Consider the following 57,671-nt stretch of genomic DNA (forward strand, 5'->3'; position numbering starts at 1 on the left):
GGTGGGCAGCAGCGCCGGCACCATGGCCGCCACGCCCCCTGCGATCAAGATCAATCAACTGGGCTTCCTGCCGGCCTCGCAGAAGCTGGCCGTGGTGCAGGCCGGCAGCGCCGCCCGCTTCGCCATCCTCGACGCCGCCAGCGGCCGCACCGTGTTCGAAGGCGACCTCGGCGCGCCCGCGACCTGGGATGCGTCCGGCGAAAACGTGCGCCTGGCCGATTTTTCGGCGCTGCGTACGCCCGGCACCTACCGCCTGCAGGTCGCCGGCCTGCCCGATTCGGCCCCCTTCCCGGTCGGCGCCGATGCCTACCGCGAACTCGACGCCGGCGCGATCCGCGCCTACACGCTGAACCGCGCCAGCATCGCGCTGACGCCCGCCGTCGCCGGGGCCTACGCGCGCGCGGCCGGCCACCCGGACACCCGGGTCGAAATCCATCCGTCGGCGGCATCGAGCAAGCGCCCGGCCGGCACCATCATCTCCAGTCCCAAGGGCTGGTACGATGCCGGCGACTACAACAAGTACATCGTCAACTCGGGCATCAGCACCTACACCCTGCTGGCGGCCTACGAGCACTTCCCGGGCTGGTTCGACAAGCTGGCCGTGCGCCTGCCGGAATCCGGCAACGGGCTGCCGGACCTGCTCAACGAAGCGCTGTGGAACCTGGAGTGGATGGCGACCATGCAGGACCCGGAGGACGGCGGCGTGTACCACAAGCTGACCAACAAGGCCTTCGACGGCATGGTGATGCCGGACCAGGCCACCGGACCGCGCTACGTGGTGCAGAAGAATACCGCGGCGACTCTCGACTTCGCGGCGACGATGGCGGCCGCCAGCCGCGTGCTGGCACCGTTCGACAGCCAGCAGCCGGGCCGCTCGGCACGCTACCTGGCGGCCGCCGAAGCCGCCTGGGCCTGGGCCAAGGCGCATCCGGCGCTGCTGTACAAGCAGCCGGCCGACGTGTCCACCGGCGACTACGGCGACAAGAGCGTCGACGACGAATTCGCCTGGGCCGCGGCCGAGCTGCTGGCGACCACCGGCAAGGACGTCTACCGCGCGCAGGCACTGGCCGGCGGCGGCAATCCCGCCCAGACGGAACCGGGCTGGGCCGACGTGCGCATGCTGGGCTGGGTGACGCTGGCGCGCCCGCATGCGCGGGTGGCGGCGGCCGACGCCGCGGCGGTGCGCCAGCCGCTGCTGGCGAATGCCGACAGGCTGGTCGCGCGCTGGCAGGCGTCGCCCTACCGCGTCAGCATGGTGCGCAAGGATTTCGTCTGGGGCAGCAACGCCGTGGTCCTGAACCAGGCGATGATGCTGGTCGCCGCCTACCGCGCCGAGCCGCGCCCGGCCTACCTGCAGGCGGCGCAGTCGGCGCTCGACTACGTACTGGGCCGCAACGGCCCGGGCATCTCCTTCGTGACCGGCTTCGGCACCACCTCGACCATGCATCCGCACCACCGGCCGTCGGTCGCCGACGGCATCGCCGCGCCGGTACCGGGCTGGCTGGCTGGCGGCCCGAATCCGGGCCAGCAGGACAAGAAGGGATGCCAGGCGCCGTATCCGTCGTCGCTGCCGGCGCTGTCCTACCTGGATGACGCCTGCAGTTATGCGAGCAACGAGGTGGCGATCAACTGGAATGCGCCGCTGGTGTATGTAGCGGCCGCACTGCAGTCGCTGGTGAAGTGAAGACGGGTTCCTGACAGCCGCCCAAGCTTGTTGCCCGACCCCGGGCAACAGGCTGGATGGAGCGCCTCAGCGCGCAGTGGCCACCATGTCGGCCACCGCCGCGACCAGCGCTGCGCCTTCGATCGGCTTCGACAGCACGCGCAAGCCGCCTCCCACTCCCTGGATTTCCATCGGATAGGCCGATACCACGGCGATCGGCAGCTCGGGGTACAGCGGCCGCACGCGGCTGATGAGTTCACTGCCGTTCATGCGCGGCATGCGGATGTCGGTCACCATCGCATCGAAGGACTGCCCGTCGAACAGCGCCAGCGCCTCGATGCCGTTCTGTGCGGTCGAGACGCGGTAACCGGCGGCTTCGAGATAGCGCCGGAAGATATAAGTGATGGCTTCTTCGTCGTCCACCACGAGTACGTGTTTCATTCTTCCCTCTCGTCATGGCACCCCGTCCTTCTGCGGCAGGATGCGAGCGTACACGCCACAGGCGAATCGATCGATTATAGACAGATCGACATGCAGGCCGCGCACAATTCGTTCCATCCGGCACTTTGCTGGACTGCGGCACACAATGTTGGGCGCAAACATTTTTGTTGCCGAGTTTGGTTCGACTGCTCTACACTGGCGTGTAAAGACGGGCGCAGGCAGGCCCGCATGAACGCATGCACGACATGCATCTGCAGCTGGAGACAACATGGAAGACAACACGATCCGCCGGATCGTCATCCTGGGCGGCGGCACCGCCGGCTGGATGGCGGCCGCCCCTCTCGCCCAGCGCCTCGGCAACCATGCCAGCGTGACCGTGGTCGAGTCGCCCGACATCGGCACCATCGGCGTCGGCGAGGCGACCCTGCCGACAATCCGCTTCTACAATGCGCTGCTCGGCATCGACCAGGCCGACTTCATCGCCCGCACCCGCGCGACCTTCAAGCTCGGCATCGAGTTCTGCGACTGGGGCCATCTCGGCAACCGCTTCTTCCACGGCTTCGGCGACTTCGGTCCGCCGCTCGCCGGACGCACCGCGCACATGCACTGGCTGCGCCTGGCGCGCGCCTTCGACCGCATGCCGCCGCTGGAGGACTGGTCGATGCCGGCGGTGATGGCGCGCGAATTCAAATTCGTCCTGCCCAACAAGAGCCAGCCCGGCGTCACCGACAGCTTTTCCTACGGCTTCCATTTCGACGCCGGCCTGTATGCCAACTACCTGCGCGACTATGCTGTGGCGCGTGGCGCGCGGCGCGTGGAAGGGACCGTGACCGCGGTCGAGCAGCATCCCGAGACCGGCTTCATCACCGCGCTGACGCTGCGCGACGGCCGCCGCATCGAGGGCGACCTGTTCATCGACTGCTCCGGTTTCCGCGGCCTGCTGATCGAGGACACGCTGCATGCCGGCTACGACGACTGGAGTGACCAGCTGCCCTGCAACAGCGCCCTCGCCGTGCCGTGCGCCTCGGCCCCGCGCCTGACGCCCTATACCCGTTCGACGGCGAAGGATGCAGGCTGGATCTGGCGCATCCCGCTGCAGCACCGCACCGGCAACGGCCACGTTTACAGCAACGCCTTCACCAGCGACGAACGCGCGCGCGACACCCTGCTGCAGGGGCTGGACGGCGCCGCGCTCGACGAGCCGCGCCAGCTGCGCTTCGTCACCGGACGGCGGCGCAAATCCTGGATCAAGAACTGCGTGGCGATCGGATTGTCGGCCGGCTTCGTCGAGCCGCTCGAATCGACCAGCATCAACCTGATCGAAACCGCGGTCGGCAAGCTGGTCGAACTGTTCCCGGACCGCGATTTCCGCCCCGAGCTGGCCGACGAGTTCAACCGCGTGATGAGCGTGCGCTACGAATCGGTGCGCGATTTCATCATGCTGCACTACAAGCTGACCGCGCGCGACGATTCCGAATTCTGGCGCTACTGCGCCGCCATGCCGATCCCGGACTCGCTGCGCCACCAGATCGAACTGTTCCGCGAGACCGGACGCGTCACCATCCTCGACCGCGACGGCTTCGCCGAACCCTCGTTCGTGGCCATGATGACGGGCCTGGGCGTGGTGCCGAAGCGCTACGATCCGATGGCCGACGGCGACGACCTGCGCCAGGTGCATGGCCACTTTGCCGCCCTGCGCGACATGATCGCGGCGGCGGTGGCGAAAATGCCGGACCACGATACCTTCGTGCGGACGCAGTCGGTGAGCGCCAAGGTGGCCTAGCCGCCGGCGCCCGGCTCTCAAGCGATGGCGGCCGCCAGCGGCACCAGCCAGCGCTCGGCAAACCGCTCCGGCGCTTCCGGCCTCCCGAAGTAATAGCCCTGGGCTTCGCCGCAGCCGAGCGCGCGCAGCGCCTGCGCTTGCGGCTGGGTCTCGACCCCTTCGGCGATCACGTCCAGGCCCAGGTTGCGTGCCATGCCGATGATGGTGGTGACGATGGTGTGGTCGTGGCGGTCGGTCAGCATGTCGCACACGAAGCTGCGGTCGATCTTCAGCTTGTCGGCCGGCAGCTGCTTGAGGTAGGCCAGCGACGAATAGCCGGTGCCGAAGTCGTCGACCGCGATCGAGAAGCCGTCCGCCTTGAGGGTGGCCATGATCTCGATCGCGCCCTCGACGTTCGACATCAGCGCGCTCTCGGTCAGTTCCAGCGCCAGCTGGCGCGGGTCGACGCCGGCCGCGCGCGCGATGCCGCGGATGCTGGCCACGATATCCGGCTCTTCCAGCTGGCGTGCCGACAGGTTGATCGACAGCCGGCCCGGGAATGCCAGCCCGGCGTCGCGCCAGGCGGCCAGCTGGCGGCAGGCCTCGCCCAGCACCCATTTGCCGAGCGCATGGATCATGCCGCGCGCCTCGGCGATCGGGATGAAGGTCGCCGGGCTGACCCAGCCGCGCTGCGGATCGTGCCAGCGCAGCAGCGCTTCGGCGCCGATGGCGGCGCCGCTGTCCAGGCTCACCTGCGGCTGGTAATGCAGCTGCAGGGCCCCGGCGGCCAGCGCCCGCCCGAGGTCGCCCGCCAGCTCGATCCGCTCGCGCAGGCCGACGCTCATCTCCGGCTGGTAGAACACGTGGCCGCCGAGCGCCTTGGCCCGGTACATCGCAATGTCGGCGCGCTTGAGCAGGTCGTCCATCTCGCTGCCGTCGCGCGGGAACACGGCAATGCCGATCGCCAGCCCGACCGGGAAGCTGTGGCCGCCGAGCGTCACCGGGTCCGCCATCGCTTCATGCAGGCGCTCGGCAATGCGGGCGGCGGTGGCGGCGTCGGCGCGCTCGGCCACCACCACGAACTCGTCGCCGGCCAGGCGCGCCAGGATCTCGTCCGCGCGCAGCGCCGCCTGGAAGCGGCGCGCCACCTTGACCAGCACCTGGTCGCCGGCACCGTGGCCATGGGTGTCGTTGATTTCCTTGAAGCGGTTCAGGTCCATGTACAGGATCGCCAGCGGGTACTCCTCGCGCCGGGCCTGGGCCAGCGCCACCGCCAGCCGTTCGCCGAACAGGCTGCGGTTGGCCAGCCCGGTGAGCGAATCGTAGAGCGCCAGGTTGCGGATCTTTTCGTCGGTGGCCTTGCGCTGGGTGACGTCGGTGTTGATGACCAGGATCGCCTTCGGCTGGTTGTCGTCGTCGCGCACCAGCGTCCAGTGGCCCTCGACCGTCAGGCGCACGCCGTCCTTGCGGCGCTGGCCGGCCTCGCCGCGCCACTCGCCGGTCTGCAGCGTGGCGTGCACGGCGGCATCCAGGGCGCCGGGGCCATCGCGTACCATGCGCTCGTCGATGCACTGGCCGAGCACTTCCTCGCTGGTCCAGCCGTACAGGCGCTCGGCCCCCTTGTTCCAGAACTGGATGCGGCCGTCGATGCCGCGCACGATGATCGCATCGCGCGCCTTGTCCAGCAGCGAGGCCTGGTCGCGGTGGCGCGCGGCGTGCAGGCGCGCTTCGTCGCGCAGGCGCTGTTCCTCGGTCACGTCTTCCGCCATCACCAGCAGCCGGCGTTCGCCCTCGGCCAGCTGGATGCCGGCCATCGCCACCCGCAGGCGCTTGTCGCCGCGGGTGATGCCGATGCCGTGGCGGCTGCCGCCGGAGGCCAGCAGGGCCAGCGCCTGCGCCCGCAGGCCCGGCTGCGGCAGCAGCTTGCCGATGTCGAGGCCGGCGCGCTCCATGCGGCGGCAGGGGCCGGGATCGAGGCCGAGGATCTCGCAGAAGGCCGGGTTCACGCTCAGCACCACGAGCCGCTCGTCGAGCACCATCAGTCCGGTCGGCAGGCTGGCGATGATGCTTTCAGCATAGCGCTTCAGGCCGAGGATGGCGCGGCGGTCGGTGAGGTCGGTGAGCGCGCCGGCCAGCCGGATCGCGCGCCCGCCGGCATCGCGCTGGGCATGGCTGAGCGCGCGGAACCAGCGGTACTCGCCGCCGGCGCAGCGCAGCCGGTAGCTGATGTCGTAGGGCGTGGCGCCGCTGCGGTCGAGGATGTGGGCGGTGAAGGCCAGCTTGGTCGGCTCGCGGTCTTCCGGGTGCAGCAGCGCCAGGAAGCCGGCGAAGTCGTTCGGCAGGTCGCGCGTGTCGCGGTAGCCGAGCAGGCGTCCGATCTGCTCCGACCAGACGAAGCGGTTGGCCGGATCCGTCAGCTTGCGCTGGCCGAGTTCGAGGTCCCACAGGCCGTCGCTGGTGGCGTCGCGCAGCAGGTCGAGACGGGCGCGCAGGCGCCCGTTCTCTTCCTGCAGCGCCGCCACTTCATCGCACACTTCCCGGACCACGTCGCGCAGCGCTGCCTGGCGCGCCGCCAGCGGGGTTCCCTTCCGGTCGCGCCGTCCCCGGCGCTGGCATGGCATGGATCGCATCGTTGGTCCTCCCGGGAAAGCTCATCGAAGACGCGCATTCGCCAGTATGGACCCGCTCCCCGGCCGGTGTCAGCGTGCCGGAGAGCAAACTCCACCGGAACTGATGGAGATCAAGTGTTTGATAGCATTTTTACCAAGCCATCTTGTTTCGGATAAAAGCCGTCAGGCGCGCCGCATTCGCCTGGTGCTGCTTCACGCGCGGATGCTGGCCATAGCCGGTGAACGGGAAGAACACCGTATCGATGCGGGCGTCGCCGCCCTTGCGCAGGCGCTCTACCGCCGCCGTGACGTAGCCGGGCCAGGCCGAACCGGCACGGGTGGCGTCCATGCTGCCGAGAGCGCACACGATGTAGGCCTTCGGATACAGCTGGCGCACGCGCGCGACGAACCTCTGGTAGGCGGCGATGCGTCCCTCGTCGTTCGGCTCGGGCTGCTGGCGGTGGTCGCGGCCGATCAGCCAGCTGTCGTTCTGGAGCAGGTTGATCACGACCACGTCCGGCGTCCAGGCCGCGAAATCCCAGCGCGTGTCGTTGTCGCCGACCGCGCTCAGCTGGTCGTAGAAATCGGGCATGGTGAACGGGAACCAGCTGATCATCACGCCGATGCCGCTCTGGGACGTCATGTGCAGCTCGGCGTCCAGCGCACGCGCCGTGATCGCGGCATACGACATGAAGCTGTTCTTGTCCTTGCCGGCGTCGTCGCGGCCGTTGTCGGCGCCTTCGTTGCCCATGCCGCTGGTGATCGAATCGCCGAAGAACTCGATGCGGCGCGCCGGCCGCGGCGGCGGCGCCAGCAGCTCGCCGCCGTCGGCCAGTTCCAGGCCGCGGAAGGTGGTGGCGCCCTCCTCGCCTTCGGTGCGCTTGGTGATCAGGAAGCTGTGCCGGCCCGGCGCCAGGCCCTGGGCCACCAGGTAGGTCTTGTCGCCCTGGGCCGCTTCCAGCACGTAGGGATAGGTCAGGTCGCCGTCCAGGAACACGTTGAAGTAATTCTTGCCGCGCTGGTCGTCGAGGCGGACCGACAGGCTGCTGCCAGTGAAGTTGCCGGCGATCGCGGTCGACGGCCAGGAGATCACCGGCGCCGCCGGCTTCGAGAAATCGATGCGGCCGGTGTATTGCAGGTTGCGGTTGTCGGGCACGACCACATTGGCCGCAGCGGTGGCGCCGACGTGCGCGAGCGCCGCGAGCAGCAGCGCGAGAGAGAGTTTTTTCATTGCGGGGCTTTCAAAAATGCCGGCAGCTCGTCCAGCGTGATCACGTTCGGATGGTGGTAGACCTTGTTCTTGTGTTGCGCGGTGTTGTAGTAGTCGCCGCTCCAGAAATTGTCCTTGGCGGCGACACCGGCGCCGGCGCGGGCGTCGTTCCAGACCGTGAACCAGAGCCAGGGCGCGCCGTCCGTCCGCATGTTGTCGGGGTCGGGGATGTAGCTGGTCTCGGACAACGCCACCGGCTTCGCCCTGGACGGAATCGCCTGCGCCTTGCGGTAGACCGCGGCCTGCGACTTGTAGGTTTTGGCGTCGCTGTCGTCGTAGATGTCCCAGCCGACGATGTCGACCACGTCGTCGCCCGGATACCAGGCGGCATCCTGGCCGTTCCAGACCCAGACCAGGTTGTGCAAGCCATGCACTTTCACCAGGCGCTCGTGCATGTGGCGCCACAGCAGGATGTAGGCCTGCGACTGCGCCACGCCGTCGGCGCGGGTGCGGCCCCACCAGAACCAGCCGTCGCCCGCGCTGCCGGATGCCTCGTGCAGCGGGCGCCACAGCACGCTCACGCCGGCATCCTGCAGGCGTTTCAGTTCACCCGCGATCAGGTCGATGCCGGCGTCGAGCTGGCGGTAGGCGGCGCTGGCGGTGTCCAGGCGGCCGCCGGCGACCGGGATCGTGAAGCCGGTGTTCTTGCGCGCGTCGGGCTCGCGCGCGTAGAAATTGGCGCGGTCGGCATCAGGCGTGCCCAGCAGCGCCGGGTCACGCCAGTGCCAGCAGAAGGTGACCAGGCCGCCGCGGCGGGCAAAGGCGATCGCCTCGTCGACCTGGTGCAGGCCCTGGGCCGGCTTGCCGGGCTGGCCGGTCTGCCCTAGGTTCATGAAATCGTAGCCCATCAGGGCGGGATACCTGCCGGTGTCGGCGAACACGCGGGCGGCCATGTCGACGCTGTCGTCCCAGGTGAGGTCTTGCTGGCCGGCGAGGGTCTGCTTGCCCTGGATCGACAGGAGCCAGGTGTACAGGGCGCGGGTGCGCTGACTGGCGTCGGGGTCGGACAGGGCCGGCGCGGCGCTGGCTGTCATTACCGCGGCCAGAAGAAGGGTTGCGATGATTCCGCGTTGTGGCATCGTTTGCTCGAATGGTTATCCGTAAGACCGTCGCCCCTGCGCAGGCAGGGGCCCAAGTTGGTCGCGACACCCGCAACTTGGGTCCCTGCCTGCGCAGGGACGACGTTGATCGGTAGCGGGGTATCGCAAGCTACGCGGCTCCTATGGCGTGTACGTCCCCATCTTCACCTTCAGCACCGTCGGCGTGGCCGGCAGGTTCAGGCCGTAGTCGGTCTGGTCGCCGTTCCAGTTGCGCTCCATGACCCACTTGCCGTCGCCGTCGAAGCGGCCCTCTTCCACGCGCACGAACATCGACGGCCTGGCGCCGTTGGCGCCGCTGCCGGAAAACTTGATGCGCGCCTGCTGCCCGACCAGCACGAATTCGTCCGGCCCGAGCTGGGCAAAGGCGACGCCGCCGTTCGGGGTCTCGGTGCCGGCTGCGTATTCGTTCTTGTCCTTCAGGTACTCGCGCTCGCCGAACTGGAATTCGCGGAACGAGACGGTGGCGGTCCAGCCGTCCAGCGCCACGGTCTGGGGCTTGCGGTCGTCGCCCTCGGCCACGCCGCGGGTGCGCCCTTCGAAGGCCCAGCGTGCCCAGGCCCGCCCCATCGGCGCGAACACGCCATAGACGGTGGCGAAGGGTTCGACCATGCGGCGGTCGGTGAACTTCGCGCCGAGCGGGTAATTGCTGTAACTGGCGTAGTCGATGCCGAAGGGCGCCACCCCGAGTGCGCCGCGGCCCAGGATCTGGTAGAGGTAGCGCGCATAGCCGGCGGCATTGCCCATCTCCGGCACCATCAGCGGGTTGTCGGCGCGCTGGAAGCTCTCCAGCGTGGCACCCACCTTGCGCGATTCGGGCAGGTAGATGTCCGGCGCCGCGAAATCGATGTGCGGGGCGGCCGCCTTGTAGATGTCGATCACGTCGTAGGTCGGGCCGCCGCTGGCGAAATCCGACTTCCAGGGCGCTGCCGGCAGCGGACCGGGCTCGCGCAGCGAGTTGTTGACGAACATCGGCAGGTCGTAGACGGCGCGGCCGGCCTTGGCGACCTCCTCGATGTAGCGGGCGATGGCCCAGGTGTGGAAGTACTGCTCGGCGTAGTCGCCGTAGACCTCGGCCCAGCTGCCGCCGGCCATGCCGGTGGCGGCCGCTTTGGCGGGCTGCGCCGGCTTCTGGCGCGCCAGTACTTCGGGCGGCACCGGCTGCGCAAACGCCGCCTGGGCGCGAGGCGCATAATCGCGCGCCACGCCGTAGGTGCCGACCTCGTTCTCGACCTGCACCATGATCACCGTGCGCTGGTCGGCGTCGATCTTCTTAAGGTGCGCCATCAGCGCCACGAAGGCCTTGCGGTCGGCCACCAGCGTGGCCTCGCCGAACGGCGACAGGCAGTAGCTGGTCTTGCCGTCCTTGTCGATCATGCGCGGAAAACGGCGGTTGTCCAGTTTGACCCAGGCCGGGGTGTAGGCCGGGCCGGTGTTCTTCCAGGTGCCGAACCACAGCAGCACCAGGCGCACCTTGTTCTGGCGCGCCTGAGCCACCAGGGTGTCGACCCACGAGAAGTCGAACTGCCCTTCCTTCGGTTCGATCTGTTCCCAGGCCACCGGGATCTCGAGCGTATTCGCGTGCGCATCCTTGATGGCGGCCCAGACCTTGGGCAGCGCCGCCGGGTAATTGCTGGAGTTGTGGGCCTGGCCGCCGAGCACCAGGAAGGGCGCGCCGTCGACCATCAGGGCATGGCGCCCGTCCTGGGTGACGATGCGCGGCAGGCCGGCGGAAGATGCCGCCTGGCCGGCGCCGGCGGCCAGCGCCAGGCACAGGCCGAGCAGGCGGGGAATACGGGAATACGCGCGGCGGCTGCGGCGGGTCGGGATGCGCATGGGTCTCCTGGTTATTGTTATCGTTGTCGGCAACGTTGGGAGGCATGCTAAGCGATCACGGACGCAATCGGCAAGCGCAACATGTTCACGCTAACATATGTTGCGTTATCTGCGCTAAACACTGTGATTTTCACTCATCCGAACGGATCCGGCGCGAAAACGTAAGGACAAGCATGTAGCCCGCCCGGGCCCAGTCGTTTGTCGCCAACGCCTCGTCTTCGTCTGCACTGCGGGGCGTAGCACCGTTGCCGCCTCCTGCCGCGAACGGTGATTCGCATCTGAAGCAACGCCAAATGGCAAGAAAGCCAAGTGTTGTTATTTTACAAAACCAAGCCGCATCTGACATCACCAATTTCCGCTTTTAGCCACAAAATTGTGAATTCCGTGTTGCGAATCCACAAAACTTACGCGCTTGTAAGGTTTGTATGAAAATTTTATGGTAGCGTACAACAACCAGTGTTAATCAAACGCTCAGAAGCGCTGGCTGTTACGTACTGTTAGATAAAAACATACCTCATCGGGGGAGACAAAGTGACGAAGTTCCAGAAAACTGCGATCGCCGCGGCGGTTGCGCAGGTTACCTTCCTGTACGCCCAAGCGGCATGGGCCCAGACCACCACCACCGCTCCGGCGGCAACCCCGACCACCGGCAACGTGGTGGTGGTCAGCGGCCAACGCGCCGCACTGCAATCGGCCCAGAAACTCAAACAGGATGCCGACGAAGTCGTCGATTCCATCGTCGCCGAAGACATCGGCAAACTGCCGGACCGTTCGGTCACCGAGGTGCTGCAACGCATCGCCGGTGTCACCATCGACCGTAACATGGCGGGCGACCCGAACCGCCAGTCGGTCGAAGGCTCGGGCGTGTCGGTGCGCGGCCTGACCTACGTGCGTTCCGAAGTCAACGGCCGCGACGCGTTCTCGGCCGGCGGCGGCCGCTCGCTCGGCTTCGCCGACGTGGCACCGGAGCTGATGGCCGGCGTCGACGTCTACAAGAACCCGTCCGCCGAACAGGTGGAAGGCGCGATTGCCGGTCTGGTCAACCTGCGCACGGCCATGCCGTTCGACTACAAGGGCTTCAAGGGCACGCTGGGCGTGTCGGAAACCTATTCGACCCTGCGCAAGGGCAAGCCCGAGCCGACCGGCACGCTGCTGCTGTCGAACCGCTGGAATACGCGGTTCGGCGAATTCGGCGCCTTGGTCGACTTCGCCCATGCCAAGAGCCCGAGCCGCTCGGACGGCGTGGGCGTGGATCCGTATTTCCCGCACGTGAACTCGCAGGATCCGGCACTGTACGACCCCGCCAAAACGCAATGGATTCCGCTTGGCGTCGGCTACCGTTCGCAGGACTTCGACCGCGTCCGCCGCGGCGACTACGCGGCCTTCCAGTGGCGTCCGAACCGCGACATCACGGCCGCGCTGACCTATTTCAAGACCCGCTACAAGGAAGACCTCACCGAGCGCGGCATTGCCTCGTCCGAGGACAAGTGGTACCAGCAGGTCGCCAGCGCCGACTCGGTCTTCAACAGCAACGGCGTGTTCCAGAGCGGCACGATCTCGAACCCGACCTACGGCGGTTCGCCGTTCAACAGCGCGCAGCGTCTCAACTCGCGTCAATCCGGCACCCGCGACCTCGCCCTGAACGTGCAATGGCGCGTCTCGCCGTCCCTCACCTGGAACAACGACTTCCAGCACGTCCGCTCGACCACCGAAGGCTTCGACGCCGACGTGTCGACCGGTTTCATCCTGCCGAACCAGGCAGTGGACATGCGCGGCAAGGTTCCGCAGATCGGCCTCGGTTCGGCGGCCTACATGGCCGACCCGAACAACTACTACTGGGCTTACACCCAGGAGGCACTGGACCGCGCCAAGGCGACCCAGAAGGCATGGAAGTCGGACTTCAAGTTCTCGTTCGACGACCCGGTCCTGCGCGATGTCCGCTTCGGCTTCCGCATGGCCGACCGCGAAGGCGTGAACAACAAGGCCCAGAAGTTCTACAACTGGCAGGCCATCACCTTCCCGTGGATGGAAGGCTGGCAGATTCCGCACGTCGCACGCCTCGGCGATCCGCGTTTCTCCGGCGGTGCGTCGCTGCAGACCATCAACAACTTCTTCGACGGTAAATTCAACCTGCCGCCGATGCTGTTCGCGGACGAGTCGACGGTGCGCGGCTTCCCGGGCGAGTGGACCAAGATCCACGCCTACCACGACGTGCTGTGCGCGGAACAGGGTTCGACCTGCGAAACGTGGAAACCGGCGACCTTCAACGACCCGGCCGCCACCAACACCCAGACCGAGAAGACCCGCGCCGCCTACACCCAGCTGCGCTTCGGCTGGGATAACCTGAAGTACCCGATCGACGGTAACATCGGCATCCGTTACGTGAAGACGAAGAGCAACGGCAGCGGTTACGTCTCGTTCGTGCCGCCCGCCGCCACCGATGTGCCGGCCGGCGTCCCGGTCAGCGGCCAGGAAAAGCTGATCAACATCGCGGCGTTCGCGCAAGCCCAGTCGTCCAGCAATTCGTATGACAACTGGCTGCCGAGCCTGAACCTGCGCATGAAGTACAGCGACAAGCTGCAGTTCCGCTTTGCGGTGGCCAAGTCGCTGTCGCGTCCGGACTTCAACCAGCTGCAGGTGCAGACCACGCTGAATGCGTCGAACCAGCAGACCACGATCCGCGATGCCGCCGGCAACACGACCGCGGTCCAGTTCAACGGCACCACCCTGACCGGTACCAGCGACGGCAATCCGCAGCTGAAGCCGACCACCGCGACCAACGTCGACCTGACCGCGGAATGGTACTTCGCCAAGGCCGGTTCGCTGACCTTCTCGGCCTTCAACAAGGACCTGAAGGACATCGTCACCACCCAGAACTACGCTTACACCGCGAACGACGTCACCGGCAAGCCGCAGACCTTCGTGGTCACCGGTCCGGTCAACGGCGCCAAGGGCTTTGCCCGCGGTTTCGAGATCGCCCACCAGCAGTACTACGATTTCGTGCCCGACTGGTTGCGCGGCATCGGCACCCAGGCCAGCTGGACCTATGTGTCGAGCGAACGCAAGCTGAACAACCCGGTGTACGAACCATGGTGCTCGGGTAACGACGCCTCGTCCAACTACAACCTGAACATCAACGGTTGCGACACCGACGGACGTGCGTTCGGCAAGACCCCGCTGCAGGGCCTGTCGCGTCACACCATCAACCTGGCGGTGATGTACGAGCAGCACGGCCTGTCGATGCGCCTGGCCTACAACTGGCGCTCGCGCTACCTGCTGGGCGTGAACCAGTGGGGCAGCCGCGGCACCAACGGCCTGAACACGAATCCGGCAGCGAATCCGGCCCAGTACCTGATCCCGACGACCAACAACGACCAGGCCTACGGCCTGCCGCTGTACCAGGCGCCGTACGGCCAGGTGGACGGCTCGATCTTCTACGACTTCACGGACAAGTTCCGTGTCGGCCTGGAAGCGACCAACCTGACCAACTCGTATACGCGCCAGATCATGGAGCAGCACGTGGGCAACTTCACGCGCCAGGTCTTCATGAGCGGTCCGCGCTACACGCTGCTGGCACAGTACTCGTTCTGACCGCATGATCCGCACCGATCGTTAGTCGATCCATCCTCGACGCCGCCGCGACCTCCCTGGGGTCGCGGCGGCGATTTTTTATCCAGCAAGGAGACTTCATGAACATCCAAGGCGAAATGATCATCGGCAGGCAGGCCGTGCGCGGCAGCGCCGGCACCCTGCGCGCCTACAATCCGGCCACCCACGCCGAGATTGAACCCGGCTTCGGCACTGCCAGCGCCGACGACCTGGCCGCCGCCTGCGAGCTGGCCGAGCAGGCTTTCGACGCCTACCGCGCCGTGCCGCTGGAGCAGCGCGCGCGCTTCCTCGAGAACATCGCCGAGCGCATCGTCGACATCGGCCCGATCCTGATCGAACGTGCCGCGCAAGAATCCGGCCTGCCCACCGCGCGCCTGGAAGGCGAACGTGGACGCACCGTCAACCAGCTGCGCCTGTTCGCCAAGGTGGTCCGCGACGGCCACTTCCTGGAAGCGACCCTCGACTCCGCCCTGCCCCAGCGCACGCCGCCGCGCCCGGACCTGCGCATGCGCAAGATCCCGCTCGGCCCGGTCGCCGTATTCGGCGCCTCCAACTTCCCGCTGGCCTTTTCCGTCGCCGGCGGCGACACCGCCTCCGCACTGGCGGCCGGCTGCCCGGTCGTGGTCAAGGCTCACAACGCCCACCTCGGCACCTCGGAACTGGTGGCCAAGGCGGTGCGCCAGGCCGCCGAGGAATGCGGCATGCCGGAAGGCGTGTTCTCGATGGTGATCGGCGAAGGCAACCAGATCGGCGCCGACCTGGTCGGCCACCCGGCCATCAAGGCGGTCGGCTTCACCGGTTCGCGTGGCGGCGGCCTGGCGCTGGTGCGCATCGCCGCCGCGCGCCAGGAACCGATCCCGGTCTACGCCGAGATGAGCAGCATCAATCCGCTGTTCCTGCTGCCGGGCGCACTGGAAGAGAAAGGCGCCGCGCTGGCGCCGGCCTTCGTCGACTCGCTGGTGCTGGGCGTCGGCCAGTTCTGCACCAACCCGGGCCTGGTGATCGGCCTGGCCGGCCCGCAGCTGGAAGCCTTTACGGCTGCCGCCGCCCAGGCGCTGCAGGCCAAGGGCGCCGGCACCATGCTGACCGCCGGCATCCACAAGGCCTACGTCGACGCCATCGAGAAGCGCGGCGGCGTATCCGGCCTGACGCTGGTCGCGCGCGGCAGTGCCGAGGGCCAGGGCTGCGCCGCCCAGGCCGCGCTCTGGCTGTGCGATGCCGACACCTTCCTCGCCAACCCGGCGCTGGAAGAAGAAATCTTCGGGCCGGCCTCGGTAATGATCGCCTGCCGCGATGAAGCCGAGATCCTGGCCGTCGCCAGCCACCTCGAAGGCCAGCTGACCGCCACCGTCCACGCCACCCGTGCGGACCTGGGCATCGCCGGCAGCCTGCTGCCGATCCTGGAACGCAAGGCCGGCCGTATCCTGTTCAACGGCTTCCCGACCGGCGTCGAAGTCTCGCACGCCATGGTCCACGGCGGCCCGTTCCCGGCCACCTCGGACAGCCGCACCACCTCGGTCGGCGCCACCGCCATCGAGCGCTTCCTGCGTCCGGTGTGCTACCAGGATCTGCCGGCCGAACTGCTGCCGGAAGCGCTGCGCGACGACAATCCGCTCGGCCTGGCACGTGTGGTCGACGGCGTCCTGCGTCCCGCCGCATAAGCTGTCCCATAAGGTAGTTCTGCTGTAAAAACGTCAGGCCGTTGCGCGCAGCGGCGGCCTGACATCTGCGACAATCGCGCATCATCCGCACTGTCTCCCCCATCATGACCAAACCATTCCGACGCATCCTGTTCACCGGCGCCGCCGGCAACCTGGGCCGCCGCCTGCGCCCGCACCTGCAGCAGTTCGCCGACGTCGTGCGCCTCGCCGACCTGGCCGACCTCGGACCGGCCGGCCCGGGCGAGGAAACCGTCCGCTGCGACCTGGCCGACCGCGACCAGGTGATGGCGATGTGCGAAGGCGTGGACGCGATCCTGCATTTCGGCGGCGTCTCGACCGAGGAAGCGTTCGAACCGATCATGCAGGCCAACATCCTGGGCATGGCCAACCTGTACGAAGCGGTGCACAAGCTCGGCATCCGGCGCGTGGTGTTCGCCAGCACCAACCACACGATGGGCATGTACAAGACCACCGACCAGGTCGACGCGAGCATGCCGACGCGGCCGGATGGCTACTACGGCGTCTCGAAGGTGTTCGGCGAATCGCTGTCGCGCTATTACTGGGACCGCTTCGGCATCGAGACTGTCTGCATCCGCATCGGCTACTGCTGGGAGGAAGCGACCAACTACCGCCAGATGGTGACCTGGCTGGGCCTGGACGACCTGGTCCAGCTGCTGTGGCGTTCCCTGGTCACGCCGCGCGTGGGCCACACGATCACCTTCGGCATCTCGGACAACGACGGCCGCTGGTGGGACGACCGCCACGCCAGACACCTGGCCTACAGGCCGGTGCAGAGCTCGCGCCAGTTCGCGCACAAGATCCCGCAGGCCGTGAACTGGGAGGACATGCAGGACATCACCCTGACTTTCCAGGGTGGGGTGTTCCTGCATAACGGGCCGAAGTACAAGGATTGAAGCTTGCGCGAGAAATGAAAAAGTAAGAAATAAAAAAGCAAGAAATAAAAAAGGCAGCCGGTCGGCTGCCTTTTTTATTCGTGCTGCTCCAAGACGTCGTTCCCGCGAAGGCGGGAACCCAAGTTGCACGCTCCGCCATGACGCTTCGAACTTGGATCCCCGCCTTCGCGGGGATGACGTTGTTTTAGTGCGCCTATATATGAGTAGCCCGGCTTCTATGAGCCACGCACTGCTCAAGCAGCGATCAGCGACGTCCGCTGCGGGTCGCCACATCCAGCCACACCGCCAGCGTCAGGATCGCACCCTTCACGATCATCTGCCAGTAGGTGTCGACGTCCAGCATCGACATGCCGTTGTCCAGGCTCGCCATCACCAGGGCGCCGACCAGCGCGCCGTGCACGGTGCCGGCGCCGCCGCGCATCGAGGTGCCGCCGATGAAGCAGGCAGCGATCACGTCCAGTTCGCCGGAGGTGCCGGCCGACGGCGAACCGGCGGCCAGGCGGGCGGTGTTGATCAGGCCCGCCAGCGCGCACATCAGGCCCATCAGGCCGAAGATCCACAGCTTCACGGCGCGCACGTTGATGCCCGAGAGGCGGGTCGCTTCCATGTTGCTGCCGACCGCGTAGATGCGGCGGCCGAACACGGTCTGCTTGGCGATGTAGCTGAACACGCCCAGCAGCACCAGCAGGATCAGCACCGGCAGCGGGATGCCTTCGTAGCTGTTGAAGGTCGAGATGAAGCCGGCCAGCACGATGCCGGTCAGGGCGACGCGGAACAGCGAGCGCCACAGCGCGATCACCGGCAGGTTGTGGCGTGCCTGGTTGGCGCGCTGGCGCACCGCCAGCACCGCGGCCAGGGCGAACAGCACCACGCCGAGGACGATGCCGAAGGTCGGCGGCAGGTAGGCCTGGCCGAGCTGCTCGAACTCCGGCGAAATCGGCGCGATGGTCGCCCCCCCGGTAATCCCGAGCACGATGCCGCGGTAGGCCAGCATCCCCCCTAGGCCGACGATGAACGAGGGTATTCCCGCATACGCCGTCAGGTAGCCGTTGACGAAACCGAGCAGCAGGCCGCTGGCCAGCACGATCGCCATCGACAGCGGCAGCGGCAAGTGGTGGGTCACGTCGAGCACCGCCGCCGCCCCGCCCAGCAGCCCGAGGAGCGAGCCGACCGAGAGGTCGATTTCGCCGGCGATGATGACGAACACCATGCCGCAGGCCAGGATGCCGGTCACCGACATCTGGCGCATCAGGTTCGACAGGTTGCGCGCCGAGGTGAAGCCGCCGTCGGTCTTCCAGCTGAAGAACGCCCAGATGACGGCGATCGCCACCAGCAGCGCCAGGATTTTATATTGCGTGAAGATCTGCTTGAAGTTGAGCGTGCCGCCCGATGCCGGTGCCGCGCGCCTTGCCGCGGCCTGCAGCGGTGCCTGTGCCTTATCCATGATGGTGTCCCTGTCCTTGTTCCTGCAATTGTTCGTGTCCCTGCCCGATTGCGGCGGCCAGCACCATTTCCTGGGTCAGTCCCTTGTTGTCGAAATTGCCGCGCAGTTTGCCTTCGCCCATCACCAGCACGCGGTCGGACACGCCCAGCACTTCGGCCAGTTCCGACGACACCATGATGATGGCGATGCCCTGCGCCGCCAGTTCGAGCATCAGCTTGTAGATCTCGAATTTGGCGCCGACGTCGACGCCGCGGGTCGGCTCGTCCAGGATCAGCACCCTGGGGCCGGTCAGCAGCATCTTGGCCAGCACCGCCTTTTGCTGGTTACCGCCCGAGAGCGCCGTGATCGGCAGCGCCGGGCTGGCGGTCTTCAGCGCCAGGCGGCGGATCTGCTCGGCCACCTCGCGCGATTCCAGCCCGTCGTCGATACGCGACATGCGCGAGTAGCGCGACAGCACCGACAGCGTGATGTTCTCGCCCACCGACAAATCGCGCACGATGCCGTGGTGCTTGCGGTCTTCGGGCACCAGCGCGAAGCCGGCGTCGATCGCCTTGAGCGGGTTCGACGTGTTCACGCGCTGGCCGTCGAGCCAGACCTCGCCCTCGTACGTGCCCTCGTAGGAACCGTAGATGGCGGTGACCAGTTCGGTGCGGCCGGCGCCGACCAGGCCGGCGATGCCGAGGATCTCGCCGCGGCGCAGCTGGAACGACACGTCGTCGACCTTCTTGCGCTGCGGCTGGTCCGGGTCCCAGCAGGTGATATGGCGCGCTTCCATCACCACCTCGCCCACCGGGTGCGGCAGCGATGGATACAGCTGGTTCATCTCGCGGCCGCACATCTGGGCGATGATGCGGTCGACGTTCATCTGCTGCATCGGCGTGGTGGCGATGTGCTTGCCGTCGCGGATGACCACGATGGTGTCGCAGATCGCCGCCACCTCTTCCAGCTTGTGCGAGATGTAGACGCAGGCGACGCCCTTCGCCTTGAGGTCGCGGATGATCTCGAGCAGCACCTCGATCTCGGCGGCGGTCAGCGAGGCCGACGGCTCGTCCAGGATCAAGAGGCGCGCCTTCTTGTTCAGCGCCTTGCCGATCTCGATCAGCTGCTGGTGGCCGCCGCCGTAGTTCTTCACCGGCAGCACGACGTTCACGTCGGGCAGCTTGAGTTCGTGCAGGATCTCTTCGGCGCGGCGGTTCATCGCGTGGTAGTCCAGGCGGCCGCCCGGCAGCGTCAGCTCGTTGCCGAGGAAGATATTCTCGGCAACCGACAGTTCGGGTACCAGCATCAGTTCCTGGTGGATGATGATGATGCCGGCGGCCTCGGTTTCGCGGATCGATTGGGCACGCAGCGGCGCGCCCTCGAGCAGGATTTCGCCGTCCCAGGTGCCGTGCGGGTAGACCGCGGACAGCACTTTCATCAGGGTCGACTTGCCGGCGCCGTTTTCGCCGCACAGGCCGATGCATTCGCCGGGACGGATGGCCAGGTCGATGCCGTCGAGGGCGGGGACGCCGTCGAAGCGCTTGGCGATGGCCTTCATTTGTAACAGGTAGTCGGACATTGCGGGCTCAGTGATACGTGTATTGGAGATTGCGTACGTACGTATGAACGTCGCCCCTGCGAAGGCAGGGGTCCAAGTTTGTTGGCGTCTCGACTGCGCGCGCGACTTGGGCCCCTGCCTGCGCAGGGGCGACGTTGTGTGAGTGCGCTTTTATTTACCGGCCAACTGCGCCTGCGTATAGAACCCATCCTTCACCAGCATGTCCACGTTCTGCTTGTTCAGCATCACCGGCTTGAGCAGCAACGTGTCCACGTTCTTGAACCCGTTGTTCATTTGCGCATTGAACGCCGGCTTCTGCCCGCGCACCAGCTGCACCGCCAGGTTGGCGGCATTGGTGGCGATTTCGCGCAGCGGCTTGTAGACGGTCATGGCCTGGGTACCGGCGACCACGCGGCGCACCGCGGCCAGGTCGGCGTCCTGGCCCGAGACCACGGTCTTGCCGGCCAGCTTCTGGGCCGCCAGCGCCTGGATCGCGCCGCCGGCGGTACCGTCGTTGGAAGCGACCACGGCGTCGATCTTGTTGCCGTTGGCGGTCAGCGCGTTCTCGACGATCGACATCGCCTCCGACGCGCTCCAGTCCTTGACCCACTGCTTGCCGACGATCTTGATGTCGCCCTTGTCGACCAGCGGCTGCAGCACCTTCAGCTGGCCTTCGCGCAGGATCTTGGCGTTGTTGTCGGTCGGGGCGCCGCCCAGCAGGTAGTAATTCCCTTTCGGCTTCAGCGCCACCAGCGACTGCGCCTGCAGTTCGCCGACCGCGCGGTTGTCGAAGGAGATGTAGGCGTCGATGTCGGCGTTCAGCATCAGGCGGTCGTAGGACACGACCTTGATCTTGGCCTTCTTGGCTTCGCGGACGGCGTTGTTCAGCACCGTCGCGTTGTAGGGCACGATCACCAGCACGTCGACGCCGCGCGAGATCAGGTTCTCGATCTGGGCGATCTGGCGCTGCTCGCTGGCATCGGCCGATTGCACGAACACCTTGGCGCCCAGCTTCTCGGCGGCGGCGTTGAAGTAGTCGCGGTCGCGCGCCCAGCGCTCGAGGCGCAGGTCGTCGATCGAGAAGCCGATCTTCGGATGCGCCGCGTCGGCGTGGGCGATGCCGGCTGCGCCGAGCATGGCGCAAGCGAAGGTCACGGCCTGGATGATTTTTTTCATGTCCTGTCTCCTGTTACTTGTTTATTGAGTGGCTTAGTGGTTGTGACGCGGCATGTCGTCACGGACACCACGGTATGCCAGCGCCAGCTCCATGCAAGCGCCGGTGTGCAGCTGGCCGACGGTCGCACGGTAGATCTGCTGCCACGGCGTCTGGTTCGGCGGGATCGCCGGCGGCGCGTCCTGGCGCCGTTGTTCCAGCTCTTCATCCGAGACCAGCACGTCGCAGCGGCCGGTATTCAGGTCGACGCGCACCACGTCGCCGGTGCGCAGCAGCGCCAGGTTGCCGCCGGCTGCGCTTTCCGGCGAGGCGTTCAGGATCGACGGGCTGGCCGAGGTGCCGGACTGGCGGCCGTCGCCCAGCGTCGGCAGCGCCGTGATGCCCTGCTTGATCAGCGCATCGGGCGGTTGCATGTTGACCACCTCGGCCGATCCGGGCCAGCCCACCGGGCCGGCGCCGCGGATCACCAGCATGGTGTGGGCGTCGATACCGAGCGACGGGTCGTTGATGCGGTGGTGGTAATCGTCGGAACCGTCGAACACCACGACCTTGCATTCGAAGCGGTTCTCCTTGCCCGGTTCCGACAGGTAGCGCTCGCGGAAGGCATCCGAGATCACGCTGGTCTTCATGATGGCGAAGTCGAACAGGTTGCCCTTCAGGACCATGAAACCGGCGTGCTGCTTGAGCGGCTGGTCGAACGGCCAGATCATCTCGCGGTCGTGGGTTTCGCGGCCGACCAGGTTCTCGGCCATGGTGGTGCCGGTGACGGTGGGGCGCTTCGAACGCAGCAGGCCCTTCTGCTCGAGTTCCCACATGATGGCCGGCGTGCCGCCGGCGCGGTGGAAGCGCTCGCCGAGGTATTTGCCTGCCGGCTGCATGTTGAGCAGCAGCGGGACGTCGTAGCCGTAGTCCATCCAGTCCGATTCCAGGATCTCGACGCCGGCATGGCGCGCCATCGCCACGATGTGCGGCTGGGCGTTGCTGGAACCGCCGATGGCGGCGTTGACGACGATGGCGTCGAGGAAGGCGTCGCGCGTCAGGATGGTCGACGGACGCAGGTCCTCGTGCGCCATGGCGACGATGCGGCGGCCGGTATCGTAGGCCATCTGGCCGCGCTCGCGGTAAGGCGCCGGAATCGCCGAGCAGCCGGTGAGCGACATGCCGAGCGCTTCGGCGACCGCGTTCATCGTCGACGCCGTGCCCATGGTGTTGCAGTGGCCGACCGACGGTGCCGACGCGGTGGCGATGTCGATGAATTTCTTGTCGTCGATTTCGCCCGCGGCCAGGCGCTGGCGGCCCTTCCAGATGGCGGTGCCGGAACCCACCAGTTCGCCCTCGAACCAGCCGTCCAGCATCGGACCGCCGGACAGCACGATGGCCGGGATGTCGACCGTCGCCGCCGCCATCAGCTGGGCCGGGGTGGTCTTGTCGCAGCCGGTGGTCAGCACCACGGCGTCGATCGGATAGCCGTGCAGGATCTCGACCAGGCCGAGGTAGGCCAGGTTGCGGTCCAGCGCCGCGGTCGGACGGCGGCAGTTCTCGAAGATCGGGTGCAGCGGGAATTCCATCGGGATGCCGCCGGCATCGCGGATGCCGTCGCGCACCCGCTTGGCCAGGTCCAGGTGGACCCGGTTGCAGGGCGCGATGTCGCTGCCGCTCTGGGCGATGCCGATGATCGGCTTGCCCGAGCGCAGCTCGTCGGGGGTGATCCCGTAGTTCATGAAGCGCTCGAGGTAGAGCGCGGTCATGTCGATGCGTTCCGGGTTGTCGAACCAGTCCTGGGAGCGGAAACGACGCGGGGTGTTCTTTTCTTGACTCATGCTTTCATTCCTCGATCCGCAGCTTGTGCTGCGGCAGTCCCGGCGTTTCCACGCGGAACGTGAACAGGCCGCCGGCCTGCGGTTGCTCGGCCAGCTCCTGGTCGGAGAGGCCCTTGCGCGCCGTGGTGGCATACACGGTGCGCAGGTCGTCGCCGCCGAAGGCCAGCTTGGTGACGTTGGCGCACGGGAAGCGGACTTCGCCGACCTTGGCGCCAGCGGCGTCGAAACGGTCGATGCGCCAGCCGCCGAAAGTGGCGACCCACAGGTGGCCGGCGGCGTCGACCGCCATCCCGTCCGGATAGCCGCCGTCGGTGATCTCGACGAACAAGCGCTTGTTGGACAGGCTGCCGTCCTGGGCGCGGTCGAAGGCGTACACGCGCTTCTGCAGCGTGTCGGTGTGGTACAGCGTGGCGCCGTCCGGGCTGAGCGCGGGACCGTTGGTGATCACGTAGCCGTCGTCCATGCGCGCGATGCGCTTGCCGTCGAAACGGTACAGCGCGCCGGTCGCCGCTTCCTCGGCGTCGTGCATCGACCCGAACCACAGCGCGCCGTCGGCATCGACGTGGCCGTCGTTGAAGCGGTTGCCGATCTCGTCGGCTTCCACCTTCGCCAGCGGCAGGAAATCGCCGGCGGCGTCGTCGAAGCGGTACAGGCCATCTTCGAGCGAGCAGACCATGCTGCCGTCGGCGGCAGGCACGATGAAGCTGACCTGGCCCGGGGCGTCCCAGCTCCGGCGATCGCTGCCGTCATGGCCGCAGCGGTGGATGCGGCGGCCCTTGATGTCGACGAACCAGACGCGCTTGGCGGCGGCGTCCCACAGGACGCCCTCGCCGAGCGTGGCGCCCACGTCCCACAGGCAGGAGAGTGCGTTCGCGTTCATGCGCCGTAGAATCCCGCGTCGACGAAGTATTCGCGTCCGCTGCAATGGCGCGCATTATCCGAGGCCAGGAACAGGGTCAGCGCCGCCACGTCCTGCATCTCGACGCGTTCGGGCAGGCACTGGCCGGCCAGGATGCGCGCTTCTTCTTCCGGGTTGTGCCACAGCGCCTGCTGGCGCGGGGTGCGCACCGCGCCCGGGATGATGGTGTTGGCGCGGATGCCGTAGTGGCCGGCGTCGCGCGCCAGCGCGCGGGTCATGCCCTCGATGCCGGCCTTGGCCGTCATGTACAGGTGCAGGTGGTTGTGCGGCAGGTGCCACGAGATCGAACCGAAATTCAGGATCGCGCCCTGGCGCCTTTCCTTCATCCCGGCCAGCACGGCCTGGGTGCAGAAGAACATGTGGCGCAGGTTGACGTTCATGCGGCTTTCCCAGTAGGCCGGGGTCACGTCCTCGATGTCGTGGCGGTCGTCGTTGGCCGCATTGTTGAGCAGGATGTCGACGCCGCCGAGCTCCTCGTGGATGCGCGCGAACACGCTTTGCAGCTCGTCGATGTTGGTCAGGTCGCACTTGATGAAGGTCGGCGCGGCGGCGGCGCCGCTCAGGGCGCTTTCCAGCGCGCGCGAGGCTTCTTCGGCGATGTCGAGGAACACCACGCGGGCGCCCTGCCCGGCGAACGCCGTGGTCAGCTCGCCGCCGATGCCGCTGCCGCCGCCGGTGATGACTACGCGCTTGCCCTTCAGGTCGGGGTAGGTGGCGTAGACGAAATCTTGTTGGGTAAGGTCAGACATTCAATTCTCTTGATGGATGCCGCGCTGCGCGAGGCTCTTGTACAGGGCGCGCACGCCGAAAGTCCAGGGCTCGATCTCGTCGCTGCGCTGAACGGTATTGACCAGGGTGCCGAGCGTCGGCGTCGAGATGCTGACGCGGTCGCCGGCGTGGTGGGTGAAGCCGCCGCCGGCCGCATCGCGGTCCTTGATCGGCGAGAACATCGTCCCCAGGAACAGCATGAAGCCGTCCGGGTACTGGTGATGGGCGCCGCAGGTCTGGGCCACCAGGTCGAGCGGGTCGCGGCTGATCTCGCGCATCTGGCTGGTGCCTTCCAGCGTGAAGCCGTCGTCGACGCCTTCGATCAGCATGCGCACTTCCGCCTGGCGCAGCGTGTCCATGGTGAAGCCGTTGTCGAACAGGCGGATGAAGGGACCGATCGCGCACGAGCCGTTGTTGTCCTTGGCCTTGCCCAGCAGGAGCGCGCTGCGGCCTTCGATGTCGCGCAGGTTGACGTCGTTGCCGAGGGTGGCGCCGAGCACGGTGCCGCGGCTGTTCACTGCCAGCACGATCTCCGGCTCCGGGTTGTTCCAGTTCGAGACCGGGTGCAGGCCGACGTCGAAGCCGTGGCCGACCGCCGACATCGGCTGCGACTTGGTGAAGACTTCGGCATAGGGGCCGATGCCGACTTCCATGTACTGCGACCACAGGCCGCGCTCGATCAGTTCGTCCTTCAGGCGCAGCGCCTCGTCCGAACCCGGCTTCATGTCGCGCAGGTTGGTGCCGATCGACGCCTGCAGGGTCTGGCGCAGCTCTTCGGCGCGCGCCGGATCGCCCTTGGCCTGCTCTTCGATCACGCGCTCCAGCAGGCTGACCGCGAAGGTCACGCCGGCGGCCTTGATCGCCTGCAGGTCGCACGGCGCCAGCAGGCGCAGCGCGCCCGGGCCGGGGTTCTTTTCGGAAGCCGCGACCAGTTCGGCGAGGTCGCCGAGGTCGTCGCCAGGCGCGCTGCGGGCGACCGCGACGGCATCGTCGCGCTCGAACAGGTCGGACACGGTCGGCGCGTGGCGCGTGATGTCGATCACGCGGCCGCCGCGCACCGCCACCACGGCCGGGCCGTTGACCGGGGCTGGACGCCAGACGCGGCCGACCAGCAGCGCGTTGGCGACGTCCTCGGGTAGTGCTTTGGTCTGCTGTACTGTCATGTTGTCCTCGCTTGCAGGATCACGCCACCGTCAGGGTCGCCTTTTTCAGGTCGACGCTGTTCGGTCCGGCGAAAATGGTGAAGGTGCCCGGCTCCACGACGCGTTTCATGTCGGCGTTGTAGAACCACAGGTCGGTCGGTTTGATGTCGAAGGTCACGGTGCGGGTCTCGCCCGGCTCCAGCGTCACGCGCTGGAAGCCTTTCAATTCCAGCAGCGGGCGCGTGACGGAGCTGACGTCGTCGCGGATGTACAGCTGCACGACTTCGTCGCCGCGGCGCTGGCCGACGTTGCGCACCTGGACCGAGGCACGGGTGCTGCCATTGGTGCCGATGCGCGCCGACTGCAGGACCGGCGCCGAGATCTCGAAGCGGGTGTACGACAGGCCGAAACCGAACGGGAACAGCGGCGTGGTCGTGTTGTCGATGTAGCCGCGGCGGCTGCTCGGCTTGCGGTTGTAATACATCGGCAGCTGGCCCACGTCGCGTGCGATCGTCACCGGCAGCTTGCCGCCCGGGTTGGCGCGGCCGAACAGCAGGTCGGCTACCGCGTGGCCGGTCTCCTGGCCCAGGTACCAGCATTCGAGCAGCGCATCGGCGCGTTCGGCCAGCAGGGTGGCCGACAGCGGACGGCCGTTCAGCAGCAGCACCACGGTTGGTTTATTCAGCGCGAAGATGGCGCGTGCCAGGTCGTTCTGCTGGCCCATCAGGTCCAGGCCGGTGCGGTCGCCCAGGTGGTTGTCGGCCCAGGCTTCGCGCGCGGTCTGCTCGTTGTCGCCCAGGACCATGACGATGGTGTCGGCCGACTTGGCGGCTTCGACCGCCTCGGCGATCAGGCGCGCGTTGACTTCCGGCTTGGTGAACACGATCTCGTCCTTGCCCCAGACGTGGCCTTCGGTCAGGCGCACGCCTTCCGAGTAGGCCAGGCTGAAGCCCTGGGCCTGCGCTTCCTTCTGCAGGCCTTCGTAGACCGAGACCACGTGGCGCGGCACATCGGAATAACCGCCGATCGGCGTGTCCTTGGCGTGGGTGCCGAGCAGCAGCAGCTTGCCGACCTTCTTGCCTTGCAGCGGCAGCAGACCCTTGTCGTTCTTCAGCAGCACGGCGCTGCGGCGCGCCGCTTCCAGCGCCAGCGCGATCGCGTCCGGTGCGGCGGTGCGGGCATCGGCCTGGGCCACGTCGGCGTACGGGTTCTCGAACAGGCCGGCTTCGAATTTCAGCTTCAGGATGCGCCGCACGGCGGCGTCGATCTCGGCGGTCGCGAGCTTGCCTTCGCGGACCAGTTCGGCCAGCTTCACGTAGCCGAGCGGATCCGGCGTCTCGATGTCGACGCCGGCCTTGACCGCGCGCAGCGCCGCTTCCTTCGGGTTGGCGGCCAGGCTGTGGCGGGTCACCAGCTCGTTGACGGCCATGTAGTCGGACACCGTCACGCCCTTGAAGCCCCACTCCTTGCGCAGGACGTCGGTCAGCAGCCAGCGGTTGGCGTGCGACGGAATGCCGTCGATCTCGTTATACGAGGGCATGACGGCGGCGATCTTGGTTTCGCGGATCAGCTTTTCGAAGGGCGGGAAGAAATCCTCGCGCAGGGTGCGCTCGCCGACGTTGGCCGGGCCGATGTTGGTGCCGCTTTCCGGCTGGCCGTGGCCGGTCATGTGCTTCAGGGTCGCGTAGACCTTGTCCTGCGCCAGCGGCAGCGTGTTGCCGGAAAAGCCGAGCACGGCCGCCTTGCCCATCGCGCCGCACAGGTGCGGGTCTTCGCCGTAGGTCTCTTCGATGCGGCCCCAGCGCGGCTCGCGCGCCACGTCGACCACCGGCGCCAGCGCCAGGTTGGCGCCGCGGGCACGCATCTCGCGCGCCGCCATGCTGAAGATCTTCTCGACCAGCGCCGGGTCGAAGCTGGAGGCCAGGCCGATCGCCTGCGGGAAGCTGGTCGCCTCGCGCGCCACGTAGCCGTGCAGCGCTTCCTCGTGCATCAGCACCGGGATGCCGAGGCGGGTGCCTTCGACTGCCCACTTCTGGACGGCGTTGACGTATTCGGCGGTTTCGCGCGGACCGCGGTGGGCGGTCTCGCCGGCGTCGCCGGCCACGCTGGCGGCCGCGCCCAGCTGGCGGTCGGACGGACGCGCGAACATGCCCATGCCATGCGGGTGGGCGGCGCGTGCCTTGTCGGGGTTGAAGCTGGTGTCGGAGTTTTGCAGCGCGGCCTTCTGCTGCCAGATGCACTGCATTTGCGCGATCTTTTCTTCGATCGTCATGCGCTTGAGCAGGTCTTCGACCCGCGCATCGACCGGCGCGCCGGCCTGTTTGTACAGCATTGCGCCGTTCTTGGCGGCGCCGGCCTGCGCCATCACGGCACCCGGCAACACGGCCAGACCGGCCACGCCACCTACCGACGCCAGGAATTCCCTGCGTTTGATACCCATCGATCTCGTCTCCACTGCTTATCGTTATGGTCCGTCCGGCCTGCGCCGGCGGTGTCTCCAACTGCCTGTTTCGTGTGACTCTGGGTGCGGTAGAACATTCTTGTAACAGTGATGTTACCGCAACCATTCCAGTCTAAACGGCAGAATCGATTCATGTCAATGAAATATTGGCGCAAATGATACCGCCGGGCAGGCGATGCCATAGGCGTGGCGGGAGACGGCGCGGCGTGTAGCGCGCGAGGGATGCAGGCGGGGTAGAACGCAGATGTTAGCGCGACCAGCGACGCTGGCAGCGCAACCGGGAAGACTGGGTAGACCTGGGAAAGCACGGCGGCGCGCTTTCCGGTCCATGGCCCTGTTCAGTTGGCGGCGTGGACGTGCTTGACAGGGGTCGGCTTGGCCGCCGCCTTGACCACCGGCTTGACCGAAGGCAGGCGCGCCGGCGGGCGGATGCGCGGTGCGGCGTCGGACTGGCGCCGTACCAGCTCGAAGTCCATGCGCACGCGTTCCGGCTCGACCGTCTCGCCTTCGCGCAGCGCCCGCACCTGGCGCACCAGCGCCTGCACGGCTTCGCGCGCCATCTCGGCGATCGGCTGGCGCACCGTGGTCAATTCCGGCCAGATGGTGGTGGCCAGCGCGGTATCGTCGAACCCGGTGACGGTGAGGTCGCCCGGCACGTCGAGCCCGAGGCGGTGCGCGACCGCGACCGCGGCCGCCGCCATGTCGTCGTTGCTGGCGAAGATCGCGGTCGGACGCTCGTCCAGCGCCAGCAGGTGCTCGGCCGCGTCCAGGCCGGAGCGGTAGGTGAACATGCCCTGCACCACCAGCTCTTCGGACTTGTCGCCGCCCTTCTCTTCGATGGCGGCGCGGTAGCCGGCCAGGCGGCGCGCGCTGGCGGTCTGGTTGGGGTGGCCGACCACGAAGCCGATGCGCTGGTGGCCGAGCGCCATCAGGTGGCGCGTCATGTGGTAGGCGGCGTCGTAGTCGTCCACGCTGACCGCGCCGACACGCTCGTCCGGCAGGCCGCAGGCGACCGCGACGGCGGGAATCCCGGCCGCGGCCACGCCGGCGATGATGGCTTCGCTGTCGCCGAGCGGCGGCGGCAGGATGATGCCGTCGAGGCCGTTTTCGATCAGGTGGCGCGTCTGTGCTTCCTCGTGCTGGCCGGCTTCGCATTTTTCGACGAACAGCTGGACGTTGTTCAGGCCCGACTGGCTGAGCAGGCCGACCAGGAACTCGCTGAGATAGCCGGCACTCGGGTTGCTGTACAAGAAGCCGACGCGGATCGGCTTGGAGCCGGCTAGGTTGCGTGCTTCCTGGTTGGGGGTGTAATTCAGGGCGGCGACGGCGTCCGCGACCTTGCGCCGTGTGCTCTCGCGCACCAGGCCCTTGCCGTTCATGACGCGCGACACCGTCATGGCCGATACGCCGGCCAGCTTGGCGACGTCGGCCATGGTCGGCTGGCCGCGGCGCTCGACGTCCTGTTCGACCTGTTCGTGGATGGCCCTGGCGCCGCTGCCGGCAGCCGGCTTGGCCTCGATTTTGACTTTAGTCATGTCTGGCACACCCCTGTCACATCCTGTTGTTTGCGCTATCTTAGCACAGTAACATCCGCCTACGCGATAGGCCCCGAGGAGAACGAAACACCCGAAAAGCCCGCGAAATCGATTTCAAAACCACAAAGTTTGCGCTAACATCCAAGAATCGGCTAAGCTTCGGCAAACATCCGGTTCTCAAAACAATAATAGGAGACACATGGTGCAGCGCTATGTCATGCGGCGCGCCGCCGCCCTTTCGTCCAGCCTCTCCGGGCTGGTGCTGGCCTGCCTGTGCCTGTGCCTGTGCATTACCGCGGGCGCTGCTGACCAGCCCGCCGACGAGGATGGCTACCGCCTGTGGCTGCGCTATGCCGCCCTGCCCGCTGCCCGACGCGCACAGGTGCCGGCCGGGCGCATCGCCAGCCTGGCACCCGACAGCCCGACGGTGCGTGCCGCCCGCGCCGAACTCCAGCGCGGGCTGGACGGCCTGCTCGATCGCCCGGCCGGCGCGGCCGATGGCAATGGCGTCACCGACGGCGGTATCGTGCTGGCGCGCGCCGCCGACCTGCCGTCCGACGCCGCCGTCCAGCCGCGCCTGCGCGTGCTCGGCACCGAAGGCTACCTGGTCGAGCGCACCCGCCTGCGCGGCCACGAGGTCACCCTGGTCGCCGCCAACACCGACATCGGCCTGCTGTACGGCAGCTTCGCCTGGCTGCGCGCGCTGCAGGCCGGCACGGCGCTGCCGCTGGCCTCAAGCCCGGCGCTGCCGCGGCGCCTGCTCGACCACTGGGACAATCTCGACCGCAGCGTGGAGCGCGGCTATGCCGGGGAATCGATCTGGAACTGGTGGGAACTGCCGGGCATCGTCGACCCGCGCTACACCGATTACGCGCGCGCCAACGCCTCGCTCGGCATCAACGGCGCGGTATTGAATAACGTGAATGCCAAGGCCGAGGTGCTGGGCGCGCCCTTCATCGCCAAGGCCGCCGCCGTGGCCGCCGTACTGCGTCCCTACGGCATCCGGGTCTACCTGTCGGTGCGCTGGTCGACGCCGCTCGAACTGAAGCAGACCCGCAGCGCCGATCCGCTCGATCCCGAGGTCGCCGCATGGTGGCGCAGCAAGGCGGACGAGATCTACCGCACGATTCCGGATTTCGGCGGCTTCCTGGTCAAGGCCAACTCCGAAGGCCAGCCGGGTCCGCAGGACTACGGCCGCAACCACGCCGACGGCGCCAACATGCTGGCACGCGCGCTGGCCCCGCACGGCGGCATCGTGATGTGGCGCGCCTTTGTCTACAACCCGGCCTCGCACCCGGCCCGGGCGGTCGACAAGAACAGTGACCGCGCCGCGCAAGCCTACGACCAGTTCAAGCCGCTCGACGGCAAGTTCGACGCCAACGTCATCGTGCAGGTCAAGAACGGCCCGATCGACTTCCAGCCGCGCGAACCGGTGCATCCGCTGTTCGGCGCCATGCCGGCGACGCCGCTGATGATGGAATTCCAGATCACCAAGGAGTACCTCGGCTTCGCCACCCACCTAGCCTTCCTCGGCCCGCTGTTCCAGGAAGCGCTGCGCTTCGATACGCGCGCCGGCGGCCGCGAACTCACGGTGGCGCAGGCGCTGCAGGGTAAACCGGCGGGGAAAGTCGGTGGCATTGCAGGCGTGGCCAACATCGGCAGCAGCCGCACCTGGTCCGGCTCCGACTTCGACCAGGCCAACTGGTATGCCTTCGGCCGCATGGCCTGGGACCCGCTGCTCGACGCCCGCGCCGTCGCGCGCGAATGGGCGCAGCAGACCTGGTCGCCGGTCGCGCGCGTGGCGGACCCCGTCGTGGCCCTGATGATGCGTTCGCGCGAAGCGGTGGTCGACTACATGACCCCGCTCGGCCTGCACCACATGATGGGCACCGGCCACCACCATGGCCCGGCGCCCTGGGTCGACAATCTCGAGCGCCCCGACTGGAATCCCGTCTACTACCACCGCGCCGCGCGCGACGGCATCGGCTTCGCGCGCGGCGCCGCCGGCAGCAACGCCCTGGCCCAGTATGCGCCCGAGGTGGCGCGCCGCTTTGCCGATCCGGCCACCACGCCGCCCGAATTCCTGCTCTGGTTCCACCACCTGCCATGGACCTACCGCATGCCCTCGGGCCGCAGCCTGTGGCACGAACTGGTCGCGCATTACGACCGCGGCGTGGCCGAGGCAGCGGCGATGCAGGCCGAATGGGAGCGCGTGCGGCCGCTGGTCGACACGCGCCGCGGCGCCGACGTCGCCCAGCGCCTGGCGCGCCAGTGCGAGGAAGCGCAATGGTGGCGCGACGCCTGCCTGGCTTATTTCCAGCAGGTGAACGGCCTGCCGCTGCCGCCGGGCTCGCGCCCGCCGGCCCATCCGCTCGAGGACTACCGCGCGCTGGCGTTCCCGTATGCGCCCGGCCACGGCTGACGATTTTTTCACCGCAACCACAACCACAACCACACTATATAGAGAGACAAGCACGATGACGACCCGACGCACCATGCTCGGCGCCCTGGCCGGCGCCACCCTGCTTCCCGCCGCCACCTTTGCCCAGGCCCCCACACCCGCAACCGCAAGCGCCGGCGGCGGCGAAGCCCTGAAGGACATCGCGAAAGCCAAAGGCCTGCGCTTCGGCACCGCCATCAGCGCCGGCGCCAACCAGTTCGGCAATGCCGCCTACCGCGCGCTGGTCGAACGCGAATGCGGCATCATCGTGGCCGAGAACGAAATGAAATGGCAGGCGCTGGAACCGCGCCGCGACGTCAACAATTTCGGCCCGGCCGACGCGCTGCTGGGCTGGGCCCGCGACAAGGGCATGGAGATGCGCGGCCACAACCTGTTCTGGCAAGCCGAAAAATGGCTGCCGGCCTGGGTCGCGAAAGAGGACTTCGGCAGCCAGCCGAAAGGGGGCGCCGAGCGCCTGATGCGCAAGCACGTCCAGACGGTGTGCCAGCACTTCGGCAGCGCCATCAAGAGCTGGGACGTGGTCAACGAGGCGATCGATCCGGCCGACGGCAAGCAGCGCCAGAACGCGCTGACCCGGGCCTTCGGCGGCGCCAACAGCGGCCCCATCGACCAGATCGACCTGGCGTTCCGCCTCGCGCACGAATACGCGCCGCATGCGCAGCTGGTCTATAACGACTACATGCGCGGCGATACCGGCAGCGCCAAGCACCGCGCCGGCGTGCTCGCCATGCTGGCCGAACTGAAGAAGCGCGGCACCCCGATCCACGCGCTCGGCCTGCAGAGCCACATCGGTTCCTGGGATGAAAGCGCCGACCGCGGCAAGGCCGACCTGCTCGAATGGCGCCGTTTCCTCGACCAGGTGACGGGCATGGGCTACGATCTCCTGATCACGGAGTTCGACGTCAACGACCGCCGCCTGCCGGCCGACATCGCCAAGCGCGACGCCGGCGTGGCCGCTGCCGCCCGCGACTACCTCGACCTGACCCTGTCCTATCCGGGGCTGCGCGACTTCCTGCTGTGGGGCATGGCCGACAACATCAGCTGGCTGCAGACCTGGGACGAAGCGCCGCGCACCGACAAGCTGCCGATGCGCCCGCTGCCCTACGATGGCGAACTGCGCGCCAAGCCACTGCGCGGGGCGATTGCGGATGCGATGCGGGCGATGCCGGCGCGCAGCGGCGCCCGCACCTGACCCCGGCAGGCAGGCCGCCGACTGGGCGGCCTGCCTGTGCCCTTGTTCCTACCTCCTCACGGGCGGCGCGGGCTCTCCGGCGGCCCCAGGTAACTCGGCTGCAGCCCACCGGCATCGATCACCAGCCGCTGCAGCACCAGGCCCGAATCCAGCGCCCAGAACTTGAGCGTATGCCGCCCCGGCCGCGCGATCTCGTGCTCGGACAGCAGGCGTGCCGCGCCATCCGAGACGATCTTTTCCCAGTACCGTTCCGAGGCATCCGCATGCACATTGACGATGCGTGGCGCTTCGTCGTCGAACGACACCGCATAACGGAAGCCGTCACCCGGACGGAACTTGAGCGTCGGCGCCAGCGTCGCCTGCACCTTGACCTTGCCCGGCTCGAACAAAGTAACGTCGTATTCGAGGCGCATGCCGTCCTGCAGCGTGGCCGCCGGGGCTTCCGCCGGCAGCGTCGTCATGCCCGACAGCGTGAGGCCGTGGCCCGGGACGCGCAGCCATTCGCGCCCGGCCGGTGCCATGGCGCGCGCATGGTGCTCGGCCTCGATCGCCACCACGCCGCCGCTCTCGACGAAGCCGGCGGCATCGCCCGCCGCTGCGCGCGCATCGGCGTGGCGCAGCGGCAGCACCACCGTCGCCGATTGGCCATCGGCGGCGGCCACCGTCACCTGCGCCTGGGTGGTCCCGGCCGGCACGCGCGCCCAGTCGGCGCCGACCTCGATGCGTGCCGACTGCTCGACCGCGCCCCCGGCCTGGCTCAGCTTCACCCAGGGCTGCTCGGCACTCACCGTGTAGCGCAGCGGCGAAGCACCCCGATTGAATACCTCGATATAGGGTGACGTTGCAGCTGACGGATCCAGCGCAGGCAGGCGCAGCGCACTGGCCGCCGGCCACGCCGCCGCGCTGCCCTCGACCGCCACGCCCAGCGCCGGCAGCGCCGCGGACGCCGGCGCAATCTCGCGCACCGCCGGCATGATATTTGTCGCGGGGTCCTTCCAACTGGTATAGCCGATATGGGTCTGCGACATCATGTGGTTCCACTTGCCGCCGGCGACATCCTGCTGGTACTGGCGCGCCAGCTCGGCATCGCGCGCGAACAGGTCGCGCGCGCGCGCGGCCAGTGCATTGGTATCCGCGCGGCCCTGGTCGGCGTGCAGGCGGTTCTGCTGCACCGTCGCATACAGTTCGTTCAGGTTGGCGGAAGCCTCGACCGGGTACTGCACCAGCTGGAAGAAAGCGTCGCGCTTCTCGGCCGGCAGCTGCGCAGCGAGCTTGCGCGCGCGTTCGGCCAGCGCGTTCCAGTCGGCCACCACGCGCTCGGACTCGCGGTAGTGGAGCGCGCTGAAGGTCTCCGGCGCCAGCTGTTCGGGCCTGCGGCGGCCGTTGAAGCGGGCGTAGCCCTCGACCAGCGCGGCGATTTCGGCGGCGTGTTCGGCGCCGAATTCGCGCGTGGCCCAGAGCGGCAGGTAGTCGGGCAGGCGCTGTGCAGGCCAGGCCGCCGGGTTCCAGGCATAGTTCAGGAAGAATTCGGTCGGCACTTCCATCGGCTTCAGGTCGCCGACGTTGACGATCCACAGCCGGTCGGCGCCGTAGCGCCAGGCCTGGTGCATCTGCTCCCACACTTTCGGCAGCGGCGTCACGTTGATCCATTTATAGGAGCGCGGGCCGCCGACGTAGTCGAAGTGGTAGTAGATGCCGGCCCCGCCGGCGCGCTTGCGCTCCTCCGGGGTCGGCAGGCGCCGGATATTGCCCCAGTTGTCGTCGCACCAGAGCAGGGTCACGTCGTCCGGCACGCGCATGCCCTTTTCGTAGTAATCCTGGACTTCCTTGTACAGCGCCCACAGCTGCGGCGTGTCCGCCAGCGGCTTCCCGGTCTGCTGCCGGATCAGCGCGCGCTGGTCGCCGACGATCTTCTGCAGCAGCGCCACGTTGGATTCTTCCGACATCGGCTCGTCGCCGTCGCCGCGCATGCCGAGGGTGATCACCTTGTCGAAGCCGGCGCTGCGTTCCAGCCCTTTCTGCCAGAAGTCGCGCAGCACGGTCTCGTTGCGCTTGTAGTCCCACGGCCCTTTGCCGTACTTCGCCCATTCGGCGTGGGCGCGCATCATCGGTTCGTGGTGCGAGGTGCCGATCACGATGCCCATGTCGTCGGCCAGGCGGCCGTTGCCGGCATCGTCGTCGTAGAAGGCATTGCCCCACATCGCCGGCCAGATGTAGTTGGCGCGCATGCGCAGCAGCAGTTCGAAGACTTTTTCGTAGAAGCGGTGGTTGAAGCCGCCGAACTTTTCCTTGGCCCAGCCGGACAGCGCCGGCGCTTCGTCGTTCAGGAAGATGCCGCGGTAGCGCACCACCGGCGCATCCTCGACCCGCGTGCCGTCCGGGATCACCAGCGCGGGGTGGCGCGGCACCGGCACGTCGGCCCACCAGTGCCAGGGCGAGACCCCGATCTGCTCGGACACCGTGTACAGGCCGAAGATGGTGCCGCGCTTGTCGCTGCCGGCGATGACGAGTGCGCGCGCCACGCCCGGCATCGGGTTGCGCACGGTCTGGATCAGGTAGCCTTCCCATTTGCCGCGCAGGGATGCCGTGTCGAGGCGGCCTTCGCGCGCGAGGCGGTCGACCAGCGCGCTCTTGCCGAGCGTGCCGACGATGACCAGGTCACCGGCATCCTCCCGCGCCGAAGCCGCCTGCAGCAGTGCCGGCCGCGTACCGCCGACGCGGGCGATATCGGCCTGCAGGTCGGCCGCGGCGCGGCGCACGCCCGGGAACTCCTTGGGATCAAGCAGCAGGCGCGCCGGAGCGCGGCCGCCGGCCAGCGCCACGCCGGCCTGGCCGCTGTCGAAGCGTACAAACTGGCGCTCGCCCAGCGCCCACGCCGGCTGCATGGCGCCGAGGCTGCCGGCAGCGAATACGGCCAGGGTGGCCGCCAATGAGGCGCGCTTACGCTGGCCTGCGATCCAGGGTTGTCTCATCTCGTCTCCCGGCCCTCTGCGTGGCCCGTTTTGTCTATATAAATCAGCGGGCGTAGCGGCAGCCCTGCAGCTGCGCCAGCGGCACCGCGTCCGCCATCGCCTTGTAGCCGGCCATGTTCGGGTGCAGTCCATCGTTGTCGTAGGTCTTCAGCAGCGCATCCGGGCGCGCCGGGTCGCGCAGCGCGGCGTCGAAATCGACCACGCCGTCGAACACGCCGGACTCGCGGATCCAGCGGTTGTAGGCCAGCCGGTCCCGCTCGTTGTCCGGCCCCGGCTTGTAATAGCCGCTGGCGGCGTACGGCGAAATGGTCGCGCCGATCACGCACACCCCGGCCAGGTGGGCGCGCGCCACCAGCTGGCGGTGGGCCTGCATCATGTCCTCGAGCAGGCGCGCGCGCGCCGCTGCGCTGTCCTCGTTGTTGCGGTGCTGGGTGCCGAAGTCGTTCACGCCGATCATCACGATCGCATGGCTGACGCCGGGCCGGGCCAGCACGTCGCGTTCGAAGCGCGCCACCAGGTTGGGCCCGAGGCCATCGCGCAGCAGGCGGCCGCCGCCGATGCCGGCATTGATCACACCCAGGTCGGTGACGCCGGCCGCGCGCAGGCGCGTGGCCAGGTGGTCGGTCCAGCGGCCGTAGGTATCCGGCTCGACGCCGTAGCCGTCGGTGATCGAATCGCCGATCGCCACCACCGCGTGCGTGGGCGCTGCCGCCAGCACCTCGACGCCGCTCAGCTGGTACCAGCGGGTGACCTTGTCGGCACCGCTCCAGGCCGCGTCCAGCACGCGGTTGCCGCGCGCCAGGTAGCTGGTGGCGCGCGCGCCCGGATGGCCCGTCTGGCGCGCCGGCGCCGCGGCAAAGTGCAGCGACACCGCCAGGTCGGCGCCGGCCGCATGCGCCAGCTCGACCGGATCGCTCAGGTACTCGGCGCCGGCCGGGATCGTGACCGCGGTGCTGCCGCCGAAGCGCAGCGGCTGCAGCCCGCTGGCCCCGGCCTGCCCCGGCCCCGCGGACAGGCCGATGCTGGCAGCGTCGATCGCCAGCGCGTCGGTGCCGAAGGCGTTGCTGAGGCGGACGCGCAGCTGGCGCCCCTTGAGCGACACGCGCACCACCTGGCGCAGCGTGGCGTCGCGCAGCTGCTCGGACGCCAGCGCATTCTGGCCTTCGGGGACCATCTGGGCGCTGCCCCAGGCCGCGACCCAGTGCTCGCCGCGCGCGGCGCCGTCAGATGGAATGGCGCCGGACGCTGTGCAGCCGGCAAGCAGCGCCGCCAGGACAGCGGCGGCCAGGCAAGATTGACGCGACATCGGATTTCCTTCACACTGGACTTAATGTTTGCGCAATCATTCTAGATGAGATAACAGTCACGGGCAACGTAAAACAATGTCCGGACAATAAGGAGACGCCATGACCCCGATCCGGCGCGCAGCCACGCCCGTCGTCACCGCCATGCAGGTAATCCCGGTGGCCGGCCATGACAGCATGCTGCTCAATCTGTGCGGGGCGCATGCGCCCTGGTTCACCCGCATCGTGGTGCTGCTGAAGGACAGCGACGGCCGTACCGGGATCGGCGAAGTACCGGGGTCTAACGGCATCCTGCTGGCGCTGCAGCGGCTGCAGCCGCTGGTGATCGGGACCGAGCTCGCGCGCCACAATCGCACGCTGGGCGCACTGCGCGCCGCCATCGCCGGCAGCAGCCACCATGTGACGTCGAGCGCCGAAGCGGCGGTGATGCTGCAGCCGCACGAGATCAACCTGCGCCTGGAAAACGTGATCACCGCGGTCGAAGCGGCGCTGCTCGACCTGTTCGGCCAATTCCTCGGCGTGCCGGTGTGCGAGCTGCTAGGCGCCGGCCGCCAGCGCGACGCCGTGCCGATGCTGGCCTACCTGTTCTACATCGGCGACCGTGCGCGCACCGACCTGCCCTACCTGGGCGGCGGCGGCGCCGACGACTGGTACCGCCTGCGCACCGAGGAAGCCCTGACGCCGGAGGCGATCGCCGACCTGGCCGCGGCCAGCGTCGACAAGTACGGTTTCCGCGACTTCAAGCTGAAGGGCGGCGTGATGCGCCCGGAAGACGAGATCGCGGCCGTGGCCGCCATCAAGCGCCGCTTCCCGGATTCGCGCGCGACGCTCGATCCGAACGGCGCCTGGTCGCTCGACGAGGCGATCCGCGCCTGCCGCGGCCAGGGCCACATCCTGGCGTATGCCGAGGACCCCTGCGGTCCGGAGGGCGGCTACTCGGGCCGCGAGATCATGGCCGAGTTCAAGCGCGCCACCGGCATCCCGACCGCGACCAACATGATCGCCACCGACTGGCGCCAGATGGCGCATTCGCACCTGCTGGGCGCAGTCGACATCCCGCTGGCCGATCCGCATTTCTGGACCATGCAGGGGTCGGTGCGGCTGGCGCAGCTGTGCGACGACTGGGGCCTGACCTGGGGTTCGCACTCGAACAACCACTTCGACGTGTCGCTGGCGATGTTCACCCACGTCGCCGCGGCGGCGCCGGGCGCCATCACGGCCATCGACACCCACTGGATCTGGCAGGAAGGCCAGGCGCGCCTGACGAAGGAACCGCTGCAGATCGCCGGTGGCCAGGTCAAGGTGCCGGATGCGCCGGGGCTGGGCATCGAGCCGGACATGGAGCGCATCCTGCAGGCGCACGCCTTGTACAAGCGCGTCGCCGGCGGCGCGCGTGACGATGCGCTGGCGATGCGCTACCTGGTGCCCGGGTGGACTTACGATCCGAAGCGGCCGAGCTATGCGCGTTGATGGAGAGTTGGGTGCCCTGAGCCAGGCTATTCGAAAGCATGCGGCGTTGTTAATTACGCTGCAATAAGCACGTCGTCCCCGCGCAGGCGGGGACCCAAGTTGCACGAGCAGTCGAGATTCATGCAAAACTTGGGTCCCCGCCTCCGCGGGGACGACGTCCGTGCGGCGCGTGCCGCTGAGGTTTACTGCTTGAGAATGGTCCGCAGCGTCCGCGACAGATCTTCCGCCGAGAACTTGGCCACATACGCATCCGCCCGCACCTTGCGCACGTGCTCTTCGTTCGTGTTCCCCGACAGCGACGAGTGGATCACCACCGGCAGGTTGCCGAAGCGCGAACTCGACTTGATGTTGCGGGTCAGCGTGAAGCCGTCCATTTCCGGCATCTCGAGGTCGGTCAGCACCAGCGCCACCTTGTCGTAGACGCTCTTGCCTTCGGCTTCGGCGGTGCCGGCGATGGTGTTCAGCTGGTCCCAGGCTTCCTTGCCGCTCTTGGCCATGAAGAACGGCAGTCCCATCGCGTCCAGGCCCTGTTCGATCAGGGCGCGCGCGACCACCGAGTCGTCGGCGGCCAGGATGATGGTGCCCGGCTTGAGCTGCATCTTGGCGCCGACCGCCTGTTCCATGTTGCCCGGGGCGTCGTCCGGGTTCATGTTGCGCAGAATGGTCTCGACGTCCAGCACCTGGGCCAGGCGCGGCGGATGGCCGTCCTGGGCTTCCAGGCGCGCGATGCTGGTCACCATGCCGCTGGCGGCGCTGCGCTCGGCCGACATCACCTGGCTCCAGTCCAGGCGCACGATCTCTTCCACGCTCTCGACCGCGAAGGCCTGGGTGGTGCGCGCGAATTCGGTCACCAGCATGATGTTCAGGCCGGTCACCGGCTTGACGCCGGCGATCGACGGCAGGTCCAGCACCTGGATGATCTGGCCGCGCAGGTTGACGACGCCGAGCACGTGCTCGGGCGCGCCGGCCACCTTGGTGATCGACGGCATCGCCACGATCTCGCGGATCTTGAATACGTTGATGCCGAACAGCTCGCTGTGCTCGCCCTGGGCGTCGCCGCCGAGGCGGAACAGCAGCAGTTCGAATTTGTTGGTGCCGGTAAGATTACTGCGCTCGTCGACTTCTTGCTGAACCGATTTCATGTCTCATCCCAAATGAATAATTCCTACTGGAAATCATTTTAGACAAAATTTGATGCATCCGGTAAATATAAAACTGAATTCAGCAAATTCCGACACGCCGCGTTGCAAAATAGCAGCGTAGTGCAGAAGAACCGCGAAAATCAGCTCCCGATCGACAAGGCCAGCGTCTCCTTGACCTCCTCCATCACCACATAGCTCTTCGACTGGCCGGCATCGGCCACGTGGAGGATCTGGCCAAGCAGCCGCCGGTATTCGGACATTTCCGCTATCCTGGCCTTGATCAGGTAATCGAAATCGCCCGACACGAGGTGGCATTCCATCACCTCGGGAATGGCCAGAATCGCACGCCGGAAGCGCTCGAAGGCCTTTTCGGATTTCTGGTGCAGCGTGATCTCGACGAACACCAGCACCTGCATGCCCAGCGCCTGCGGATTCACGCGCGCGTGGTAGCCGGCGATCACGCCGTCGCGTTCCATGCGCTTGACCCGTTCGATGCACGGCGTCAGCGACAGGCCGACCCGCTCGGCCAGGTCTTTCATGACGATCCGTGCATCGTCCTGCAGGATGGACAGGATGTGCAGGTCGATACGGTCCAGCACCCGGGTCGATTCTTTTTGTACGCGCATGAATTATTACTAAATAGTCGTCGAAGAACGGAAACAAATCTTGCCTCTATCCAGCTAGGATAGCAATATTTCCCACTTCTGCACCATAAACAGAGAACACTATGCGAGTAATCGTCCTTGGCAGCGGCGTGGTCGGCGTATCGACCGCATATTACCTGGCGAAGGCCGGCCATGAAGTCACCGTGGTCGACCGCCAGCCGGGTCCCGCCCTCGAGACCAGCTTTGCCAACGCCGGCCAGATTTCGCCCGGCTATGCATCGCCGTGGGCGGCCCCCGGCGTCCCGCTGAAAGCCTTCAAATGGCTGTTCCAGCGCCACGCCCCGCTGGCGATCCGCCCGGACGGCACGCTGTTCCAGCTCGAATGGATGTGGGAGATGTACCGCAACTGTTCCGCCGAGCGCTACGCCGTGAACAAGGAGCGCATGGTGCGCATCGCCGAATACAGTCGCGATTGCATGCGCGCGCTGCGCCAGGAGACCGGCATTCAATACGAAGGCCGCCAGCAAGGCACCCTGCAGCTGTTCCGCACCCGGGCCCAGTTCGACGGCGCCGCCAAGGACACCGAGGTGCTGAAGCAGGCCGGCGTGCCGTATGAAGTCCTGACCAGCGACGAACTGGCCAGGGCCGAGCCGGCGCTGGCCGACGTGCGCGACAAGCTGGTTGGCGGCCTGCGCCTGCCCAACGACGAAACCGGCGACTGCCAGCTGTTCACCAGCCGCCTGGCCGTGATGGCCAAGGCGCTCGGCGTGCGCTTCGAGTTCGACACCTCGATCGATGCGCTCGACATCGCCGGCGACGAGATCACCGGCGTGCGCACCTCCAAAGGTGGAGTCAAGGGCACCTTGAGCGCCGACCGCTACGTGCTGGCGCTGGGCAGCTACTCGCGCTTCCTGCTGGGCGACCGGTTCAAGGTGCCGGTGTATCCGCTCAAGGGCTATTCGCTGACGGTGCCGATCACCGACGGCAGCAAGGCACCCGTGTCGACCATCCTCGACGAGACCTACAAGATCGCGATCACCCGCTTCGACGACCGCATCCGCGTCGGCGGCATGGCGGAAATCGCCGGCTACAGCCAGGCGCTCAACCCGGCCCGCCGCGAGACCCTGGAACTGGTCGTGCGCGACCTGTTCCCGCAGGGCGGCGACATCGCCAAGGCGACCTTCTGGACCGGCCTGCGCCCGATGACGCCGGACTCGACCCCGATCGTCGGCGCCACCCCGCTGCGCAACCTGTTCCTGAACACCGGCCACGGCACCCTCGGCTGGACCATGGCCTGTGGGTCGGCCAGCGTGATCGCCGACCTGGTATCGGGCCGCGCACCGGCCATCGATGCCGACGACCTGGCCGTGTTCCGCTACGCCGGCACCCGCGCCGCCCAGGAACGCACGCAATTCGCCAAGGCGTGAGCATGGGGACGATGGACCATCCCCTGTCGCCGCCGGCGGCGCCGTCGGTGCCGGTCGAACGCGCCGGCGCCCGCCTGACGGTCGACCTCGACGCCATCCGCGCCAATTATCGCCTGCTGCGCCAGCAGGCCGGCCCCGCCGCCTGCGCCGGGGTGATGAAGGCCGACGCCTATGGCCTCGGCATGGCCGCGGTCGCGCCGGCGCTGGTGCGCGAAGGCTGCCGCGTGTTCTTCACCGCCCACGTCGACGAAGGCATGCGCCTCCGCACGCTGGTGCCGCCTGACGCCACGATCTTCGTGCTGCACGGCCCGCCGCCGGGCGCCACCCGCGCCTTCCTCGAGCACGACCTGGTGCCGGTGCTGAACGATCCGGCACAGATCGCGGACTGGCGCGCGGCCGCGCGCACGCTCGGGCGCGTGCTGCCGGCCGCGATCCAGTTCGACACCGGCATGTCGCGCATGGGCCTGGCGCCCGCCGACCTGCAGGCCCTGCTCGACGATCCGGCACGGCTGGACGGCATCCGCCCGGTGCTGGCGATGAGCCACCTGGCCTGTGCCGACGAAGCGGCGCACCCGCTGAACGCGCTGCAGTGCGAGCGCTTCCGTGCCGGACTGGAACGGCTGCGCGCCCGCTTCCCCGGCCTGCCCGGTAGCCTGGCCAATTCCTCGGGCATCTTCCTGGGCGGCGCCTTCCACCACCAGCTGGCCCGCCCGGGCGCGGCGCTGTACGGCATCAACCCGCAGCCGGGCACCGCCAATCCGCTGCGCCAGCCGGTGTCGCTGGCGGCCAGCATCGTGCAGACGCGCACCGTGCAAGCCGGGGACATCGTCGGCTACGGCGCCCACTTCACGGCATGCGCACCGACCCGCATCGCCACCATCTCGATCGGGTATGCCGACGGCTGGCTGCGTTCGCTGTCCGGCCGCGGCCACGTGTTCATCGACGGCGCCCGCGTGCCGGTGGTCGGCAACGTGTCGATGGACAGCATCACGCTCGACGTCAGCGCCATCCCGGCAGCGCGCGTGGCGCCGGGCCAGCTGGTGGAGCTGCTGGGCGCGCACCAGACCGTGGACGACGTGGCGTTCGAGGCCGGCACCATCGGCTACGAAGTGCTGACGCGGCTCGGCAGCCGCTTCCACCGCAGCTACCTCGGCCTGGCCTGACGCAGATCCGGCACCGGCGGCAGTTCGGCGCCGGGCAGCACGCGGCGCGGGTGCGACGGCACGGTGCGGGCAGCGCTGCCGATGCCCGCCTGCACCGTAACCGGCATCCGCCGCACGCCGTTCACGCCGTTGCCCTGGATATTGAATGCGGCGCCGGGGTCGAGCGGCTGCTGGTGGCCGGCCGTGTCGGTTGCGCGGCATACCAGCAGATAATCGCCCGGCGCTGCATCCCAGTTGTGGCGCCAGTGGACCCAGGCCCAGGGGTCGGGCGCGACCTGTGACAGGCGCGCGTCGGCCCAGGTAGACCCGCCGTCGGTGCTGACCTGCACGCGCGCGATGCCGCCCGCTCCCGACCACGCCTTCCCTTCCAGTACCTGCGGGCCGGGCGCCAGGAACCGGTGGCGGCTCAGCATGTCCGGCATCCCGGGCGGTGCGATCAGGGCATTGACCCGCTTGGCCTGCACCGGCGTGCCGGGATCGTCGGGGCTCTGGCGGTACATATAGACTTCGTGCTGCTGTATCCCTGCGAACGGCTCGCTCAGCACCGTGATCGCGCGCAGCCACTTGACGCTGGCCATCCCATACCACGACGGCACCACCAGCCGCAGCGGAAAGCCGTGTTCCGGCAGCAGCGGACGCCCGTTGGCGGCCCAGGCCAGCATCACTTCGTCGCGCAGCGCCTCGGCCAGCGGCAGGCTGCGCTCGAACGCGTGTTCGACGCCGAGGTCGACGCCGCTGTCCCAGCCGGTGAACAGCACTTCCACCGCATCGTCCGGTAGGCCGGCGCGCTCCAGCAGGGGCCGCAGCCGGGTGCCGGTCCATTGGTATGTGCCCATGCATTCGTGGAACCAGGGGACGTAGACCGGGCGCGGCGCCAGCGTCGAGCGGCCGCTGCCCGCGCACTCCATCGTCACGGTCTGGGTCATGACCGGCTGGTCCTGCAATTCGCGCAGGCTGATGTGGAACGGCTGGCTCACGCGTCCGCCGACGGCCAGGCTGTAGCCCTCGGCCCCCAGCGCCGGGATATCGAAATGGACCAATACATAGTGTGAGCCGAGCGGCGTCAGGGCCTGGTGCAGGAATTCGGCGTGCATGCCGTGGTTGCGGAAGGCCAGTTCGGTTTCCGGGGTACTGAACACGTCCGCTACCGCTTGCGGTGACGGGCGCTCGACGGTCGGGGTACCGGGCACGGTGGTGCAGCCGGAGGAACTGGCGTGTTCTGCTGCGTGGCCCTCGGAGACCGCCCTGGCGCGCGGCCAGGCAGGCGGCGATGGCGGCGCCGCTGCCGGCGAGCCAGCGGCGCCTGGCATACGACGCGGGTGCGGCCGGGCGCGTCTCCGCGCCGGCAATCGGCAAGGCAGGCATGATCTCCTCCCCATACATGTTGCGCTGCCGATTTGACCATCCGGCGTGGCGTTCATTTCATCGCCTCAGTTGCGCATCGGCGCGCGGGCGTCGCGGTTACAATGCCCGTTTGATCACTGAAGGACCGACGATGAAACGAACCGACCTGGCAAAACGCGATGCCGAACGACTCAAGAACGAGATGACTGCGAAGAATGCGGCTTTCGGCGGCGCCAGCGGCGCCGTGCCCGATCGCCGCGAACAGCGCGAGCGCGACCGCGCCGCCGGCCTGGTGCCGTTTGCGGTGAAACTGAACGGGGAACTGGTGAAGCAGCTGCAGGCGACCGCCAAGGAGCGTGGGGTGGAATTGAACCAGCTGGTGGCTGAGTTGCTGCAGAAGGGACTGGCGGCGTAACCGTCGTTCCCGGCACTGCCGGAAACGACTCCCCGCGAAGGCGGGGACGACGTCAATATGGACTCAGGACTTCGCCTTCACCGGCGCAGCCTGCGCAATGCGCACCGTATCCCCTTCCGCCAACCCATCCGGCGGACTGTCGATGATCCGGTCGGAGCGCTCGACGCCGCCGGCCAGTTGCACCACGGTGCCCATGTCGCGGCCGATGGTGACCTTCTTGATGCGCACCTTGTTGGCGCCGTCCAGCGTCGCCACGCGCACCCCGTCCTTGCCCAGCATCAGTGCGCCCGGCGGCACGCTGACCGTGCTGGCGTCCGCCGGCAGGTCGAAGCGCACGTTGGCGTAGGCGCCCGGCAGCAGTTCGCCATTCTTGTTGTCGACCGCGAGCTGGACCAGCATGGTGCCGGAACCGGCGGCGATCGCCTGCGCGGTCGACTGCACGGTGGCGGTGTAGCTGACGTCCGGGCGCTCGGGCACGCTCAGGGTGGCCTTGCTGCCCGGCTTGATCAGCGCCACCTGGCGCTGCGGCACGTTCACGTACACGCGCAGCTTGCGGATGTCGGACACCACGAACAGCTCGCTGCCGCTGGCACCGCCGACATTGACCAGCGCGCCGACGTCGGTATTGCGCGCCGTCACCACGCCGTCGAAGGGCGCAACCAGCCTGGTGTAGGTTTTCAGCGCCTGCTGGCGCGAGACGCTGGCCTGCAGCGCCTGCACGGTCGACTGGCGCGACATGAAGTCGTTCTGCTTTTCGTCGGCTTCCTGCTTCGACACCGCGTTCTGCCCCACCAGCGCCTGCCAGCGCTTGGCGGTGCTGTCGGCCAGCGTCAGGCCGGTACGCGCGACCGCCAGCTGGGCCTGGGCCTGGCGCAGGTCCTGGTCGAGGTCCGGGGTGTCGATCTGGGCCAGCACCTGGCCGGCTTTCACCGGGGTGCCGATGTCGACGTTCCAGCGCGCCAGGTAGCCGCTGACGCGGGCATAGATCGGCGCGCGCGCCCAGGCTTCGATGCGGGCCGGCAGTTCAAGATCCGAGGCGGGGATGTCCTTCAGCGACACCAGGCTCACGGTCGGCACCGAGCGCTCGGCCGCGCCGGCCTGGAGTTGCTCGCCCTGGTTGTGGCGGGTGACGAGGCCGCCGGCGACCACGCCGCCTGCAACCAGGATGGCGACGGCGGCGAACAGCGCCGGACGGGCGCGCGAGGGTTTAGTTGACATGAGCTGTGACTCCGGAAGGTAATGCGCCAGAAGGTAATGCGCCAGATGGGGTGGATACGCCGGCTTGCGGCGGCAGGCCTGCGTCGGCGGCACGACGCTGCCGCCCGTGCACGAGGCTGAAGACGACGGGGACGAACACCAGCGTGGCAAAAGTCGAGAACACCAGGCCGCCGATCACGGCGCGGCCCAGCGGGGCGTTCTGCTCGCCGCCCTCGCCCAGGCCGAGCGCCATCGGCAGCATGCCGATGATCATGGCCAGCGCGGTCATCAGGACCGGGCGGAAGCGCACGAAGCCGGCTTCCAGCGCGGCCGCGGCGGCGTCTCCCAGTTCGAGCAAACGCTCGCGCGCAAAGCTGATGACGAGGACACTGTTGGCGGTGGCCACGCCCATGCACATGATGGCGCCGGTCAGCGCCGGCACCGACAAGGTGGTGTGGGTGGCGAACAGCATCCAGACGATGCCGGCCAGCGCGGCCGGCAGCGCGGCGACGATCACGGCCGGGTCGGTCCAGGACTGGAAGTTCACCACGATCAGCAGGTAGATCAGGCCGATCGCGCCCAGCAGGCCGAACAGCAGGCCCGAGAAGGCGCGCTCCATGGTGCGCACCTGGCCCAGCATCTCGACCGTCGCGCCCTTGGGCAGGTCGGCCTGGGTGTCGGCCAGCACCTTGCGGATATCGGCGGCGACGCTGCCGAGGTCGCGGTCCTGGGTGGTGGCGTGGATCTGCACCATCGGCGCCACATTGTACTGGCTGACCAGCGCGCTGCCGCTCGAGCGGGTGAAGCGGGCGATGCCGCCCAGCGTGGCCGCGCCCGCCGAGCTGCCGTTACCGACCGGCAGGGCCGACAGCGCCGACAGCGAGTCGATGTCGCTCTGCGGGGTCTGCATCACGATCGGATAGGTCACGCCGGTGGCCGGGTTCAGCCAATAGGTCGGCGCCACCTGGCTGGAACCGGCCAGGTTGACCACCATGCTGTTGGTGACGTCGCGCGTGGTCAGGCCGAGCAGCTGCGACTGGGTACGGTCGATGTCGACGTTGAAGGTCGGCGCGCGGTTCGACTGCTGGATGCGCGCATCGGCCACGCCCGGGATCGCGCGGATGCGCTTCAGCAGCTGCTGGGCGTAGCGGTAGTCGCCTTCCAGGTCGCGTCCACGCACCTGCACGTCGATCGGCGCCGGCGAACCGAAGTTCAGGATCTGGCTGACGATGTCGGCCGGCGGGAACGAGAAGGTCGTATCCGGGAATTCGCGCGGCAGCACGTCGCGCAGCTTGCGCACGTATTCCGCGGTCGGCGCATGCTCTTCGCCGAGGGCGATCTGGAAGTCGCCGTCCTGGCTGCCCATCACGCCGGTATTGTTGTAGGTGACGTTGATCGACGACGCCGGCATGCCGATGTTGTCGACCATGGTCGCGATCTCGCGGTTCGGGATCACGCGCCGGATCGCCGCTTCGATCCTGGCGAAGCGCGCCGCGGTTTCCTCGATGCGGGTGCCGACCGGCACGCGCGCGTGGATCAGCACCTGGCCGGAATCGACCGACGGGAAGAAGTTACTGCCCAGAAAAGGTACCAGCGCAAACGATGCCAGCACCACCGCGAAGAAACCGATCAGGAAGGCCTTGCGGCGCTTGATCGCGCCATCCAGCATGCCGTGGTAGCGCCCGCGGATGCCTTCGAAGCGTGCCTCGAAGCCGCGCTGGAAACGGGCCAGCGGATTGGAAGGAAGCTGGTGGTGCTCCTCGCTCGGGTTATGGGCGCGCAGCAGCCAGTTGGCCATGGTCGGCACTAGGGTACGCGACAGGATGAACGAGCAGACCAGCGCGAACACCACCGCCTTGGCCATCGGCACGAACAGGAAGCCGGCCACGCCTTCGAGGAAGAACATCGGGATGAACACGATGCAGATGCACAGCAGCGAGACCAGCGCCGGCGCCACGATCTGCTGGGCGCCGTCGAGGATGGACGGCTCCACCGCCTTGCCCTGCTCCAGGTGCCAGTTGATGTTTTCGATGGTGACGGTGGCATCGTCGACCAGGATGCCGACCGCCAGCGCCAGGCCGCCGAGCGTCATCAGGTTCAGGGTTTCGCCGGTCGCGGCCAGCGCGATGATGGAACCGAGGATCGACAGCGGAATCGACACCGCGATGATCACGGTGGAGCGCCAGCTGCCGAGGAACAGCAGGATCATGATACTGGTCAGCAGCGCGGCGATCGCGCCTTCGGTCGCCACGCCCTTGACGGCGGCGCGCACGAATACCGACTGGTCGTTGATCGCCACCACCTTCAGGGCGTCCGGCAGGCCGGCCTTCATCTCGGCCAGCTTGGCGCGCACGCCGTCGACGATGGCCAGGGTCGAGGCCGAGCCGTTCTTCAGCACCGACATCAGCACCGAACGGCCGCCGTCGACGTGGACGACGTTGGTCTGCGGCGCATTGCCGTCGTGGACGTTGGCGACGTCCTGCATCAGGATCGTGGTGCCGTTCACCACCTTGATCGGCAGACGGTTCAGGTCCTCGATGGCGGACGGCGCGCTGTTCAGCTGGATCGTGTATTCGAGTTCACCGATCTTCTGGGTACCCACCGGGGTCAGGATGTTCTGGCTTGCCAGCGCATTCGCGATGTCCTGGGCCGACAGGCCGCGCGCCTGCAGCGCGTCCGGCTTGACGTCGATCTGCACCTGGCGCTGCTTGCCGCCGTACGGCAACGGGATCGCGGCGCCCGGCACCGTCACCAGCGGCGTACGCACGGTGTTCAAGCCGAGGTCGAACAGCTGTTGTTCGGACAGGCCCTTGCCGGACAGCGCCACCTGCAGGATCGGCACCGTGGCCGCGTTGTAGTTGATGACCAGCGGCGGCGTGACGCCGGCCGGCATCTGCTTGACCACCGCCTGGGCGATCGCGGTCACCTGGGCGTTGGCCACCGCGATGTCGACGCCCGGCTGGAAGAAGATCTTCACCACGCTGACGCCGGGATAGGTGTTGGCCTCGATGTGCTCGATGTCGTTGACGGTGGTCGTCAGGCTGCGCTGGAACAGCGTCGAAATGCGGCCGGCCATCTGGTCGGGCGGCAGGCCGGTGTATTGCCAGGCCACCGCGATCACCGGCATTTTGATCTCGGGGAAGATGTCGGTCGGTGTGCGCATGGCGGCGAGCGGCCCGAGGATGAGCAGCACCAGCGCCAGCACGACGAAGGTATACGGTCGCCGCAAGGCGATGCGAACCAGGTTAAGCAGCATGTATTGACTCCAATGAAGCGCGCGGCAGATCGTCGTGCAATGTCCCGTAAGTACCGGACACTCAGCCGATTGTCACCGCGCCAACCCGTTAATATGGGCCAAAAATGCTTCGCTGCCTAGATCATTAGCCGGCTAACGACTGTCTGATTTGTATAGGAATGTATATAGGCAGCATTTTTTGCACCAGCATGGTGCAATGCAACATTTTATTCAGAACAAGGCTCCCTGCGGGCTGGTCAGGCGCGTAAAGCTGTCGCCGATGAAGGGCAGGATGCCGTCCGCCACCGGTTCCAGCTGCTTGCTCAGGTAATGCTCGTAGTCGATCGGCGCCGCCTTGCCCGCTTCCACGCTCTCCATCGGTTCCGGGCCGGCGGTCGTCATCAGGTAGCGGATCCAGCCGCCGTTGCGGTATTGCGGGCCGCGTCCCTGGGCCACGTGGAAGTCGTCGGCCAGGCGCGCGGCGCGCACGTGCGGCGGCACGTTGCGCTCGTACTCGTGCAGCGGGCGGCGCAGGCGCTTGCGGTAGACCAGCAGCTCGTCGAACTCGCCGGCCAGCGTGCGCGCCACGTAGTCGCGGACATAGTCTTCGTAGGGCTGGCGCCGGAACACGCGCTCGTAGAGGCCCTGCTGGAATTGCTGGGCCAGCGGGGTCCAGTCGGTACGCACGCTTTCCAGGCCCTTGTAGACCACCTCTTCCCCGCCGTCCGCCGTGCCGGCCAGGCCGGCATAGCGCTTCTTGCTGCCTTCGTCGGAGCCGCGCACGGTCGGCATCAGGAAACGGCGGAAGTGGGTGTCGTATTCGAGTTCGAGTGCGCTCTCCAGTCCCAGCGTTTGCTGCAGGTGCGTCCGCCACCAGCCGTTTACGTGCTCCACCAGTTCGCGGCCGATGCGCAGGGCGTCCGCATCGGGCCGGGCGCCGCCGAGCCAGACGAAGGTCGAATCGGTGTCGCCGTAGATCACCTGGTAGCCGCGTTCCTCGATCAGCTCGCGGGTGCGGTGCATGATCTCGTGGCCGCGCATCGTGATCGACGAGGCCAGGCGGTCGTCGAAGAAGCGGCAGGCCGGGGTGCCGAGCACGCCGTACATCGCGTTCATGATGATCTTTAAAGCCTGCGACAGCGGCTGGTTGCCGGCGCGCTTGGCCGCTTCCCTGCCCTCCCACACGCGGGTGACGATGCCGGGCAGGCAGTGCTTCGTGCGCGAGAAGCGCGCGCCGCGGAAGCCCGGCACCGTCTCTTCCTCCGGCGCTTCCAGTCCGGCCACCAGCCCCACCGGGTCGATCAGGAAGGTGCGGATGATCGACGGGTACAGGCTTTTATAGTCCAGCACCAGCACCGAATCGTACAGGCCCGAGCGCGAATCCATCACGAAGCCGCCCGGGCTGTCCGCCGCCGGCACGTCGCCGATGTTGGGCGCGACCCGGCCCTGGCGGTGCATCAGCGGGATGTAGGAATGTTCGAAAGCCGCCACCGAGCCGCCGCTGCGGTCGGCGGCCAGCCCGGTCACGCTGGCGCGCTCCAGCAGGAAGGCCATCAGGCCGGTCTTGTCGAAGATGCGCGTGACCAGTTCGCAGTCCTTCAGGTTGTAGCGCGCCAGCGCCGGCTTGTCCTGGGCGAACATGCGGTCGATCGAGGCCATGCGGTCGTAGGGATTGTCGATCGACTTGCCTTCGCCGAGCAGGCTTTGCGCCACGTGCTCCAGGCTGAACGAGGGAAAACCCCAGGTGGCCGAGCGCAGCGCTTCGATGCCGTCGATGACCAGGCGGCCCGGCAAGCCCCAGAAATAACGCGCCTCGCGCTCGCCGCTGGCGTTCGGATTGGTGCGCCATTCCATCGCCGCGCCGCCGCGGCCGATGCGCAGCGGATGATTCAGGCGCAGCGCATGCTCGTGCAGCACGCGCAGGTCGAAGTTGATCACGCTCCAGCCGATGATGGCGTCCGGATCGTGGCGTGTCATCCATGCTTCCAGCTTCGCCAGCAGCTCGAGGCGCGACTCGCAATACTCGAGGTCGAAGTCGAGCTTGGCCGGATCGCCGTTCGGCGGCCCCAGCATGTACACGACGCGCTGGCCGCAGCCTTCCAGGCCGATCGAGCGCAACTCGCCCTGCATGGTGGTCTCGATGTCGAGCGAGACGGTGCGGATGCTGGGACGGTAGTCGGGAGCCGGTTTCAGTTGCGCGCCTTCGAGCAGGCGCGGATTGCCGGGCGCCGGCGTGCCGGCAAAGGCGACCGGCGCACTGATGAAACGCTCCATCAGGAAGCGGTCGGTCGGGCGGATGTCGGCTTCGTAGACATCGATGCCGTGCTCGCGCAGGCGCTTTTCCAGGCGCATCAGGTGGCGGTAATGGCGGCAGTACAAGCCCATTACCGGACGGTTGCGGAAATCGCACAGCGCCAGCGGCCGCAGCTCGACGCCGCGCTCGCGCTGCAGCAGGGTCCGCAGGAGCGCTTCCTGCTCGGCCGGGACGAAGGCGACGGCTTCGGCCGGCGGCAGGCGCAGGCAGTAAGGGCCATCGTCGGTGGCGAGCCACAGCTCGACCTCGACGCCTTCATCCAAATCGCGCCAGTGGCGGGTGAGCAGGAAGCCTTGCTGCGGAGAGTCACTCATATTGGATGTGTTCAAGCCCCGGCCGGCAAGGCGTCGAGCGCATAGCGCGCCAGCTCGGCCTCGGTGAAGCCGGCCGCGCGCCGTCCCTCGACGTTGAACGGTCCTTTCAGCACCGGCGCCGTGTATTGCACGGTGAGATCGTCGTAGGTCGCCACCGGTTCCAGCCCGCGCTGCTCGCACAGGTAGAAGTACCAGCGGTTGCCGATCTCGACGTGGCCGACCTCGTCGCGCAGCAGCACGTCGAGGATGCCGGCCGCTGCCGGGTCGCCGGCCTGGGCCAGCTTGGCGCGTAGCGGCGGAATCGCGTCGAGGCCGCGCGCTTCCATCGTGCGCGGCACCAGCGCCATGCGTGCAAGGACGTCGCAACTGGTCTTGGCGACCATCTCCCACAGGCTGTCGTGCCCGGGAAAATCGCCGTAGGTGTAGCCGAGTGTCTTCAAATGGCCGGCCAGCAGCTTGAAATGCAGGGCTTCCTCGCTGGCCACGCGCAGCCAGTCGAAGTAATACCCGTCCGGCATGCCCGGAAAGCGCCAGACCGCGTCCAGCGCCAGGTTCACCGCATTGAATTCGATGTGGGCCAGCGCGTGGACCAGCATGGCGCGTCCTTCCACGGTCGCCATCGAACGCCGGCCCACCAGGCGCGGTGGCACCAGCTCGGGACGTGCCGGACGCCCCGGAATCGCCGCCGGCTCGTCGAACACGGCAGCACGGTCGACCGTGATCGTACCGCTGCGGGCAGCCTCGACCAGCGCCGCCACGCCGCCGGTCTTGGCGGCGGGGTCCGGCTCGACCAGGCATCGCAGGGCGGATGCGCGGAGCTCGTATGCAGTGTCATGCGGGCGCGCCATGTCGGGAGATCCTTTGGAACAAAACGTCGAGTTTACCAAATCCGGCACCCCAACGTACCCGAGCGGTCCCACGGACGAGTCAAATTGTTACAACTTGCAGCTTGAAGCCGCCCGCTTCGGGGTCATCCCTGTTACAGGAGGGACATCTTATGAAAAGTGCACTACTGTTGGAATATGACGAAGCCGCCCATGGGCAGACCGAAAGCCTGCTGAAGTCGATGGGCTATCTCGTCGCATCCGCCGCGACGCCGAAGTCTGTACTGCAGACCCTGCAGGCTGTGCGCTTCGATGCGGTGCTGACCTGCACCGACTTCAATGCCGACGACCGCCGCTCGTTCACCGGCGAGCTGGCGCGGCTGGCACCGGGCGCCGCCATCGTGCTGATGCTCGACAGCGACGCCAGCGGCGCCGGCCACCACCACCGTGCCGGCGCACTGCTGTTCAAGCCGGTCACGCTGAAGGGGCTACGGCGCGTGCTCGATTTCGGCGTGGATGGCCTGGGCCAGCACCCGGTATGGATGGCGCCGGACCAGGAACGGCGCGGTCCGCCGCAGCGCCGGGTGCGCCCGCGCCAGGCGGCCTGATGCCGCCCATGCGCCGTGCTAGCATGCGCGCATGGATTCTTCCCGCACCACATTCGATAGCACCTTCGACGCGATTGTCGTCGGCACCGGCCCCGGCGGCGCCAGCACCGGCCGCGAACTGGCGCGCAGCGGCGCCCGCGTGCTGTTCCTCGAACAGGGCGACGCGGCGCCCATCGCCGGCACCCTCACCCAGATGGCGGCGCGCGCCGCGGTGCCCGGCAAGGGTGCCTTCCTGCACCGCGACCTGTCGCTGCTGGTACGCGCATTGACCACCGGCGGCACCTCCACCATCAACTTCGCCACCGCCGCGCCGCCGCCGGCCGCCCTGTTCGCGGCGCACGGCATCGACCTGGCACCCGCCCTGGATGCCTGGCACGCCGAACTGCCGCTCGGCCCATTGCCCGATACGCTGGTCGGCCCGATGGCGGCGCGCATCATGGATGCCGCGCGCAGCCTGGGCCAAGACTGGCACAAGCTCGACAAGATGATCCGTCCCGCCGCCTGCCGCAGCGGCTGCTGGCGCTGCGTCTACGGCTGCCCGTTCGGCGCCAAGTGGAGCGCGCGCGAGCTGGTCGACGACGCCGTCAAGGCCGGCGCCGTGCTGCAGGCGCGCGCGCGCGTCACGCGCCTGCTGGTGCGCGAGGGCCGCGCTGCCGGCGTCGATGCCGTGGTCGACGGTAGGCCGCGCAGCTTTCCGGCGCCGCTGGTGGTGCTGGCGGCCGGCGGCATCGGCAGCCCGCGCCTGCTGGCGGCCTCCGGCCTGATGGACGGGCCGGCGGCCTTCTTCAGCGATCCGGTGGTGGCGGTGATGGGCAGCGTCGACGGCATCGAGGACGGCGGCAAGGAAGTGCCGATGGCGGCCGGCATGCACCACGGTGCAGACGGCATCGCCTATGCCGACCTGACCTTGCCGGGCCCGATGTACCAGGCTTTCGCGGCCCAGGCCGGGCGCTTCGACCGCCTGTTCGCGCATGCGCACACGCTCAGCATCATGGTCAAGATCCGCGATGAAGTCGGCGGGCGCATCGGCCCGCGCTGGGTCGACAAGACCCTGCAGCCGCCAGACCGCCGCAAGTTCGACCAGGGTATCGGGCTGGCGCGCGCCGTGCTCGAGCGTGCCGGTGCGCGCCACATCTTCGCCAGCCACCACTTCGCCGCGCATCCGGGTGGCAGCGTGGCGATCGGCGAACGGGTCGGCAGCGACCTGCAGACGGCGGTGCCCGGATTGTATGTCTGCGACGCCTCGGTGATTCCCGGGCCCTGGGGGCTGCCGCCGACGCTGACCCTGCTGTGCCTCGGCCGCCGCCTGGGCTGGCAACTAGCGGGAATTGATCAGAAGCAATATTGATTCCACGGTTACGCTTTGGAACAATCTCCAATCGTGCGCGGGCCAAGTCGTTGGTAATATTGCTTCACCAGCTTGATCTTTTGACAAAAGCGGAATAATCAAAAAGCGACATTTGATAAGGAGCGCAACATGAAACAGACCACCCTGCTGAACAAAGCCACCCTGTCGGGCCTGATGCTGGCCGTTGCCGTGCTGGCCACCGGCTGCCACAAGGCTGACAACACCAACACCAACACCGGCATGGGCCCTGCCCAGTCCGCAGGCAAGGCCGTCGACGACTCGGCCGCCAACGCTGCCGCCACCGCGCGTGAAGCCGGTGCCGACGCCAAGGCCGCTGCCCAGGACGCCGCCGCCAACACCGCCGCCGCGGCCGACCGCGCAGGCGACAAGATGGAAGCCGCAGCTGACCGCGCGGGCGACAAGGCCGCTGCCGCTGCCGACCGTGCTGGCGACAGCATGCGTGAAGCCGGCGCCGAAGTGAAGCAGGAATCCAAGGAAGCCGCCGCCAACGTGAAGGAAGGCGCAAGCAAGGCAACCGCCGCGACCGGCCGTGCCGTGGAGCGTGCCGGCGAGAAGATGCAGGACGCCGCCAAGTAATTTTGATATAGCAGCGTAGCTACACCGCGCCGCGCCCGCTCCTGCGGGGGCGGCGTTGTCGTTTCAGCGCCCGGCGCCGCGCAGCAGGTGCTGGGCCAGCAGGTTCGCGTGGGCGGTCAAGGCCGAGAAATCGCGCGCACACAGGTACAGCCGGCGTGCGCCCCACGCTTCCGCCAGCGGCAGGATGACCACCTCGCGCTGCAGCGTCTTTGCCACCACATCGGACAGGATCGACATGCCGATCCCGGCTTCCACATACATCGCCACGTTCTCGACGCTGCGCAGGCGGATCCGGTAATCCAGCTGCCGGCCCAGGCGCGAGGCGCGCTCCCCCAGGTAGGATTCGAGCGCCGTATCCGCCATCCCGACAATGGGTTCCCCGAGCACGTCGGCAAACGCGACGTCCGCCTGCCGCGCCAGCCGATGCGAGGCGCCGACCACCACCACCAGCTGGTCGCTGGCGATCAGGTGCATCTGCAAGGTGCCGAGGTCGGCGCTGTCCGCCACGACGCCGAGGTCGGCGCGGCGGTCGAGCAAGGCCTGCACGATATCCACGCTGCGCCGCTCTTCGAGGTCGATCGACAGGTCGGGATGGGCCGCCAGGAAAGCGCACAGCTGCGGCGGCAGGAAGATCGCATTGGCCGAGGTATTCGACAGCAGCCGGACCCGCCCTTTCAGACCGGTGGCATACGTGCGCAAATCGCCGCGCATCTGTTCGACCTGGCCGAGGATCGAACGCGCATGCCGCACCAGCGCATCGCCGGCCGCCGTGGTGCGTACGCCGCGCCGGTTGCGCTCCAGCAGCGGCGCACCGAGCACGTCTTCCATGCCGGCGATGCGCTCGCTGGCCGAGGCCAGCGCCAGGTGCATCGCGCGCGCACCCTGGGTCAGGCTGCCGCTTTCCACCACGCTCAGGAACAGCCGCATATCGGTCAGGTCGAAACGCATCGTCGCACTCCAGCATTCGGAAATCCCGAAGTCTAGCACCGGAATTGCCAGATTGCGGAGCCTTCACCCTGGGTCTACCATCACAACATGGACGCATTGGCTACGGGGAGCAACGCTGGCGAAGGACGCCGCGGCTGGCCGCGCCCGTCAAGAATCCTGCCAAGGTGCCTCCGGCCCCGGCGAACCCTAGATACGAGGACATCATGCTGCACGCCTTGACCGCAACGATCGGAACGCTGGCTGTCATCGCCAGCATCAAAGCCAAGCTGGACTATGCGAGGCAGCTGCGCGGACGCGCGGCCACCGCTGCGCAGCAAGCCGCCCATCGGGCGAACCAGGTCGTGCGCTGAACGCAACGCCTGCGGCGGTGAAACGCTTCCATTTCCGCGCCATTATTTTTCCGACAGGCGTACGATATCGCTTCCTTGACAACCGAAGCGATTGCCGCGCTGGAGTGAACGATGAGACATGACAAACGACGCGCCGCCGCCTATCGTGTATATGTCCGCACACTCGACGGCGGACCGGACGAAGGCATCCTGCGCTGGACCGATACCCGCACCCAGGACCCGAAGGTCGCCGACGAGGCGATCCAGGATCTGCTCACCACCGATTGCTTCCAGGACAACCCCTTCGTCCTGATCGCACTTTATCGCGGCAGCGTCTACTTCACCCACGAATTCGATTCCTTCGAAGACAGCAACCTGCCCGGGCCGACCTTGCTGGCGCGCCTGGGACGCGTCGACTGGCTGCGCTACCCGTCAATACACTGAGCGCATGACGGTCGCGCCATCGCTCAAGATGGTGATTATCTGGGCGTGCGCCAGCACCGGAGATTGACTGGCCGAAAGGCGGCGCCGATACTCGAATGGCAATCCTGCACCATTCGGTCTCCTCACTCATGGCTGTTCACACCAAGATCGCAAGCCTGCTGTCGGCCGGCATGTTGGCCTGCTGCGCCGGCCCCGGCGCCATCGCAGCACCGGGCAAGCAAGTCGAACGGCTCGACCGCGGCGTCGTCGCGATCCACACCGGCGCCGGTAACTTCATCGGCTGGCGCGCCCTCGGCACCGATGCGCCGGGCGCCACCTTCGACCTCTACCGCGACGGGCGCAAGCTGAACGCCCAG

General features: G+C 67.7%; 41 protein-coding genes (2 of these 41 running past the window's edge). 17 read left to right on the forward strand and 24 right to left on the reverse strand.

What is annotated here, in order from left to right; translation table 11 throughout:
• Positions 1 to 1,684: the 3' portion of a glycoside hydrolase family 9 protein gene (locus FBX97_RS08640; RefSeq protein WP_141830344.1), read on the forward strand. 62 nt of this gene lie to the left of the window's left edge; 1,684 of the gene's 1,746 nt are visible here — the last part of the coding sequence; the start codon falls outside the window, past its left edge; it ends in the stop codon at positions 1,682 to 1,684.
• 66 nt (positions 1,685 to 1,750) lie between these two features.
• On the opposite strand, the gene FBX97_RS08645 is transcribed toward FBX97_RS08640, so the two are convergent.
• A complete protein-coding gene (locus tag FBX97_RS08645; protein WP_141830346.1) occupies positions 1,751 to 2,104 on the reverse strand; it encodes a response regulator in 354 nt (117 codons plus the stop codon).
• Between the two features lie 268 nt (positions 2,105 to 2,372).
• On the opposite strand from FBX97_RS08645, the gene FBX97_RS08650 reads away from it, so the two are divergent.
• A complete protein-coding gene (locus tag FBX97_RS08650) occupies positions 2,373 to 3,887 on the forward strand; it encodes a tryptophan halogenase family protein (RefSeq protein ID WP_141830348.1) in 1,515 nt (504 codons plus the stop codon).
• A gap of 17 nt (positions 3,888 to 3,904) precedes the next feature.
• On the opposite strand, the gene FBX97_RS08655 is transcribed toward FBX97_RS08650, so the two are convergent.
• The 4 genes from FBX97_RS08655 to FBX97_RS08670 form a co-directional block, all read right to left on the reverse strand.
• Positions 3,905 to 6,496 carry an EAL domain-containing protein gene (locus tag FBX97_RS08655; RefSeq protein WP_141830350.1) on the reverse strand — a complete coding sequence of 864 codons (2,592 nt, stop codon included), beginning with the start codon at positions 6,494 to 6,496 and terminating at the stop codon, positions 3,905 to 3,907.
• A 130-nt stretch (positions 6,497 to 6,626) separates the two neighbouring features.
• Positions 6,627 to 7,706: an SGNH/GDSL hydrolase family protein gene (locus FBX97_RS08660; protein WP_141830352.1), complete on the reverse strand. Its 1,080-nt coding sequence runs from the start codon at positions 7,704 to 7,706 to the stop codon at positions 6,627 to 6,629.
• Entirely contained in the window at positions 7,703 to 8,779 is a 1,077-nt protein-coding gene (locus FBX97_RS08665; protein ID WP_255517357.1) for a glycosyl hydrolase, read from the reverse strand. Before FBX97_RS08665 ends, FBX97_RS08660 begins: the two co-directional genes overlap by 4 nt.
• A gap of 186 nt (positions 8,780 to 8,965) precedes the next feature.
• Positions 8,966 to 10,678 carry a DUF5597 domain-containing protein gene (locus tag FBX97_RS08670; protein WP_141830356.1) on the reverse strand — a complete coding sequence of 571 codons (1,713 nt, stop codon included), beginning with the start codon at positions 10,676 to 10,678 and terminating at the stop codon, positions 8,966 to 8,968.
• Positions 10,679 to 11,209: 531 nt separating this feature from the next.
• On the opposite strand from FBX97_RS08670, the gene FBX97_RS08675 reads away from it, so the two are divergent.
• The 3 genes from FBX97_RS08675 (at position 11,210) to FBX97_RS08685 (ending at position 16,862) form a co-directional block, all read left to right on the forward strand.
• Entirely contained in the window at positions 11,210 to 14,269 is a 3,060-nt protein-coding gene (locus tag FBX97_RS08675) for a TonB-dependent receptor (protein WP_141830357.1), read from the forward strand.
• Positions 14,270 to 14,367: 98 nt separating this feature from the next.
• The gene (locus FBX97_RS08680) at positions 14,368 to 15,948 is read left to right on the forward strand and encodes an aldehyde dehydrogenase (NADP(+)) (RefSeq protein ID WP_141830359.1); all 1,581 of its coding nucleotides are present in this window, start codon (positions 14,368 to 14,370) and stop codon (positions 15,946 to 15,948) included.
• 104 nt (positions 15,949 to 16,052) lie between these two features.
• Entirely contained in the window at positions 16,053 to 16,862 is an 810-nt protein-coding gene (locus FBX97_RS08685; protein WP_141830361.1) for an NAD(P)-dependent oxidoreductase, read from the forward strand.
• A 244-nt stretch (positions 16,863 to 17,106) separates the two neighbouring features.
• Here the strand turns inward: FBX97_RS08685 and FBX97_RS08690 are convergent, their stop codons facing one another.
• From FBX97_RS08690 to FBX97_RS08730, 9 genes are all read right to left on the reverse strand, one after another.
• A complete protein-coding gene (locus tag FBX97_RS08690) occupies positions 17,107 to 18,306 on the reverse strand; it encodes a sugar ABC transporter permease (protein ID WP_141830363.1) in 1,200 nt (399 codons plus the stop codon).
• The gene (gene xylG, locus FBX97_RS08695) at positions 18,299 to 19,864 is read right to left on the reverse strand and encodes a D-xylose ABC transporter ATP-binding protein (RefSeq protein ID WP_141830365.1); all 1,566 of its coding nucleotides are present in this window, start codon (positions 19,862 to 19,864) and stop codon (positions 18,299 to 18,301) included. Before xylG ends, FBX97_RS08690 begins: the two co-directional genes overlap by 8 nt.
• A 150-nt stretch (positions 19,865 to 20,014) precedes the next feature.
• Positions 20,015 to 21,019 (reverse strand): D-xylose ABC transporter substrate-binding protein, encoded by a 1,005-nt coding sequence (gene xylF / locus FBX97_RS08700; RefSeq protein ID WP_141830367.1) that lies wholly within the window; start codon positions 21,017 to 21,019, stop codon positions 20,015 to 20,017.
• 33 nt (positions 21,020 to 21,052) lie between these two features.
• Positions 21,053 to 22,837, reverse strand: a complete 1,785-nt coding sequence (locus tag FBX97_RS08705) for an IlvD/Edd family dehydratase (RefSeq protein ID WP_141830368.1) — start codon at positions 22,835 to 22,837, stop codon at positions 21,053 to 21,055.
• 4 nt (positions 22,838 to 22,841) lie between these two features.
• The gene (locus tag FBX97_RS08710; RefSeq protein ID WP_141830370.1) at positions 22,842 to 23,717 is read right to left on the reverse strand and encodes an SMP-30/gluconolactonase/LRE family protein; all 876 of its coding nucleotides are present in this window, start codon (positions 23,715 to 23,717) and stop codon (positions 22,842 to 22,844) included.
• On the reverse strand, positions 23,714 to 24,505 hold the full coding sequence (locus FBX97_RS30030) for an SDR family NAD(P)-dependent oxidoreductase (protein ID WP_141830371.1): 792 nt from the start codon (positions 24,503 to 24,505) through the stop codon (positions 23,714 to 23,716). The genes FBX97_RS08710 and FBX97_RS30030 overlap by 4 nt, the downstream gene beginning before the upstream one ends.
• Positions 24,506 to 25,687 (reverse strand): fumarylacetoacetate hydrolase family protein, encoded by a 1,182-nt coding sequence (locus tag FBX97_RS30035; protein ID WP_141830373.1) that lies wholly within the window; start codon positions 25,685 to 25,687, stop codon positions 24,506 to 24,508. It lies immediately after the preceding gene.
• 19 nt (positions 25,688 to 25,706) lie between these two features.
• The gene (locus FBX97_RS08725) at positions 25,707 to 28,106 is read right to left on the reverse strand and encodes a glycoside hydrolase family 3 N-terminal domain-containing protein (RefSeq protein WP_141830375.1); all 2,400 of its coding nucleotides are present in this window, start codon (positions 28,104 to 28,106) and stop codon (positions 25,707 to 25,709) included.
• 359 nt (positions 28,107 to 28,465) lie between these two features.
• A complete protein-coding gene (locus FBX97_RS08730; RefSeq protein ID WP_141830376.1) occupies positions 28,466 to 29,662 on the reverse strand; it encodes a LacI family DNA-binding transcriptional regulator in 1,197 nt (398 codons plus the stop codon).
• 199 nt (positions 29,663 to 29,861) lie between these two features.
• Here FBX97_RS08730 and FBX97_RS08735 point away from each other — a divergent pair, with 199 nt between their 5' ends.
• Together FBX97_RS08735 and FBX97_RS08740 are read left to right on the forward strand one after the other, a co-directional pair.
• Complete coding sequence (locus FBX97_RS08735) at positions 29,862 to 32,084, forward strand: alpha-glucuronidase family glycosyl hydrolase (RefSeq protein ID WP_141830378.1); 2,223 nt, start codon at positions 29,862 to 29,864, stop codon at positions 32,082 to 32,084.
• A 55-nt stretch (positions 32,085 to 32,139) separates the two neighbouring features.
• Positions 32,140 to 33,315, forward strand: a complete 1,176-nt coding sequence (locus FBX97_RS08740; protein WP_141830380.1) for an endo-1,4-beta-xylanase — start codon at positions 32,140 to 32,142, stop codon at positions 33,313 to 33,315.
• A gap of 56 nt (positions 33,316 to 33,371) precedes the next feature.
• Here the strand turns inward: FBX97_RS08740 and FBX97_RS08745 are convergent, their stop codons facing one another.
• Together FBX97_RS08745 and FBX97_RS08750 are read right to left on the reverse strand one after the other, a co-directional pair.
• Positions 33,372 to 36,287 carry a glycosyl hydrolase 115 family protein gene (locus FBX97_RS08745; RefSeq protein ID WP_255517358.1) on the reverse strand — a complete coding sequence of 972 codons (2,916 nt, stop codon included), beginning with the start codon at positions 36,285 to 36,287 and terminating at the stop codon, positions 33,372 to 33,374.
• A 43-nt stretch (positions 36,288 to 36,330) separates the two neighbouring features.
• Positions 36,331 to 37,593: an SGNH/GDSL hydrolase family protein gene (locus FBX97_RS08750; RefSeq protein ID WP_141830381.1), complete on the reverse strand. Its 1,263-nt coding sequence runs from the start codon at positions 37,591 to 37,593 to the stop codon at positions 36,331 to 36,333.
• A gap of 100 nt (positions 37,594 to 37,693) precedes the next feature.
• On the opposite strand from FBX97_RS08750, the gene FBX97_RS08755 reads away from it, so the two are divergent.
• Positions 37,694 to 39,061 carry an enolase C-terminal domain-like protein gene (locus tag FBX97_RS08755; RefSeq protein WP_141830383.1) on the forward strand — a complete coding sequence of 456 codons (1,368 nt, stop codon included), beginning with the start codon at positions 37,694 to 37,696 and terminating at the stop codon, positions 39,059 to 39,061.
• A gap of 182 nt (positions 39,062 to 39,243) precedes the next feature.
• Here FBX97_RS08755 and FBX97_RS08760 read toward each other — a convergent pair whose 3' ends face one another.
• Both FBX97_RS08760 and FBX97_RS08765 read right to left on the reverse strand, forming a co-directional pair.
• Positions 39,244 to 40,203 (reverse strand): chemotaxis protein, encoded by a 960-nt coding sequence (locus FBX97_RS08760; protein ID WP_141830385.1) that lies wholly within the window; start codon positions 40,201 to 40,203, stop codon positions 39,244 to 39,246.
• Positions 40,204 to 40,343: 140 nt separating this feature from the next.
• On the reverse strand, positions 40,344 to 40,829 hold the full coding sequence (locus FBX97_RS08765) for an Lrp/AsnC ligand binding domain-containing protein (protein WP_141830387.1): 486 nt from the start codon (positions 40,827 to 40,829) through the stop codon (positions 40,344 to 40,346).
• 101 nt (positions 40,830 to 40,930) lie between these two features.
• Here FBX97_RS08765 and FBX97_RS08770 point away from each other — a divergent pair, with 101 nt between their 5' ends.
• Positions 40,931 to 42,235 carry a D-amino acid dehydrogenase gene (locus tag FBX97_RS08770; RefSeq protein ID WP_141830389.1) on the forward strand — a complete coding sequence of 435 codons (1,305 nt, stop codon included), beginning with the start codon at positions 40,931 to 40,933 and terminating at the stop codon, positions 42,233 to 42,235.
• Positions 42,236 to 42,246: 11 nt separating this feature from the next.
• On the forward strand, positions 42,247 to 43,398 hold the full coding sequence (gene alr, locus FBX97_RS08775) for an alanine racemase (protein ID WP_141830391.1): 1,152 nt from the start codon (positions 42,247 to 42,249) through the stop codon (positions 43,396 to 43,398).
• Here the strand turns inward: alr and FBX97_RS08780 are convergent.
• A complete protein-coding gene (locus FBX97_RS08780; RefSeq protein WP_141830393.1) occupies positions 43,380 to 44,708 on the reverse strand; it encodes a sulfite oxidase in 1,329 nt (442 codons plus the stop codon). The genes alr and FBX97_RS08780 overlap by 19 nt on opposite strands.
• 185 nt (positions 44,709 to 44,893) lie before the next feature.
• On the opposite strand from FBX97_RS08780, the gene FBX97_RS08785 reads away from it, so the two are divergent.
• Entirely contained in the window at positions 44,894 to 45,157 is a 264-nt protein-coding gene (locus FBX97_RS08785; RefSeq protein ID WP_141830395.1) for a hypothetical protein, read from the forward strand.
• A gap of 63 nt (positions 45,158 to 45,220) precedes the next feature.
• Here the strand turns inward: FBX97_RS08785 and FBX97_RS08790 are convergent, their stop codons facing one another.
• From FBX97_RS08790 to FBX97_RS08805, 4 genes are all read right to left on the reverse strand, one after another.
• A complete protein-coding gene (locus FBX97_RS08790) occupies positions 45,221 to 46,375 on the reverse strand; it encodes an efflux RND transporter periplasmic adaptor subunit (RefSeq protein WP_141830397.1) in 1,155 nt (384 codons plus the stop codon).
• The gene (locus FBX97_RS08795) at positions 46,365 to 49,607 is read right to left on the reverse strand and encodes an efflux RND transporter permease subunit (RefSeq protein WP_141831057.1); all 3,243 of its coding nucleotides are present in this window, start codon (positions 49,605 to 49,607) and stop codon (positions 46,365 to 46,367) included. The genes FBX97_RS08790 and FBX97_RS08795 overlap by 11 nt, the downstream gene beginning before the upstream one ends.
• A gap of 213 nt (positions 49,608 to 49,820) precedes the next feature.
• Entirely contained in the window at positions 49,821 to 52,217 is a 2,397-nt protein-coding gene (locus FBX97_RS08800) for a DNA polymerase II (RefSeq protein WP_141830399.1), read from the reverse strand.
• 11 nt (positions 52,218 to 52,228) lie between these two features.
• Complete coding sequence (locus FBX97_RS08805; protein ID WP_141830401.1) at positions 52,229 to 53,065, reverse strand: ferritin-like domain-containing protein; 837 nt, start codon at positions 53,063 to 53,065, stop codon at positions 52,229 to 52,231.
• Positions 53,066 to 53,214: 149 nt separating this feature from the next.
• Between FBX97_RS08805 and FBX97_RS08810 the strand changes: the two genes are divergently transcribed.
• The 3 genes from FBX97_RS08810 to FBX97_RS08820 all read left to right on the forward strand — a co-directional run bounded on the left by FBX97_RS08810 (position 53,215) and on the right by FBX97_RS08820 (position 55,594).
• Positions 53,215 to 53,649 (forward strand): hypothetical protein, encoded by a 435-nt coding sequence (locus FBX97_RS08810; protein WP_141830403.1) that lies wholly within the window; start codon positions 53,215 to 53,217, stop codon positions 53,647 to 53,649.
• Between the two features lie 31 nt (positions 53,650 to 53,680).
• On the forward strand, positions 53,681 to 54,997 hold the full coding sequence (locus FBX97_RS08815; protein ID WP_141830405.1) for a GMC family oxidoreductase N-terminal domain-containing protein: 1,317 nt from the start codon (positions 53,681 to 53,683) through the stop codon (positions 54,995 to 54,997).
• A gap of 129 nt (positions 54,998 to 55,126) precedes the next feature.
• Positions 55,127 to 55,594, forward strand: coding sequence for a hypothetical protein (locus FBX97_RS08820; protein WP_255517359.1), 468 nt, complete (start codon positions 55,127 to 55,129; stop codon positions 55,592 to 55,594).
• A 63-nt stretch (positions 55,595 to 55,657) separates the two neighbouring features.
• On the opposite strand, the gene FBX97_RS08825 is transcribed toward FBX97_RS08820, so the two are convergent.
• A complete protein-coding gene (locus tag FBX97_RS08825) occupies positions 55,658 to 56,542 on the reverse strand; it encodes a LysR substrate-binding domain-containing protein (protein WP_141830407.1) in 885 nt (294 codons plus the stop codon).
• A gap of 203 nt (positions 56,543 to 56,745) precedes the next feature.
• Between FBX97_RS08825 and FBX97_RS29555 the strand changes: the two genes are divergently transcribed.
• The 3 genes from FBX97_RS29555 to FBX97_RS08835 all read left to right on the forward strand — a co-directional run.
• On the forward strand, positions 56,746 to 56,892 hold the full coding sequence (locus tag FBX97_RS29555) for a hypothetical protein (RefSeq protein ID WP_185748514.1): 147 nt from the start codon (positions 56,746 to 56,748) through the stop codon (positions 56,890 to 56,892).
• Between the two features lie 111 nt (positions 56,893 to 57,003).
• Entirely contained in the window at positions 57,004 to 57,315 is a 312-nt protein-coding gene (locus FBX97_RS08830; protein WP_141830409.1) for a hypothetical protein, read from the forward strand.
• 128 nt (positions 57,316 to 57,443) lie between these two features.
• Positions 57,444 to 57,671 carry the 5' portion of a rhamnogalacturonan lyase gene (locus tag FBX97_RS08835; RefSeq protein ID WP_141830411.1) on the forward strand. The gene runs 1,632 nt beyond the window's last position, so only the first 228 of its 1,860 coding nucleotides appear in the window; it begins with the start codon at positions 57,444 to 57,446; its stop codon lies off the right edge, out of view.

The organism is Herbaspirillum sp. SJZ107, assembly GCF_006715485.1.
GTDB lineage: Bacteria > Pseudomonadota > Gammaproteobacteria > Burkholderiales > Burkholderiaceae_D > Telluria.

Excerpts from the sequence above, each read along its gene's own strand:
- FBX97_RS08705 (WP_141830368.1), bottom strand. The coding sequence starts at position 22,837 with ATGAGTCAAGAAAAGAACACCCCGCGTCGTTTCCGCTCCCAGGACTGG.
- FBX97_RS08670 (WP_141830356.1), bottom strand. The coding sequence starts at position 10,678 with ATGCGCATCCCGACCCGCCGCAGCCGCCGCGCGTATTCCCGTATTCCC.
- FBX97_RS08755 (WP_141830383.1), top strand. The coding sequence starts at position 37,694 with ATGACCCCGATCCGGCGCGCAGCCACGCCCGTCGTCACCGCCATGCAG.
- FBX97_RS08710 (WP_141830370.1), bottom strand. The coding sequence starts at position 23,717 with ATGAACGCGAACGCACTCTCCTGCCTGTGGGACGTGGGCGCCACGCTC.
- FBX97_RS08650 (WP_141830348.1), top strand. The coding sequence starts at position 2,373 with ATGGAAGACAACACGATCCGCCGGATCGTCATCCTGGGCGGCGGCACC.
- FBX97_RS08770 (WP_141830389.1), top strand. The coding sequence starts at position 40,931 with ATGCGAGTAATCGTCCTTGGCAGCGGCGTGGTCGGCGTATCGACCGCA.
- FBX97_RS30035 (WP_141830373.1), bottom strand. The coding sequence starts at position 25,687 with ATGACAGTACAGCAGACCAAAGCACTACCCGAGGACGTCGCCAACGCG.
- FBX97_RS08660 (WP_141830352.1), bottom strand. The coding sequence starts at position 7,706 with ATGAAAAAACTCTCTCTCGCGCTGCTGCTCGCGGCGCTCGCGCACGTC.
- FBX97_RS29555 (WP_185748514.1), top strand. The coding sequence starts at position 56,746 with ATGCTGCACGCCTTGACCGCAACGATCGGAACGCTGGCTGTCATCGCC.
- FBX97_RS08730 (WP_141830376.1), bottom strand. The coding sequence starts at position 29,662 with ATGACTAAAGTCAAAATCGAGGCCAAGCCGGCTGCCGGCAGCGGCGCC.
- FBX97_RS08785 (WP_141830395.1), top strand. The coding sequence starts at position 44,894 with ATGAAACGAACCGACCTGGCAAAACGCGATGCCGAACGACTCAAGAAC.
- FBX97_RS08745 (WP_255517358.1), bottom strand. The coding sequence starts at position 36,287 with ATGAGACAACCCTGGATCGCAGGCCAGCGTAAGCGCGCCTCATTGGCG.
- FBX97_RS08760 (WP_141830385.1), bottom strand. The coding sequence starts at position 40,203 with ATGAAATCGGTTCAGCAAGAAGTCGACGAGCGCAGTAATCTTACCGGC.
- FBX97_RS08810 (WP_141830403.1), top strand. The coding sequence starts at position 53,215 with ATGAAAAGTGCACTACTGTTGGAATATGACGAAGCCGCCCATGGGCAG.
- FBX97_RS08735 (WP_141830378.1), top strand. The coding sequence starts at position 29,862 with ATGGTGCAGCGCTATGTCATGCGGCGCGCCGCCGCCCTTTCGTCCAGC.
- FBX97_RS08800 (WP_141830399.1), bottom strand. The coding sequence starts at position 52,217 with ATGAGTGACTCTCCGCAGCAAGGCTTCCTGCTCACCCGCCACTGGCGC.
- FBX97_RS08665 (WP_255517357.1), bottom strand. The coding sequence starts at position 8,779 with ATGACAGCCAGCGCCGCGCCGGCCCTGTCCGACCCCGACGCCAGTCAG.
- FBX97_RS08680 (WP_141830359.1), top strand. The coding sequence starts at position 14,368 with ATGAACATCCAAGGCGAAATGATCATCGGCAGGCAGGCCGTGCGCGGC.
- FBX97_RS08690 (WP_141830363.1), bottom strand. The coding sequence starts at position 18,306 with ATGGATAAGGCACAGGCACCGCTGCAGGCCGCGGCAAGGCGCGCGGCA.
- FBX97_RS08725 (WP_141830375.1), bottom strand. The coding sequence starts at position 28,106 with ATGGGTATCAAACGCAGGGAATTCCTGGCGTCGGTAGGTGGCGTGGCC.
- FBX97_RS08685 (WP_141830361.1), top strand. The coding sequence starts at position 16,053 with ATGACCAAACCATTCCGACGCATCCTGTTCACCGGCGCCGCCGGCAAC.
- FBX97_RS08815 (WP_141830405.1), top strand. The coding sequence starts at position 53,681 with ATGGATTCTTCCCGCACCACATTCGATAGCACCTTCGACGCGATTGTC.
- FBX97_RS08805 (WP_141830401.1), bottom strand. The coding sequence starts at position 53,065 with ATGGCGCGCCCGCATGACACTGCATACGAGCTCCGCGCATCCGCCCTG.
- FBX97_RS08830 (WP_141830409.1), top strand. The coding sequence starts at position 57,004 with ATGAGACATGACAAACGACGCGCCGCCGCCTATCGTGTATATGTCCGC.
- FBX97_RS08765 (WP_141830387.1), bottom strand. The coding sequence starts at position 40,829 with ATGCGCGTACAAAAAGAATCGACCCGGGTGCTGGACCGTATCGACCTG.
- FBX97_RS08740 (WP_141830380.1), top strand. The coding sequence starts at position 32,140 with ATGACGACCCGACGCACCATGCTCGGCGCCCTGGCCGGCGCCACCCTG.
- FBX97_RS08655 (WP_141830350.1), bottom strand. The coding sequence starts at position 6,496 with ATGCGATCCATGCCATGCCAGCGCCGGGGACGGCGCGACCGGAAGGGA.
- xylG (WP_141830365.1), bottom strand. The coding sequence starts at position 19,864 with ATGTCCGACTACCTGTTACAAATGAAGGCCATCGCCAAGCGCTTCGAC.
- FBX97_RS08645 (WP_141830346.1), bottom strand. The coding sequence starts at position 2,104 with ATGAAACACGTACTCGTGGTGGACGACGAAGAAGCCATCACTTATATC.
- FBX97_RS08780 (WP_141830393.1), bottom strand. The coding sequence starts at position 44,708 with ATGCCAGGCGCCGCTGGCTCGCCGGCAGCGGCGCCGCCATCGCCGCCT.
- FBX97_RS30030 (WP_141830371.1), bottom strand. The coding sequence starts at position 24,505 with ATGTCTGACCTTACCCAACAAGATTTCGTCTACGCCACCTACCCCGAC.
- FBX97_RS08790 (WP_141830397.1), bottom strand. The coding sequence starts at position 46,375 with ATGTCAACTAAACCCTCGCGCGCCCGTCCGGCGCTGTTCGCCGCCGTC.
- FBX97_RS08750 (WP_141830381.1), bottom strand. The coding sequence starts at position 37,593 with ATGTCGCGTCAATCTTGCCTGGCCGCCGCTGTCCTGGCGGCGCTGCTT.
- FBX97_RS08825 (WP_141830407.1), bottom strand. The coding sequence starts at position 56,542 with ATGCGTTTCGACCTGACCGATATGCGGCTGTTCCTGAGCGTGGTGGAA.
- FBX97_RS08820 (WP_255517359.1), top strand. The coding sequence starts at position 55,127 with ATGAAACAGACCACCCTGCTGAACAAAGCCACCCTGTCGGGCCTGATG.
- alr (WP_141830391.1), top strand. The coding sequence starts at position 42,247 with ATGGACCATCCCCTGTCGCCGCCGGCGGCGCCGTCGGTGCCGGTCGAA.
- xylF (WP_141830367.1), bottom strand. The coding sequence starts at position 21,019 with ATGAAAAAAATCATCCAGGCCGTGACCTTCGCTTGCGCCATGCTCGGC.